This window comes from Brevibacillus panacihumi, assembly GCF_003710985.1.
Classification (GTDB): domain Bacteria; phylum Bacillota; class Bacilli; order Brevibacillales; family Brevibacillaceae; genus Brevibacillus; species Brevibacillus panacihumi.
The window spans coordinates 1-54,945 of sequence record NZ_RHHT01000028.1 but is presented as its reverse complement, the minus strand read 5'-3'; the positions used below and the strand labels follow the sequence as shown (position 1 = coordinate 54,945).

Annotated in this window: 55 protein-coding genes, 15 tRNA genes and 1 pseudogene; 60 read left to right on the top strand and 11 right to left on the bottom strand. The window is 52.0% G+C overall.

Going from position 1 to position 54,945, the window contains the following annotated elements:
* Window positions 1–71: 71 nt before the first annotated feature.
* The 15 genes from EDM58_RS13930 to EDM58_RS13860 all read left to right on the top strand — a co-directional run bounded on the left by EDM58_RS13930 (window position 72) and on the right by EDM58_RS13860 (window position 1,740).
* Window positions 72–147, top strand: a tRNA-Asn gene (locus tag EDM58_RS13930).
* 1 nt (window position 148) lies between these two features.
* Window positions 149–224 (top strand) — tRNA-Thr (locus EDM58_RS13925).
* An 18-nt stretch (window positions 225–242) separates the two neighbouring features.
* Window positions 243–319, top strand: a tRNA-Glu gene (locus tag EDM58_RS13920).
* An 84-nt stretch (window positions 320–403) separates the two neighbouring features.
* A tRNA-Val gene (locus EDM58_RS13915) sits at window positions 404–479 on the top strand.
* Window positions 480–525: 46 nt separating this feature from the next.
* A tRNA-Met gene (locus EDM58_RS13910) sits at window positions 526–602 on the top strand.
* Window positions 603–682: 80 nt separating this feature from the next.
* Window positions 683–759 (top strand) — tRNA-Asp (locus tag EDM58_RS13905).
* Between the two features lie 98 nt (window positions 760–857).
* Window positions 858–933 (top strand) — tRNA-Thr (locus EDM58_RS13900).
* 8 nt (window positions 934–941) lie between these two features.
* A tRNA-Tyr gene (locus tag EDM58_RS13895) sits at window positions 942–1,026 on the top strand.
* Between the two features lie 8 nt (window positions 1,027–1,034).
* A tRNA-Lys gene (locus EDM58_RS13890) sits at window positions 1,035–1,110 on the top strand.
* Window positions 1,111–1,173: 63 nt separating this feature from the next.
* Window positions 1,174–1,260, top strand: a tRNA-Leu gene (locus EDM58_RS13885).
* Window positions 1,261–1,274: 14 nt separating this feature from the next.
* Window positions 1,275–1,350 (top strand) — tRNA-Gly (locus EDM58_RS13880).
* Between the two features lie 9 nt (window positions 1,351–1,359).
* Window positions 1,360–1,433 (top strand) — tRNA-Arg (locus EDM58_RS13875).
* A 29-nt stretch (window positions 1,434–1,462) separates the two neighbouring features.
* A tRNA-Pro gene (locus tag EDM58_RS13870) sits at window positions 1,463–1,539 on the top strand.
* Between the two features lie 26 nt (window positions 1,540–1,565).
* A tRNA-Leu gene (locus EDM58_RS13865) sits at window positions 1,566–1,653 on the top strand.
* A 13-nt stretch (window positions 1,654–1,666) separates the two neighbouring features.
* Window positions 1,667–1,740 (top strand) — tRNA-Gly (locus EDM58_RS13860).
* Window positions 1,741–2,050: 310 nt separating this feature from the next.
* On the opposite strand, the gene EDM58_RS13855 is transcribed toward EDM58_RS13860, so the two are convergent.
* Window positions 2,051–3,220 (bottom strand): sensor histidine kinase, encoded by a 1,170-nt coding sequence (locus EDM58_RS13855; protein WP_122913854.1) that lies wholly within the window; start codon window positions 3,218–3,220, stop codon window positions 2,051–2,053.
* A gap of 208 nt (window positions 3,221–3,428) precedes the next feature.
* Between EDM58_RS13855 and EDM58_RS13850 the strand changes: the two genes are divergently transcribed.
* The 8 genes from EDM58_RS13850 to ytfJ all read left to right on the top strand — a co-directional run bounded on the left by EDM58_RS13850 (window position 3,429) and on the right by ytfJ (window position 9,384).
* Window positions 3,429–4,079 (top strand): TerC family protein, encoded by a 651-nt coding sequence (locus tag EDM58_RS13850; RefSeq protein ID WP_122913850.1) that lies wholly within the window; start codon window positions 3,429–3,431, stop codon window positions 4,077–4,079.
* Between the two features lie 65 nt (window positions 4,080–4,144).
* Complete coding sequence (locus tag EDM58_RS13845; RefSeq protein ID WP_122913849.1) at window positions 4,145–4,732, top strand: YkoP family protein; 588 nt, start codon at window positions 4,145–4,147, stop codon at window positions 4,730–4,732.
* Window positions 4,732–5,859, top strand: a complete 1,128-nt coding sequence (locus EDM58_RS13840) for an MGDG synthase family glycosyltransferase (RefSeq protein WP_122913848.1) — start codon at window positions 4,732–4,734, stop codon at window positions 5,857–5,859. The genes EDM58_RS13845 and EDM58_RS13840 overlap by 1 nt, the downstream gene beginning before the upstream one ends.
* A gap of 97 nt (window positions 5,860–5,956) precedes the next feature.
* A complete protein-coding gene (locus EDM58_RS13835) occupies window positions 5,957–6,160 on the top strand; it encodes an alpha/beta-type small acid-soluble spore protein (RefSeq protein ID WP_023557692.1) in 204 nt (67 codons plus the stop codon).
* 164 nt (window positions 6,161–6,324) lie between these two features.
* Complete coding sequence (gene sleB, locus EDM58_RS13830) at window positions 6,325–6,975, top strand: spore cortex-lytic enzyme (RefSeq protein ID WP_122913847.1); 651 nt, start codon at window positions 6,325–6,327, stop codon at window positions 6,973–6,975.
* Between the two features lie 164 nt (window positions 6,976–7,139).
* Complete coding sequence (locus EDM58_RS13825) at window positions 7,140–8,108, top strand: S-layer homology domain-containing protein (protein ID WP_122913846.1); 969 nt, start codon at window positions 7,140–7,142, stop codon at window positions 8,106–8,108.
* Window positions 8,109–8,190: 82 nt separating this feature from the next.
* The gene (locus EDM58_RS13820) at window positions 8,191–8,838 is read left to right on the top strand and encodes a DUF2953 domain-containing protein (protein WP_122913845.1); all 648 of its coding nucleotides are present in this window, start codon (window positions 8,191–8,193) and stop codon (window positions 8,836–8,838) included.
* Between the two features lie 87 nt (window positions 8,839–8,925).
* Window positions 8,926–9,384, top strand: a complete 459-nt coding sequence (gene ytfJ, locus EDM58_RS13815) for a GerW family sporulation protein (protein ID WP_122913844.1) — start codon at window positions 8,926–8,928, stop codon at window positions 9,382–9,384.
* A gap of 76 nt (window positions 9,385–9,460) precedes the next feature.
* Here ytfJ and fliD read toward each other — a convergent pair whose 3' ends face one another.
* Together fliD and pyc are read right to left on the bottom strand one after the other, a co-directional pair.
* Window positions 9,461–10,720 carry a flagellar filament capping protein FliD gene (fliD, locus tag EDM58_RS13810; RefSeq protein ID WP_122913843.1) on the bottom strand — a complete coding sequence of 420 codons (1,260 nt, stop codon included), beginning with the start codon at window positions 10,718–10,720 and terminating at the stop codon, window positions 9,461–9,463.
* Between the two features lie 51 nt (window positions 10,721–10,771).
* Window positions 10,772–14,218: a pyruvate carboxylase gene (pyc, locus tag EDM58_RS13805; protein ID WP_122913842.1), complete on the bottom strand. Its 3,447-nt coding sequence runs from the start codon at window positions 14,216–14,218 to the stop codon at window positions 10,772–10,774.
* Window positions 14,219–14,439: 221 nt separating this feature from the next.
* Here pyc and EDM58_RS13800 point away from each other — a divergent pair, with 221 nt between their 5' ends.
* The 9 genes from EDM58_RS13800 to EDM58_RS13760 all read left to right on the top strand — a co-directional run bounded on the left by EDM58_RS13800 (window position 14,440) and on the right by EDM58_RS13760 (window position 21,813).
* On the top strand, window positions 14,440–14,973 hold the full coding sequence (locus tag EDM58_RS13800) for a hypothetical protein (protein WP_122913841.1): 534 nt from the start codon (window positions 14,440–14,442) through the stop codon (window positions 14,971–14,973).
* Between the two features lie 87 nt (window positions 14,974–15,060).
* Window positions 15,061–15,582, top strand: a complete 522-nt coding sequence (gene tpx / locus EDM58_RS13795; protein WP_023557684.1) for a thiol peroxidase — start codon at window positions 15,061–15,063, stop codon at window positions 15,580–15,582.
* Between the two features lie 91 nt (window positions 15,583–15,673).
* Window positions 15,674–16,426 (top strand): class I SAM-dependent methyltransferase, encoded by a 753-nt coding sequence (locus EDM58_RS13790; RefSeq protein WP_221175412.1) that lies wholly within the window; start codon window positions 15,674–15,676, stop codon window positions 16,424–16,426.
* 33 nt (window positions 16,427–16,459) lie between these two features.
* On the top strand, window positions 16,460–17,152 hold the full coding sequence (locus EDM58_RS13785) for an MBL fold metallo-hydrolase (RefSeq protein ID WP_122913839.1): 693 nt from the start codon (window positions 16,460–16,462) through the stop codon (window positions 17,150–17,152).
* Between the two features lie 144 nt (window positions 17,153–17,296).
* On the top strand, window positions 17,297–17,722 hold the full coding sequence (locus EDM58_RS13780) for a hypothetical protein (RefSeq protein WP_246000722.1): 426 nt from the start codon (window positions 17,297–17,299) through the stop codon (window positions 17,720–17,722).
* Between the two features lie 139 nt (window positions 17,723–17,861).
* Entirely contained in the window at window positions 17,862–18,758 is an 897-nt protein-coding gene (locus EDM58_RS13775) for an RluA family pseudouridine synthase (protein ID WP_122913837.1), read from the top strand.
* A 297-nt stretch (window positions 18,759–19,055) separates the two neighbouring features.
* On the top strand, window positions 19,056–19,988 hold the full coding sequence (locus EDM58_RS13770) for a fumarylacetoacetate hydrolase family protein (RefSeq protein WP_122913836.1): 933 nt from the start codon (window positions 19,056–19,058) through the stop codon (window positions 19,986–19,988).
* Between the two features lie 20 nt (window positions 19,989–20,008).
* Window positions 20,009–21,169 (top strand): homogentisate 1,2-dioxygenase, encoded by a 1,161-nt coding sequence (locus EDM58_RS13765; RefSeq protein WP_122913835.1) that lies wholly within the window; start codon window positions 20,009–20,011, stop codon window positions 21,167–21,169.
* 17 nt (window positions 21,170–21,186) lie between these two features.
* A complete protein-coding gene (locus EDM58_RS13760; RefSeq protein ID WP_122913834.1) occupies window positions 21,187–21,813 on the top strand; it encodes a flavin reductase family protein in 627 nt (208 codons plus the stop codon).
* A gap of 16 nt (window positions 21,814–21,829) precedes the next feature.
* On the opposite strand, the gene EDM58_RS13755 is transcribed toward EDM58_RS13760, so the two are convergent.
* A complete protein-coding gene (locus EDM58_RS13755; protein ID WP_246000721.1) occupies window positions 21,830–22,120 on the bottom strand; it encodes a hypothetical protein in 291 nt (96 codons plus the stop codon).
* A gap of 126 nt (window positions 22,121–22,246) precedes the next feature.
* Between EDM58_RS13755 and EDM58_RS13750 the strand changes: the two genes are divergently transcribed.
* The 4 genes and pseudogenes from EDM58_RS13750 to EDM58_RS25725 all read left to right on the top strand — a co-directional run bounded on the left by EDM58_RS13750 (window position 22,247) and on the right by EDM58_RS25725 (window position 23,750).
* Window positions 22,247–22,603: a PspC domain-containing protein gene (locus tag EDM58_RS13750; RefSeq protein ID WP_122913832.1), complete on the top strand. Its 357-nt coding sequence runs from the start codon at window positions 22,247–22,249 to the stop codon at window positions 22,601–22,603.
* Between the two features lie 12 nt (window positions 22,604–22,615).
* Window positions 22,616–22,918: pseudogene (locus EDM58_RS26210) on the top strand (NIPSNAP family protein); the annotation flags it as partial.
* 120 nt (window positions 22,919–23,038) lie between these two features.
* Entirely contained in the window at window positions 23,039–23,479 is a 441-nt protein-coding gene (locus EDM58_RS26205; protein WP_246000725.1) for an NUDIX hydrolase, read from the top strand.
* A 97-nt stretch (window positions 23,480–23,576) separates the two neighbouring features.
* Window positions 23,577–23,750 (top strand): hypothetical protein, encoded by a 174-nt coding sequence (locus EDM58_RS25725; RefSeq protein ID WP_023557673.1) that lies wholly within the window; start codon window positions 23,577–23,579, stop codon window positions 23,748–23,750.
* 55 nt (window positions 23,751–23,805) lie between these two features.
* Here EDM58_RS25725 and EDM58_RS13740 read toward each other — a convergent pair whose 3' ends face one another.
* Together EDM58_RS13740 and map are read right to left on the bottom strand one after the other, a co-directional pair.
* Window positions 23,806–24,846: an LLM class flavin-dependent oxidoreductase gene (locus tag EDM58_RS13740; RefSeq protein ID WP_122913830.1), complete on the bottom strand. Its 1,041-nt coding sequence runs from the start codon at window positions 24,844–24,846 to the stop codon at window positions 23,806–23,808.
* A gap of 171 nt (window positions 24,847–25,017) precedes the next feature.
* Entirely contained in the window at window positions 25,018–25,764 is a 747-nt protein-coding gene (map, locus tag EDM58_RS13735) for a type I methionyl aminopeptidase (RefSeq protein ID WP_122913829.1), read from the bottom strand.
* A 132-nt stretch (window positions 25,765–25,896) separates the two neighbouring features.
* Here map and nadE point away from each other — a divergent pair, with 132 nt between their 5' ends.
* The 8 genes from nadE to EDM58_RS13695 all read left to right on the top strand — a co-directional run bounded on the left by nadE (window position 25,897) and on the right by EDM58_RS13695 (window position 32,812).
* Window positions 25,897–26,649, top strand: a complete 753-nt coding sequence (gene nadE / locus EDM58_RS13730; protein ID WP_122913828.1) for an NAD(+) synthase — start codon at window positions 25,897–25,899, stop codon at window positions 26,647–26,649.
* A gap of 97 nt (window positions 26,650–26,746) precedes the next feature.
* Complete coding sequence (locus tag EDM58_RS13725) at window positions 26,747–26,968, top strand: hypothetical protein (RefSeq protein WP_122913827.1); 222 nt, start codon at window positions 26,747–26,749, stop codon at window positions 26,966–26,968.
* A gap of 172 nt (window positions 26,969–27,140) precedes the next feature.
* The gene (locus EDM58_RS13720) at window positions 27,141–27,767 is read left to right on the top strand and encodes a DedA family protein (protein ID WP_246000720.1); all 627 of its coding nucleotides are present in this window, start codon (window positions 27,141–27,143) and stop codon (window positions 27,765–27,767) included.
* Window positions 27,764–28,279: a YkvA family protein gene (locus tag EDM58_RS13715; protein WP_122913826.1), complete on the top strand. Its 516-nt coding sequence runs from the start codon at window positions 27,764–27,766 to the stop codon at window positions 28,277–28,279. Before EDM58_RS13720 ends, EDM58_RS13715 begins: the two co-directional genes overlap by 4 nt.
* Window positions 28,280–28,300: 21 nt before the next feature.
* Window positions 28,301–29,245 (top strand): 3'-5' exoribonuclease YhaM family protein, encoded by a 945-nt coding sequence (locus EDM58_RS13710; RefSeq protein WP_122913825.1) that lies wholly within the window; start codon window positions 28,301–28,303, stop codon window positions 29,243–29,245.
* 190 nt (window positions 29,246–29,435) lie between these two features.
* Entirely contained in the window at window positions 29,436–30,392 is a 957-nt protein-coding gene (locus EDM58_RS13705) for a hypothetical protein (protein ID WP_122913824.1), read from the top strand.
* Complete coding sequence (locus EDM58_RS13700; RefSeq protein ID WP_122913823.1) at window positions 30,389–30,661, top strand: hypothetical protein; 273 nt, start codon at window positions 30,389–30,391, stop codon at window positions 30,659–30,661. Before EDM58_RS13705 ends, EDM58_RS13700 begins: the two co-directional genes overlap by 4 nt.
* Before the next feature lie 81 nt (window positions 30,662–30,742).
* Window positions 30,743–32,812 (top strand): YecA family protein, encoded by a 2,070-nt coding sequence (locus EDM58_RS13695; protein WP_122913822.1) that lies wholly within the window; start codon window positions 30,743–30,745, stop codon window positions 32,810–32,812.
* A 66-nt stretch (window positions 32,813–32,878) separates the two neighbouring features.
* Here EDM58_RS13695 and EDM58_RS13690 read toward each other — a convergent pair whose 3' ends face one another.
* A complete protein-coding gene (locus EDM58_RS13690) occupies window positions 32,879–34,093 on the bottom strand; it encodes an MFS transporter (RefSeq protein WP_122913821.1) in 1,215 nt (404 codons plus the stop codon).
* A gap of 327 nt (window positions 34,094–34,420) precedes the next feature.
* Here EDM58_RS13690 and EDM58_RS13685 point away from each other — a divergent pair, with 327 nt between their 5' ends.
* From EDM58_RS13685 to EDM58_RS13655, 7 genes are all read left to right on the top strand, one after another.
* A complete protein-coding gene (locus EDM58_RS13685; protein ID WP_122913820.1) occupies window positions 34,421–35,881 on the top strand; it encodes an LCP family protein in 1,461 nt (486 codons plus the stop codon).
* 130 nt (window positions 35,882–36,011) lie between these two features.
* Window positions 36,012–36,323, top strand: coding sequence for a hypothetical protein (locus tag EDM58_RS13680; RefSeq protein ID WP_122913819.1), 312 nt, complete (start codon window positions 36,012–36,014; stop codon window positions 36,321–36,323).
* A gap of 79 nt (window positions 36,324–36,402) precedes the next feature.
* The gene (locus EDM58_RS13675) at window positions 36,403–36,879 is read left to right on the top strand and encodes a hypothetical protein (RefSeq protein WP_122913818.1); all 477 of its coding nucleotides are present in this window, start codon (window positions 36,403–36,405) and stop codon (window positions 36,877–36,879) included.
* A gap of 195 nt (window positions 36,880–37,074) precedes the next feature.
* Window positions 37,075–39,078: an FAD-dependent oxidoreductase gene (locus EDM58_RS13670; protein WP_122913817.1), complete on the top strand. Its 2,004-nt coding sequence runs from the start codon at window positions 37,075–37,077 to the stop codon at window positions 39,076–39,078.
* Between the two features lie 98 nt (window positions 39,079–39,176).
* Complete coding sequence (locus EDM58_RS13665; RefSeq protein ID WP_023557656.1) at window positions 39,177–39,473, top strand: hypothetical protein; 297 nt, start codon at window positions 39,177–39,179, stop codon at window positions 39,471–39,473.
* 93 nt (window positions 39,474–39,566) lie between these two features.
* Entirely contained in the window at window positions 39,567–40,412 is an 846-nt protein-coding gene (locus tag EDM58_RS13660; protein WP_122913816.1) for a YtnP family quorum-quenching lactonase, read from the top strand.
* 120 nt (window positions 40,413–40,532) lie between these two features.
* A complete protein-coding gene (locus EDM58_RS13655; RefSeq protein ID WP_122913815.1) occupies window positions 40,533–41,768 on the top strand; it encodes an MDR family MFS transporter in 1,236 nt (411 codons plus the stop codon).
* On the opposite strand, the gene EDM58_RS13650 is transcribed toward EDM58_RS13655, so the two are convergent.
* Window positions 41,760–42,548 carry an SGNH/GDSL hydrolase family protein gene (locus EDM58_RS13650; RefSeq protein WP_122913814.1) on the bottom strand — a complete coding sequence of 263 codons (789 nt, stop codon included), beginning with the start codon at window positions 42,546–42,548 and terminating at the stop codon, window positions 41,760–41,762. The two genes, EDM58_RS13655 and EDM58_RS13650, sit on opposite strands and share 9 nt — an antisense overlap.
* Window positions 42,549–42,683: 135 nt before the next feature.
* Here EDM58_RS13650 and EDM58_RS13645 point away from each other — a divergent pair, with 135 nt between their 5' ends.
* The 3 genes from EDM58_RS13645 to EDM58_RS13635 all read left to right on the top strand — a co-directional run bounded on the left by EDM58_RS13645 (window position 42,684) and on the right by EDM58_RS13635 (window position 45,116).
* The gene (locus EDM58_RS13645) at window positions 42,684–43,619 is read left to right on the top strand and encodes an ABC transporter ATP-binding protein (protein WP_122913813.1); all 936 of its coding nucleotides are present in this window, start codon (window positions 42,684–42,686) and stop codon (window positions 43,617–43,619) included.
* Window positions 43,609–44,604: an ABC transporter permease gene (locus EDM58_RS13640; RefSeq protein ID WP_122913812.1), complete on the top strand. Its 996-nt coding sequence runs from the start codon at window positions 43,609–43,611 to the stop codon at window positions 44,602–44,604. The genes EDM58_RS13645 and EDM58_RS13640 overlap by 11 nt, the downstream gene beginning before the upstream one ends.
* Window positions 44,605–44,693: 89 nt before the next feature.
* Window positions 44,694–45,116 (top strand): small multi-drug export protein, encoded by a 423-nt coding sequence (locus EDM58_RS13635; RefSeq protein ID WP_246000723.1) that lies wholly within the window; start codon window positions 44,694–44,696, stop codon window positions 45,114–45,116.
* Window positions 45,117–45,198: 82 nt separating this feature from the next.
* Here the strand turns inward: EDM58_RS13635 and EDM58_RS13630 are convergent, their stop codons facing one another.
* From EDM58_RS13630 to EDM58_RS13620, 3 genes are read right to left on the bottom strand one after another with little or no spacing between them, the layout of a single operon-like run.
* Window positions 45,199–46,638, bottom strand: coding sequence for a hypothetical protein (locus EDM58_RS13630; RefSeq protein WP_122913811.1), 1,440 nt, complete (start codon window positions 46,636–46,638; stop codon window positions 45,199–45,201).
* A complete protein-coding gene (locus EDM58_RS13625; protein ID WP_023557648.1) occupies window positions 46,619–47,188 on the bottom strand; it encodes an RNA polymerase sigma factor in 570 nt (189 codons plus the stop codon). Before EDM58_RS13625 ends, EDM58_RS13630 begins: the two co-directional genes overlap by 20 nt.
* Window positions 47,189–47,240: 52 nt before the next feature.
* A complete protein-coding gene (locus EDM58_RS13620) occupies window positions 47,241–48,926 on the bottom strand; it encodes a DNA repair helicase XPB (protein ID WP_183187507.1) in 1,686 nt (561 codons plus the stop codon).
* A gap of 138 nt (window positions 48,927–49,064) precedes the next feature.
* Between EDM58_RS13620 and EDM58_RS13615 the strand changes: the two genes are divergently transcribed.
* The 6 genes from EDM58_RS13615 to EDM58_RS13590 all read left to right on the top strand — a co-directional run.
* On the top strand, window positions 49,065–50,393 hold the full coding sequence (locus EDM58_RS13615; RefSeq protein ID WP_122913810.1) for a hemolysin family protein: 1,329 nt from the start codon (window positions 49,065–49,067) through the stop codon (window positions 50,391–50,393).
* Between the two features lie 114 nt (window positions 50,394–50,507).
* Window positions 50,508–51,551, top strand: coding sequence for an ABC transporter substrate-binding protein (locus EDM58_RS13610; RefSeq protein ID WP_122913809.1), 1,044 nt, complete (start codon window positions 50,508–50,510; stop codon window positions 51,549–51,551).
* 93 nt (window positions 51,552–51,644) lie between these two features.
* A complete protein-coding gene (locus EDM58_RS13605) occupies window positions 51,645–52,712 on the top strand; it encodes an ABC transporter substrate-binding protein (RefSeq protein ID WP_122913808.1) in 1,068 nt (355 codons plus the stop codon).
* A 21-nt stretch (window positions 52,713–52,733) separates the two neighbouring features.
* A complete protein-coding gene (locus EDM58_RS13600; RefSeq protein WP_122913807.1) occupies window positions 52,734–53,666 on the top strand; it encodes an ABC transporter permease in 933 nt (310 codons plus the stop codon).
* The gene (locus EDM58_RS13595) at window positions 53,659–54,456 is read left to right on the top strand and encodes an ABC transporter ATP-binding protein (RefSeq protein WP_122913806.1); all 798 of its coding nucleotides are present in this window, start codon (window positions 53,659–53,661) and stop codon (window positions 54,454–54,456) included. The genes EDM58_RS13600 and EDM58_RS13595 overlap by 8 nt, the downstream gene beginning before the upstream one ends.
* Window positions 54,457–54,552: 96 nt before the next feature.
* Window positions 54,553–54,945, top strand: a 393-nt coding sequence (locus EDM58_RS13590) for a transposase (RefSeq protein ID WP_148039326.1), incomplete at its 3' end; no start/stop codon positions are given.

Here is a 54,945-nt window from a genome sequence, read left to right as displayed (position 1 = left end):
GGACTTATCCACACACATCCACAATAGCATTCATGCAGATTCAGTTTTGAAGGAATAAATCCCTTCATTGTTCCTCGGTAGCTCAGTCGGTAGAGCAATCGGCTGTTAACCGATCGGTCGGCGGTTCGAGTCCGTCCCGAGGAGCCATGCTCCTGTAGCTCAGTCGGTAGAGCGTTTCCATGGTAAGGAAGAGGTCGCAGGTTCGATTCCTGTCGGGAGCACCATGATTTCTCTCTAGAAATGGCCCGTTGGTGAAGCGGTTTAACACAGCAGCCTTTCACGCTGTCATACAGGGGTTCGAATCCCCTACGGGTCACCATACAAAACCCTTCACTAGTTGTTGGGGCCCCGCAAAGTACTCGGAATATGCTTCAGAGCATAAACGTCACTTTGTGGGGAATGCGGAGGCTTAGCTCAGCTGGGAGAGCATCTGCCTTACAAGCAGAGGGTCGGCGGTTCGATCCCGTCAGCCTCCACCACCTTTAAAAAAGTGGATAGTAATCTTAAGGACCATGTCCTAGTCGTCGCGGGATGGAGCAGCTCGGTAGCTCGTCGGGCTCATAACCCGAAGGTCGCAGGTTCAAATCCTGCTCCCGCAACCAAATTTTTCACTTGTACTACATTGAATTTTCATCTTGTTCAAGTGAGATGGGAGTGCCTTTAGGCGCAACCAATCATACATGGAGCTGTGGTGAAGTTGGAGTTCACGCCGGTCTGTCACACCGGAGGTCGCGGGTTCGAGTCCCGTCAGCTCCGCCATTCTTTCACAGGAATGACGAAGTAATTGCCGTAATAAAGTTTAGTGCAAATTAAAAACGTTGATTTATCGTGAAAGATTTGGTAAAATAATAAAGCGCGCCGGTGTAGCTCAATTGGTAGAGCACCTGACTTGTAATCAGGGGGTTGTGGGTTCGATTCCTATCGCCGGCACCACGAATACTGGGGAGATAGCGAAGTGGCTAAACGCGGCAGACTGTAAATCTGCTCCCTCTGGGTTCGGCGGTTCGAATCCGTCTCTCCCCACCAGTATGTATGAGCCATTAGCTCAGTTGGTAGAGCATCTGACTTTTAATCAGAGGGTCGAAGGTTCGAGTCCTTCATGGCTCACCAGTTTTTACCCACCAGGAGCGAAGGAAGCGAACAGCAACAGAGCTTGCAGGTGAATGAAATAATGCGGTCGTGGCGGAATTGGCAGACGCGCTAGATTCAGGTTCTAGTGGTGGCAACACCGTGGAGGTTCAAGTCCTCTCGACCGCACCAAAACAAAAAAGCATGCGGATGTAGCTCAATTGGTAGAGCGTCGCCTTGCCAAGGCGAAGGTCGCGGGTTCGAGACCCGTCGTCCGCTCCATATCATCATGTGCCCTTAGCTCAGCTGGATAGAGCGTTTGACTACGAATCAAAAGGTCGGGAGTTCGAATCTCTCAGGGCACGCTTCTTTACGTATAAAAGTGAAGAAAAATCGGGAAGTAGCTCAGCTTGGTAGAGTACTTGGCTTGGGACCAAGGGGTCGCAGGTTCGAATCCTGTCTTCCCGACCATGAAATGCCCATGTGAGACCGTATTTGCCGGGGTGGCGGAATGGGCAGACGCAACAGACTTAAAATCTGTCGGGAGTTTCTCCCGTACCGGTTCAAGTCCGGTCCTCGGCACCAACCATTCCCTTATGCGGGTGTAGTTCAATGGTAGAACCCCAGCCTTCCAAGCTGGTCGCGTGGGTTCGATTCCCATCACCCGCTCCATAGAAAAAGGCAGCAGATCTCGTGGATCTCTGCCTTTTTTTTGTACCATCCTATTCGTGAAAAGAGCCGCAGACATGTCGAACCATGTCTGATTTTATAAGTAGTAGAAACATATGTTTTCGTGTAGAGTAGAACATAGGATCCCTTACCCCACGGTAATGAATCTCTTGCATTGCCTCCTGCTGATTGGCAGGAGGCGTTTTTTGACTTGAGGGCGTCGCAGAAAAAATAAAAAAGCGGAATTTTCCGCCTTTTCATAAAGGGGCGTGCGTGCATCATCTCCGAATGCACAGCCAATTAGGCAAATCATTCATTGCTTGTGCAATGCAGGAAGAGGCTCCCCAGTAAAATCCAAAGGCAGGGAGATCAGAAAGCGTGTCCGTCGTTCGTTTGATTCGCACTGAATGCTGCCATTGTGCTTTTCGATCAGGTTTTTGCAGATGGATAGACCAATGCCTGTCCCATTTTGCTTGGTAGTAAAAAAGGGTTGAAACAAATTCTCGACAATTTCCGCTGGGATCATTTCTCCATTGTTTTCAACACTGAGCAATAGTTTCCCCTCGGAGATGGTGGATATGATGCGAATCAATTTATCACCACCATTATTTTGGACAGCGTCGATCGCGTTGTTCAAAAGATTAACCAGGACCTGCTTCAACCCTTCCTCATAGCAGGTGATGGAGCAGGGCTGAATTCGCTTTTCAAACAGGACATTTTCTCCCAGCAAACGGGGAGTGATTAACAGTTCGACCTCCGCGAGCAAATTCTCCAGCTTTACTTCCTTGAAAATTTCATCCAAAATCGGCTTTTTGGAAAAACTGAGAAATCCCGTAAGCTGCCGATGCAGGCTCTCAAATTCATGCATGACAACCTTGATATAGGACTGCAGTTTTTCCTGATCTCGCGTAGATTCACCAATCAGCTTGAGAAACCCTTCAATCGCACATAGCGGATTGCGCAATTCATGAGCCATATTGGCCGCTATTTTGCCGAGCATGGTGAGTTTGTCATTGTGCAGATAGGAGATCGTTTCTTCCTTTTGTACCAATTCCCGGTTCATGGTTTGCTCAAAATGGTAAACAGCCCAGAATACACTTTCATCCATCGCTTTGCCGAGCTCTAATTCAATCTTGTGAATATCGTCTTGCGAAAGGGACCAACTTTGAATCTCTGGTTTGAGGATGCGCCAAAAAACATTGCGGTACAATTGATACGTACGCAATATGGAGGAAAAAGGAAATTCCTGCGAGCGCAGCCATTCACCCAGATCGAGTGCATAAGTCTGCATATCCATATTTACATCTTCGACTAAGTAACGAGCAAGAAGAACCGTTCTTTTTTCCGCGAAATCGCGGGGGATTGTAACGGCGGTCTCCATGCTGGAGACAATTTCTTGAAGCCACAAGGTTGTGATACTTGGTGCCAAATCTAAAATTTTTCGAGATACTTCTTGAAAGTTATATGTTACAGTCTCCACCATAGAACCACCCCATATCAAATCGTAAGGGATGAAGGCAAGGAATGACAAGGTATTTTTCTCCTAAATTCGCATTAAAATGTATTTTATGAGTATTTTTTGTCACCAAAATTCGCTAAAAAACGCCTAAATTCGGTAATTTTATCGAGCATGAGTCCGAATCGAGTCGCATAAGGTAGAATGGACACGTTTCATGGACGAGGAGGAGGCAATGGAGGACCACTTTTGGTTGGGCCTGATTCATATTTTTTTCATTGATTTGGTCCTGAGCAGTGACAATGCTGTCGTCATTGGAATGGCTTGCAAAGGCTTGCCGGCCAAAGACAGGGGCAAAGCCATTTTATACGGGACGTTGGGGGCTATCGCGCTTCGGGTTGCTTTGACAGGGTTGACCACCTGGATGCTGGAAATTCCGCTGGTTAAAGCAATCGGAGGATTCTTGCTTTTATGGATTGCCGTAAAATTGATGTTTGCAAAAGATATCGAGATCCATCAGGTGTCACAAGGCCACAATGTAGGGCAAGCCATTAAAACCATACTCGTGGCCGATTTGATCATGAGCCTGGACAATGTATTGGCTGTAGGGGGAGCGGCTCATGGCGATCTTTTGCTGGTGGTTTTAGGGCTTTTGATGAGCATTCCGCTTTTGATGTGGGGAAGCGCAGGTGTGGCACGACTGATGAACCGATTTCCAAGTCTCGTGCTCGTCGGCGGGGGGATATTGGTCTACACGGCGGTAGATATGTGTCTGGATGATCCGTACATTTGGAAGTGGGTGAATCCGCTCCTGCTCAATCATACCTGGCTAGCCATTACGGTCGCAGTCAGTGTAGTGGCATGGGGGCGTTTAAAGCGAGTCTAGGTAATGAGAGAGACAGACTGGGGAATACTACATAGAAAACAGGATAGGAAAGGATCCGATGGCAAATGAATGCAGGCCTTCTGTGGCTATGGGGACACTGGGATTCGATCTATCAGCGTTGCACCCGGTTGCAGTATGTGGATAAGGGGAACAACATTTTTCGCATCGTGGTTTTGAGATACCGGGGTGAACCGCTCGTTACCTCCGACCAGCACACGATTTGCCCAGGTGATCTCATCGTAAAGCTGCATATACACAACTACTATTTTGCCAGCTTGTGCAAAGGCGTAAAGGACGAACTGCGATTGGTCCTGCTGCTGCGGCGACACATTATGCATTCCATGCCCAAATTGGCGGCTTACCTGGAAAAGCTGGATCGCTGGGAGGAAGTAAAAGGGATTGTGGGAACTACGATGCTGCACAAGGGTGTAGAGCCATTGGGCTTCTCCATATCCGATGTGCCAATGAACTGGTTTTTCCGTTATAAGCGTTGGTATTTGCGTCTCATGCTGCGGCTTATTCATCCGGATGGAAAGGAAAGGGTCCAACGATTGAATCAGGAAATGCCCCTCAAACGCGTCTATATGTCAAAAGAGCAATTATTATACCGATATGGTTCAGGGGCACATCAACCGACAGGAGAAGGACTCTAATGGGAAAACGGTTTTTATTGGTCACAGAGGAATGGGCGGGAAGTGGACACAAAATGGCCGCAGTCGCTCTGAAAGAAGCCCTTTTGGAACAAAAAGAAGTAGAATGGGTTAGATTGGTGGGAGGTTTGGAGACAGCTAGTCCTGCATTGCGGGAACTGTCTTGTTTTTTTTATCGGAACATGCTGCGGTATGGTCAGTCGATCTGGCAGCATATGTACGAACAGGAACGGCTATGGGGGACTACGCTGAAAAAGCCATTGGGCAAGTGGCTGTCCAAGCGCTTGGAACACGGGCTTCTCGATGCTGGGAATCCGGACGTGGTAATAGCGACTCACGCTTATTGCCTGACTGCCTTGGCAGAAGCAAAACGAAAGCGCAAGCATCCGTTTCATCTGGTGAGTATCCCCACGGATTACCATGTCAACCGTTTCTGGGTACACCCGCTGATTGACACCTATATTGTAGGACATGAAAGCGTGGCGAACAGGCTCGTTCAACGCTACGGTGTGAAGGAGAGCCAAATCCATGTGTTTGGTATCCCGATCCGAAAAGCCTTTGCCCAAACCGCTGCCCGCATGAATCGAATAGAGGAAAGGAAACAACTCGGTCTTTGTCCGGACCTGTTTACGGTTTTGATCAGCGGGGGAGAGGGCGGCTACGGGCGGATGGATGTAGTCGTGGACGAGCTATTGGGATCCGAGGAGCCGTTGCAGATCATCGTCGTTACAGGCACTAATCATGCCTTGTTCCAGCAATTGGAGCAGCGATTGGCAAGGACAAGCTCTCCACACACGATATTGGTAAAAGGCTACGAGGAGCAGATGTGGAACTGGATTGCCGCAGCAGACGTATACGTCACCAAGCCGGGCGGGATTAGCTGTGCGGAAGCCCTGGCCCTCTCCACGCCCTTGATCGTCTATCAGCCATTGCCGGGACAAGAACGGCACAACACCGCTTTCTTGCTTCAGCATGGGGCAGGCGTCCTGGCAAATCACCCAAGACAGGTCGGAGAACTGATCCAAGAAAGTAGGAACAAACAAAAGTGGACAAGCACAGTACAAAGGATGGAGGCAATTCGGCGTCCCTATTCTACTCAGCAAACCGTTGAATATCTGCTCAGGCTGTAAGGCTATAAATTGGAAGTGAAAATCAACAGCAAAAAAGAATGAATCGACTACGCTTCACACATATTAAGGCTACCAACAAACGAGGGGGTGAAACAAGATGGCAAACAACAACAGCGGATCCAACAACCTTCTGGTTCCTCAAGCTAACCAAGCTCTGGACCAACTGAAGTACGAAATCGCTGCAGAATTTGGTGTTAACCTTGGTGCTGACACTACTTCCCGCCAAAACGGTTCGGTTGGGGGAGAGATCACCAAGCGCCTCGTCTCCTTTGCTGAACAGCAACTGGCTGGCCGCGGTTAATGGAGAAATGAATAGCTGGATGAAGAGAGCCTCTGGAAAACCAGAGGCTCTCGCTTTGTTTTCTTTTTCCTGAAACAATGTATCTATTGGAAGAACTGCCAAAAAGCTTAAATTGAACCTGTGCTTCCCGATTCAGTAAAATGAGGAATCAGGAGGGGAAGTACATGTTGTTGCAACAAAAGACTCGAACCCTGCTAATAGCGTTCCTGATGCTCTTCCTCACTGTGGCGCTGCCTACGCAATCAATGGCCGCCCCACTCCTGAAATGGGGGAGCAGCAACGGAGATGTTTGGGACTTGCAGTATCGTTTGCAGGTATTAGGGTATTACAACAAGGCCCTGGATGGCCGTTATGGAGCTAACACAGTCCAGGCAGTTACGAAATTTCAAAAGGATTACGGACTGGCTGCTGATGGAATAGCAGGCAAGGATACTTGGAAAAAATTGAAAACAGTCTCGGTGAACCAGACGGAAATGCAGATGCTTGCTCAGATCGTATATTCCGAAGCTCGTGGAGAGCCCTATATCGGCCAAGTCGCAGTAGCGGCAGTCGTTATGAACCGTCTGCAATCCAATCTGTTCCCCAATACGGTAAAAAGCATTATCTTCGAGCCGCGTGCTTTTACAGCGATCGATGATGGCCAATACTGGTTGACTCCTGATAAAACGGCATACAAAGCTGCATGGGATGCCGTTCGCGGGTGGGATCCGACGAACAATGCGCTTTATTATTTCAATCCGGACACAGCTACATCAAAATGGATCTGGTCGAGACCGCAAATCAAAAAAATCGGAAGCCATATTTTTTCCAAGTAGAGTGCGACCCTGAACGGCAAGAAGAAATTCTTGTGTTCAGGGATTTTTTAGACAGGAATGAAGGAGCAGGAAGATAGGAAATTTTGATAGTTGTTTTCCATGGACAATCCTTTACAATGAAGAGAAAAGGTTTTTCCACTATTCGAACAACATGGAGGATGATGATGAAGAAGTTGCTCATTCTAGCTTCAACGGCAATCCTGCTACTGACAGGTACGCCGAAAGCAGAGGCGAATACGACAGCAGAAGTACCTACCCCTTTCACTGACATTTCTGGACATTGGGCAAAAAAAGAGATCGAACAACTATACATAGGCGGGGCGCTGGAACCCGCAGACGCGTTTCGTCCCAACGACCTGGTGACCCGCCAGGAATTGATTACCATGTTTATCCAGGCGAAGCATATTCAGCCTGTGGCAGACAATTCTTTTTCATTTGCGGATATACCGCATGACAGCTGGCTTGTACCGTATGCGGAGACAGCCTACAGACTCGGTCTGATCCATGGACAAAAAAAGGATGGACAAGTCTATTTCCAGCCCGATGACACCATTACCCGGGAAGAGCTTGTCTCTATCCTGATCCGGGCAAGAGGGGAGAGTGGAGCCGTCAACCAGTTTCCTTGGTCGACCACCGTCCACACTCTGGCGGCCTACAGCGATGGAGACAACGTCCAGCATCCTTATCAGCGTCCGATGGTATACGCGTTGCAGCACGGGCTGATCAGTGCGTACGACGACGGTACCCTTCGCCCACAGCAGCCAATGACGCGAGCAGAGGCAGCAACCTACGCTTCCTTGCACCTTCTGGCCGACCGCACAGACAAGCAAAAGCTAAATGACAATGGAACGCCGTACAGCCAGGTGATGACTGTAAAAACGACGGCGTACAGCTACCATCAGAACGAGGGACTCACCTATATCGAGTATCCGCTGCACGAGGGCATCGTCGCAGTAGATCCAAATGTGATCCCATTGGGTACCCACCTGTACATCGAAGGCTATGGTTATGCGGTGGCGGCCGATATAGGAGGAGCTGTAAAAGAAAATCACCTCGATCTATTCCTTTCTTCGCTGGATCAGGCCAAAGATCACGGTATTCAGCAAGATGTGAAGGTATACATTCTGGATTGAGCCAAAAAATGGTCATAATTCCCACTCGCTCCACCCATACTAAGGTGGAAAGGGTGGGGTTTTTTTGTGGAGTTGGTTCTTTTTGTCATTGTTCGTGCTGTTTCTAGTCATCGTCTTTACTCCCGTGCACATTCATGTTTATTACGGCCGGGTCGATGCGAATGACCATCTTGTACTGGAGCTGTCTGCATGGTTTCGCTTGATTCGCCGGAAATATGAGATCCCGAAGCTGGCAATCAAGCCTACCGAAAAAGGCCCAGAAATGGTGTACAAAATGGAAACCCTTCAGCAGGAAAAAAAGAAAAAGGAAAAGGTCGACGATGTAACGCATCGTCAAGTCCAGACCTGGTATCGACGCTATCAGGACTTTCTGAGACGCTTCAGGGACGTCCAGCCCGTATTCAAGCATTTTTTCAAGCGCATTCGCTGTACGAAGCTGGAGTGGCATACGGCCATGGGGACAGGGCAGGCAGATGAAACAGGTGCGTTGACCGGAATGGTTTGGAGTATCAAAAGCGTGATTGTTGGGGTCGCCTCCCATACACTTTCGTTTCGCACAATGCCTCGAATAAGCGTACAACCAGTATGGAATCAGTCTTTGCTGCAGACTCAAATACAGTGCAACCTAAGGCTTTACGTCGGAGATGCTCTTCTCGCCGGGATAAAGATTCTGCTGCGCACTCAGTTGAACAGAAGGCGAAAATGGCAGACGGCGGCTGGCAAAGCATGATCGTGCTACATACTCCTTAATGGTTTGGGGCAATGTAAAGGGAGCAGGATAGGTCTTTTGCGCTGCACAAAAAGGAGGGAACGGTATATGGCAGATCATCCCATCCAAGGCTTGATGCGAACAGCGATGGAGAACATCAAGCAAATGATTGATGTGAATACCATCATCGGAGACCCGGTAGAAACACCGGACGGCAGTGTCATACTTCCCATTTCCAAAGTGGGGTTTGGTTTTGCAGCAGGTGGGAGTGAGTTTCAATACGAGCATAATCATCCTGCGTCGATTGGTTATCCGTTTGGCGGAGGTAGCGGCGGAGGGGTTTCGATTACACCTGTCGCTTTTCTGGTGGTTGGAAAGCAGGGAATCCGCTCCATTCCTCTGGAAAACACCACTCATCTGTATGACCGCATTCTCGATTCCGTCCCGCAGTTTGTTGAAAAAATGCAGGGCGTGTTTGGCAAGAAGGAAGAACCGACTGTTTCCACTACAACAGTCGTGACGAACATGGATGATCAGGATCTGGAAGATTTGATCGAGCGAAGCTGAACTCCTCGGGTCCCGCATCACAGAAAAAACAGGTAGGCCGCGATGTACACACGGCTACCTGTTTTTTATCTTTTCGTCACCAGCGCATATCGATGAACATCCCGGCAGCCGTCGCATAGTTGTATTGAAAGCTGGACCAAGATCGGGATGCATACGGGTTTGCGCTTTGAGACTCTGTATAAGAGTGCGAGAAGCTGCCAAGCGGGGTGGCCTGGATTTTCATCGTTTCTTCGCGAAATTGTCGTCCCAACCCCTTCATCGCTTCTGCAAATGCAGTGAAATCAGCGTCAACAGCCCTTCGCCAATGGGATTCGTCCAGTTGCAATTCTCCGTTGTCAGATCGCTTGATGCCAAAAGGCAGAAGCTCCTGATCCGCTGCACGGGAAATGCGTGTAAAGGTCTCGAGCTTTTGTGTGCTGAGCACATCCTGATGTTCACGCAAAAAAGCCAGAAGTCTGTTGTACCGATGGACGAGTGTTTTGGTTTGTTCCAGAAGGCGTTCTGTATCCTTCACGACCGCAATGTGAATCGGCTGGCTCCGATCTGCTTGGAGCAAAGTCAGACGCACCCCACGGTTGTCTACCGAAAGCTGGTTCTGTTCCAACTGTACATGCTGGTGATTCAATAACAGCTCTGCATCCCTTGCTGCTGTCTCTGTCTGGTCCAGGCGCAAGGCCCGGATACAGTGACCTGAGGTATCGCGCAAGGTGAAGGCCTGTTTGGCCCCGGGACGGATGCTTTCCATCACCAGGGACCAAGGCGAATGTTCGCCTGAGGCTTCCACACGGGCTGACACGCCCAGCTTGCTTCGATTGATGACGCCGGCCATCCTCCTCAAGGAATCGGCAAAGGAGTAAGCAGGGTCAGAGTAGAATGTCAGCTCTTTTTCCTGTTCATCGATGGATAGCGTAAAAGTATGGTGACCCGGACGCACTGGGGAAGGCTCGCCCGGCAGCGCCCCAAGACTCCTGTTGGCTTGACTGGATGCCAAGCTGTATACAGTAAGCTCACAGTTGGCAGGCTCGGCACCGGGCAAGGCTTCCGCCGTTACGGCTTCAGGATGTGAGCTGGTTGCGATCCTCCCGTTGATGGCACTGATTTTCCGATCCGGATCAAACTCACGAGCGCTTTGATCCAGTTCCGCAGAAAAACGGTATAGACGTGAAAGCGAGTGCGAAAGCTCGGTCACCCATTCCTGTTGTCTGGCATAAAAAGGCTGCAGACTGTACGTAAAGACGGGTTGTACGGGTGTATTCAGCTTCGCCTGCGCCATTTGAAAATGGTAACGGCCAACGCGATGGCTGAACGGGGTATGAGTGACCCGGGTGAACCGCATACCAGTCACCTCCTAAACGGATAAATGGTTATTATCCATTATAGAAGAAAGTTATTCCATTTCAATGAGCAAATCTCCGGTCTCGATCGCATCTCCGGCCTTGACGTGGACGGCTTTGATCTTGCCATCCATCGGAGCCTGGATGGTCGTCTCCATTTTCATGGCTTCGCTGACCAGCAGGTGCTCACCGCGACGAACCTTGTCTCCTGCGGCCACCAGCACCTTCAGCACCTTTCCTGGCATGGAAGCGCCCAGATTCCCTGCATCTTGTGCGTCTGCTTTGCGGCGGATTTTATCAGATACCTTTGCGGCGTGATCGCGGATGAATACTTCGCGAGGCTGTCCGTTCAGTTCAAAATAGATGATCCTTCTGCCGTCCGGATGCAGTTCACCGACAGCGACCAGCTTGATGATCAAGGTTTTGCCTCGCTCGATCGTGATCGCGGTTTCTTCGCCCGGCCGCAGACCGTAGAAGAATGTAGGAGTATTCAAGACAGACAGGTCGCCGTATTCCTTGGCACGCTGCTCGAACTGCAGGAAGACCTGCGGATACATGATGTAGGAGAGTACGTCCAGCTCGCTTGGCGCACGGCCGATTTTCTCTTCCAACTCCTGCGCTACCTTGTCAAAGTCGACCGGAGGCAGCAATTCGCCCGGACGGGCCGTAAAGGCATCGCGGCCTTTGAGGACCAACTCCTGCAAACGCTTGGGGAATCCACCAGGCGGCTGTCCGAGGTATCCTTGGAAGAACTGGATCACGGAGTCCGGGAAGTCGAGCCGTTCTCCTTTTTCCCAAATATTTTCTTCCGTCAGGTTGTTTTGCACCATGAACAATGCCAGGTCGCCGACCACCTTGGAGGAAGGCGTTACTTTTACGATGTCCCCGCACATTTTGTTGACCACAGCGTACATCTGTTTGACCTCATCCCAACGCCCCTCCAGTCCTACCGCCTTGGCTTGCTGCTCCAGATTGGTGTACTGTCCGCCGGGCATTTCGTGCACATAAACTTCCGTATTGCTCGCTTTCATGCCGCTTTCGAAGCCTTGGTAGTAAGGGCGGATATCTTCCCAGTAATCCGACAGCTTGTTGAAGGCATCGAGGGGAAGGCCGGTGTCTCTTTTCGTATGGGCCAGGCTGGCGATCAGTCCGTTGAGGCTCGGCTGGGAAGTGAGCCCCGACATGGAGCTGACGCACGCATCCACGATGTCTACGCCTGCTTCAATGGCTTTGAGCAGCATGGCGGAACCGTTGCCGGAGGTGTCGTGAGTGTGCAGATGGATCGGGATGCCGATCTCCTGTTTCAATGCGCTGACCAGCTCGTATGCGGCATACGGCTTCAACAATCCGGCCATATCCTTGATCGCCAGGATGTGAGCGCCTGCCTTCTCCAGCTCCTTCGCGAGGTTGACATAGTAAGCCAGGTTGTATTTGGTCTTCGAAGGATCAAGAATATCTCCGGTGTAGCAGATGGCGGCTTCGGCGATCTTGCCTGTATTGCGGACTGCTTCGATGGCTGTTTGCATCCCGGGCAGCCAGTTCAGGCTGTCAAAGATGCGGAAGACGTCAATGCCATTTTCCGCCGACGCTTTGACAAACGCGTGAATCACGTTGTCCGGGTAGTTGGTGTAGCCGACCCCGTTTGCACCGCGCAGCAGCATCTGGAACAAAATATTCGGGATGCGCTCGCGCAGGATCTGTAATCTTTCCCATGGCGACTCCTGCAAAAAGCGCATCGAGGTATCAAATGTCGCGCCGCCCCACATCTCCAGGGAGAACAAACCTGCTCCCAGTTTGCCGGTCGCTTCGGCCACGGAGGCCAGATCGTACGTGCGCACTCGGGTCGCGAACAAGGACTGATGTGCATCGCGGAACGTGGTGTCGGTCAACAGGACTTGCTTTTGCTCCTGGATCCAGCGGACCAGCCCATCTGCCCCTTGTTGATCCAGAATTTGTTTGGTGCCATCCGGATATGGCTGGGCAAACGGTGTTCGCGGTATGCGCGGGGAGTCAAAGTGCGGCTTTTTCCCCGGGTTGCCAAGTCCGGGATAGCCGTTGACGATGGTGTCCCCGATGTAGGAGAGCAGCTTGGTGCCGCGGTCCTGACGGCTTGGAAAAACGAACAGCTCCGGCTTCGTATCGATAAAGGAGGTATCGTATTCTCCGCTGAGAAAATCGGGGTGCGTCACGACATTTTCCAGGAAGGGCAGGTTGGTTTTGACGCCGCGGATGCGGAATTCCCGCAAGGTGCGCAGCATTTTCCGCGCTGCCTGATCAAAGCTGGTGCCGTAGGTCGAGATTTTCACCAGCAAGGAATCGTAGAACGGTGTAATGATCGCGCCGGGATAACCGTTGCCTCCATCCAGGCGAACACCGAAGCCTCCGCCCGAGCGCCACGCAGACAGTCGGCCGGCATCAGGCAGGAAGTTGTTTTCCGCATCTTCCGTGGTGACGCGGCACTGGATGGCATAGCCGCTCATGTGAATGTCTTCTTGCGAGGCGATGCCGATCTCCGGATCTGAGAGGCGATGCCCCTCCGCCACGCGAATCTGTGCCTGAACGATGTCGATGCCCGTGATCAGTTCTGTAATGGTATGTTCCACCTGAATCCGCGGATTCACTTCGATAAAATAGAATTGCTTATCCGGCGTCAGCAGGAATTCGACTGTCCCTGCGTTGGAGTAGCCTGCCTTGCTCATCAAGGTCAGGGCTGCCTGGCAAATCTCCTCGCGCAGCTTGTCATCGAGGGAGAGGCTTGGCGCTACCTCGACCACTTTTTGGTGGCGTCTTTGCACCGAGCAGTCGCGCTCGAACAAATGGACGATCTGGCCGTGTTGGTCGCCGAGAATCTGCACCTCGATATGCTTGGGCTTCTCCAGGTAACGCTCCAGATAGACTTTGGCATTGCCAAAAGAAGAGCGGGCTTCCGAGCGGGCCCGATCCAGAGCATCCTGCAGCTCCTCCTGGCCGCGCACGATCCGCATGCCGCGTCCGCCTCCGCCCGAGACCCCTTTGATGATGATCGGGTAGCCGTATTCTTTGGCGAAAAGCAGTGCTTCCTGCAAGGTTTCAATGGGCTCAGGAGTACCAGGGATGACCGGGATGCCGGCTTCCACTGCCATGGCGCGCGCTTCTACCTTGTCCCCAAATTTGTCAATCAGATCGGGAGAAGGGCCGATAAAGATGATCCCTTCTTCTTGACAGCGCTTGGCGAACTCCGCATTTTCAGCCAGGAAGCCATAGCCGGGATGGATCGCGTCGATGTCGTTGCGTTTGGCGATTTCGATGATGCTGTCGATGTCCAGGTACGCTTCGATCGGACCTTTTCCGGCTCCTACCAGATATGACTCATCAGCTTTGAAGCGATGGATTGATACATTGTCCTGCTCCGAATAAACAGCAACAGTGCGTATTCCCAATTCTGTAGCCGCACGGAAAATGCGGATGGCGATCTCGCCGCGGTTGGCTACGAGCAAACGATTGATTTTTTTGGCAAGCATGTATTTCTCTCCTTTCTTCTCTCCAGACACTTTTGAATTTTTTATATAGTGTAAATATACAAAATAAAGGTTACAGAAGACAGTCCTTTTCAAAATTTCATCGCCAAGGTGTTAACGATGTAACAAAGCGCCGCATTTTTCATGTGATTGCCGTCAGAGACGATCTGAATAGGGAAGGAGGAAGATGCCAAGACTGGTAGGGGAAAGGAGTGGTGCCTGTCATGGAAATCTTGCAAATGACCCCAGCCCAGATCTGGCGCTTGCTGATCCCATCGGCATCCTGGATGTTTGCCTCAGAAGTGCCGGAAGACGAATTGATTTTCCACTACCGCGACCATATCTACTTTGTCAATCATGATGGTTCCGTGCTGGCGATGCCGAAGCCTGTTTGCTACGATCTGCTGGATTTGGGCACCTTGCTGGAATATCTGGCTACATCCGACGATACGATTGATTTTGATGATGAGGGCGCGTTTGATATCGGTTTTGTCCTCAAGCAAATGGGGTATGTGGTGCCCACGCGCAGAAAACGGGAGAGGGCGACCTATCAGATCGAGATCGTCAATACCGTTTTGCCCAAAGCACATGGCCACCGGTACGAATTGAAAAATGTCCAGTTTGTCTTTGCGCTCTATCATGCGTTGATGCGCTGCCACAAGCTGAATGAGAAAACAGACTGGGAACACGAGCATGAAGTAAAACGGATTGTCAAGGTAGAGCCGCAAAGCTCCGACAAACTGCAAGCAAATCTGTAATTTCACCTATTGGCATAGTGAAAAATTGTGTTTGATAGGGTATGATAAATGAGTACATATGAAATGATTGGCGAGGAGGAAGAAATCATGTCAACTGTAGTAGAACGTCAAGGTGCATTTACTTTCAAAGGCGGTCCTGTAACTCTGCTGGGCCCTGAAATCAAGGTTGGAGATACAGCTCCAGATTTCACAGTAGTAGGCGGCGACCTGTCTCCTGTAACATTTGCAGACACCAAAGGAAGCGTGCGCATTATCTCCGTCGTTCCTTCCCTGGATACTGGCGTGTGCGATGCACAAACTCGCCGTTTCAATGAAGAAGCAGCGAAGCTGGATGGCGTGACTGTCCTGACTGTGTCCGTGGACCTGCCATTTGCCCAAAACCGCTGGTGCGGTGCTGCTGGTATCGACAAGGTAAAAACCCTGTCCGACCACAAGGACCTCTCCTTCGGTACTGCTTACGGCGTAGCGATCAAGGAATTCCGTCTGCTGTCCCGTGCTGTATTCGTAGTAGATGCAAACGACAAAGTAGTATATGCCGAGTATGTACCGGCTGCTGGTGAGCATCCGAACTACGAAGCTGCGATCGAGGCTGCAAAAGCAGCGAAATAAGGCGCGCAACGATGATCGATCCACGAGAACCCTCTTCTAAAGTGAGTGAAGAGGGTTTTTTCGGTTCGCCATGATAGTGGGGGGAGTTGCATTGAGTCAACATCCATTTTTTGTAATCCATCAAGATCTGCCACGCGAAGCGCCAGGCAGCAATGAGAGCACGTCTAAAGCATTCCGCCTGCTGAAAGAGCTTCCGGCTTTTCCGCAGATTCTGGATATCGGCTGTGGACCCGGCATGCAAACACTGCAAATCGCGGAGCTGACAGACGGGAAGATCACGGCGCTCGACAAGACAGAGGCATTTTTGCAAGAGTTGGAAAAGAGGAAGCAGGCTGCAGGGATTGGCGAGAAAATCCTTACGGTGAGCGGGGACATGTTTGCGTTGCCGTTTGCGCGCGAGAGCTTTGATTTGATCTGGTCTGAAGGGGCGATCTACATCATCGGGTTTGAACGAGGCTTGCGCGAGTGGAAGGCTTTCCTGAAGCCAAATGGATACTTGGTCGTATCGGAGCTGACCTGGCTGAAGGATGATCCGCCTGAAGAGATCGCACAATTTTGGGCAAATCATTATCCAGCGATGAAAAGTGTGCGAGAATCCGAGCAAGTTGTACAAGACGAGGGGTATACCCTGCTCCATAGCTTTACTCTCCCGGAAGCGGATTGGTGGACCCATTACTATACCCCGCTGGAGGCAAGGGTAGCTGACTTGAGGACAAGGACCCCGATTACTCAGTTGATGGTCGAATGCCTGGATCAGACTGAACAGGAAATAGATATGTACCGCAAATACTCCGAATATTATGGCTACACGTTCTTCATCATGCAGCGAAACGATTCGTTTTAGTTGGAGTATTTATTCAGGGAGGTGGAAGCGTATTTGAAAGCAGAACAAGTATCTGAGCATATTTGGAGTCTTCAATCCTGGCTGTTGGTGCCATGCCGAGTCTGGCTTGTGGCTGAGCCGGATGGAGTGACGCTGGTCGATGCGGGAATGCCTTTTATGGCAAAAGGAATTATTGCAAATCTCGAAAGGCTGCAGTTGGGGAGACTGAAGCAAATCCTGCTGACCCATGGACACAGCGACCATGTGGGCTCGATCAAACACATTCTGAAGCAGCATCAAGTCCCGGTCTATGCCCATGAGATCGAAATTCCCTATATGGTAGGGGAACGGATCTATCCACGGCGGAAAAAGGCGGAACAAAACGTCGCTCAGGGATTGGCGCGTCCACTGCCGCAGAACGAACAGGGTGAGTTGACCGCTTTTGGGGGATTGCGTCCTTATTTTACACCGGGCCATTCCCCTGGGCACGTCGTCTACTACCATGAACAGGATCGCGTCTTGCTTGGCGGTGATTTATTCACGTCAAAAACCGGGAAGCTGCACAGGCCGATGCCGATGTTTACCGCCGATATGGGAGAAGCCTTGAGAAGCAGTGAAATTCTGCGAGAATTGCATGTATTGCATCTGGAGGTCTGCCACGGCAAGCCTGTGAAAAATCCGGGGGAGCAATTGGACGCTTACCTGGAAAAGATGGGAGCATCACCCTCAATCTCCACGAACATGTAAGGAAAGTGAGAAAAAGGAATCGGGTCGAATGAAACGAATTCGACCTTTTTTGCGTCTTACGATAGAGGTGATGGCATGTACAGAATTCAGTCGGCGCTTTGTGTTTTTCTGGCATCTGTTCTTCTTTTAGCGGGATGTAATATTTTGGGAAATAAACCAACCCAGCAGGCTTTCCACACACCGCCGATGCCATTGATTTCCTGGAAGGACAAGTCGGCTGTCTCCGTTCCGACGTCTTATTGCTGGACCTATGAAAATACGGGAACCTGTGTGGATACTGCCGCTCCCCCGGAAGTCATAGCAGAAAAGAAACCTGCACCGATGCAGGTGAAGCCAGGCGCTGTCATCACCATTTCGTATGATCTCCCCCCCGTAGAAGCATCATTGAGTGTCTACCAATGGATCGGTTCCAGTCAAATCGAGCAAGTTGTAGAAAACGGAAACCAATGGAAGGCTCCCGATCAGCCGGGATGGTATTTGTATGACGTACGTGCCCAGTGGGACCAGGGGGACGCCGGTCACGCCTTTGTGATTGAAGTGAAAAGCAACGCCAGCAGCCAGCTCCTGTAAAGGTGACGTTAGGCTGCTTTTTTTGTACGATCAGAATCATTTGCGTTTGTGAAAACCCAACCTGGCCCGCCAAGACTTGGCATAGCCAGGTTTTCTTTACTATACTGAGGTTCAGGGATGACCGTAAAGGAGAGACAGCATGCGGGAAGAATTGATACGTTTTACGGCAGATGATGCGGATGCGGGACAGACAGTCCGTGACGTCCTGCAAAAGCGTTACGGAGTCTCGAGGCGTCTGCTGGTTCGCGCGAAATTCAACGGACTGATCACGCGCAACGGAGCGCTTGTTTTTGTCAATGAACAGGTCCAGACCGGAGATGAGATCGCCGTGCTGGTCGATGAAGAAGAGACGGAAGCGGTGCTGCCGGAGGAGATGCCGCTCACGATACGCTATGAAGATGAGGACCTGATGGTAATTGCCAAGCCGGCAGGGCTCGTCGTCCACCCGACAGGAAATCATCCTGCAGGCACTCTCGCCAACGGTGTGGTCGCATACTGGCAAAAGCGCGGGGAGAAACGCAGATTCAGGGCCGTCAACCGATTGGACAAGGATACCTCCGGCTTGCTGATCGTCGCAAAAAATCAGTGGGCGCATGAGCAGTTCAGCCGTATGCAGCAAGAGCGCCGCCTCACGCGCATCTATCAGGCGATCGCGGAGGGGATTGTCATACCGGATGCAGGTGTGTTGGATCACCCAATCGGCCTGGCAGAGAATTCGTTCATCACGCGGCAGGTGCGGGAGGATGGTCAGACAGCGGTCACGCATTTTCGCGTATTGGCGCGGGGTGACGGCATGAGCCATGTCGAGCTGAGTCTGGAGACAGGAAGGACGCATCAGATTCGGGTGCATATGAGCCATGAAGGGCATCCTTTGGCAGGAGATGACCTCTACGGAGGGGCGAGGACCTATATCGGCAGACAAGCGCTTCACGCAATCCAGCTCGCCTTTGTCCACCCTCGCACTGGCATGGAAATGAAGTGGAGCGAACCGTTGCCTGCTGATATGCAGCACCTGTTGAAACTATTTTTTGCATGAGAAGCCCGAGTGCCAATTTCCCTCTGGAAAAATGGAAGCGTTTTCGGTAAGATCATCATATAGACCATAACGAATGAAACACTCGACAATAGCTGGCTGTCTGTGGGGGAAATCCCGCAAGGATCTTCTTCATGTTAGCAGACTTGGCCCAGCTTGCGCCTGAGGCTTTGTTTCGGAATGATTGACGCTGGGGGTACCCCCTGATTTGTCATGCCTCCGATGCAAGCTTGGGGGTAAGCTGGGCTTTTTGCATTCGTCTGCCATAGAGGAGGGCCAGTAAGTGGAGGAGGAGATCCGATGAAGTTGCTATCGTATCGGCATCGCGAGGAAGAACAGTATCGAGCTGGGCTTACTGATGGGGAATGGGTATGGGATGTGGCACAGCTCCTGACCGATGCCCCCGACACGGTGGAAGGGCTATTGGAGAACTGGGAGCATTGGCTCGCCCTGCTGCACAAGATGGAGCAGGAGAAGAAGCTGAACAGCCGCGCCAGCCTAAAGCTGGAGGGTTTGCTCCTCGGTCCTCCCGTTCCCAGACCACGCAGTTTTCGGGATTTCTACGCTTTTGAGGAGCATGTCAAAACAGCGCGCTCCCGGCGAGGCTTGGCAATGATCCCGGAGTGGTACGACTTTCCCGTCTTTTACTTTTCCAATGCGGCAGCGTTCTCGGGGCACAAGGCTGAGATACACAGGCCCAAAGCTACTGTTCGGCTTGACTACGAGCTGGAAATCGCTTGTGTGATCGGAAAAGCGGGTGTCGATATTCCTGTCGAACGGGCAGCCGAACATATCGCAGGCTTCGCGATCCTCAATGACTGGAGCGCCCGCGACCTGCAGCTTGAGGAGGTAAAAGTCGGACTCGGACCGGCTAAAGGAAAGGATTTCGCAACCTCGATGGGGCCATGGCTGGTCACACCCGATGAGTTGGAGGACGTCAAGATTACAGGCGCTAAAGGCGATCGCTACGATATGACGATGGTCGCACGAGTGAATGGCGTGGAGTACTCGCGAGGGAACTTCCGCGATATTCACTATACGTTTGCCGAAATGATCGCTCGCGCTTCGGCAGATTGTCCCCTTTATCCGGGAGATGTGATCGGCTCGGGCACCGTGGGGACGGGCTGCATCTTGGAGCTGGGTGAGGAAAAGGGAGGCTGGCTTAATCCGGGGGATGTGATCGAGCTGGAGGTAGAACGGCTCGGCGTGTTGCGCAATTCGATCAAAAAATAAAACGGAAAGAGGGGAAAACGATGGCATTCTATCATCGCATGGGAGAAATTCCGCATAAAAGGCATACTACCTTCTACAAGCCGAATGGCGAATTGTACCGCGAGCAGGTTATGGGCACCAAAGGGTTTTCCGGCATTCAGTCGATTCTGTATCATCACAATCCCCCGACGCAAGTGCGCGAGACGCGCAAGTACGCAGATGTTCGTCTGGAATTTGTGGAGCAGGAGGATCTCAAGCATCAGCATTTTAAGACATTTGATCTCAAAGAGGGCGGCGACCCGGTGTTTGGCCGTCAGTATCTGCTCGGAAACAGTGATGTCGTGTTGGGTGTTTGCGCACCGACAGAACCGATGAACTACTTTTATCGCAATGCGGACGGCGACGAAGTGTTGTTCGTGCATCAGGGGACAGGAGAGCTGCAAAGCATTTTTGGCACATTGACCTATCAGCCGGGAGATTATCTCGTGATTCCCATCGGGACTACGTATCGGATCGTTCCCGCCGAGCAAAGCCGCTTTCTTGTGATCGAGTCCCAAAACGAAATCGTGCCGCCAAAGCGCTATCGCAATGAGCATGGCCAATTGCTGGAGCATTCTCCTTTTTGCGAACGGGATATTCGTTTGCCGGAGCGGTTGGACACTCATGTAGAGTCAGGCAATTTTGAAGTGCGCGTCAAAAGGCAGTCTGTGGTGTACAGTTACTTTTTTGACTTCCATCCATTTGACGTCGTGGGCTGGGACGGTTATCTTTACCCATATGCACTGAGCATACATGATTTTGAACCGATTACCGGCCGGGTTCATCAGCCGCCGCCAGTCCACCAGACCTTTGCCGGACAAAACTTCGTCATTTGCTCCTTTGTGCCGCGAATGTACGATTACCATCCGCAGTCGATTCCGGCACCGTATTTCCACAGCAATGTCGAGAGCGACGAGGTGCTGTATTATGTCGATGGCAACTTTATGAGCCGCAAAGGGGTCTTCGAAGGCTCGATCACGCTGCATCCCATGGGGATCCCCCACGGACCGCATCCCGGCAAGATCGAAGCGAGCATCGGCAAGACCGAGACGAAGGAGCTTGCTGTCATGCTGGACACCTTCCGGCCGTTGCGTGTGACGCGTCAGGCTTTGCAGGTGGAGGATCAGGAGTACATGGCGAGCTGGCTGCCGCCGCGCGAGTAGAGAACAGGAGGGCTAGCATGGAGTTGCAGGTAAGTGAACTGGCCAGACAGGAAAAATACAAGCTGCTGATCGGATGCATCGTGCCGCGTCCGATCGCTTGGGTCACATCTCTGGGGGGAAACGGAATCGTAAACGCCGCACCCTTCAGCTATTTCAACGTCGCGAGCATCGAGCCGATGATGGTGTCTGTCGCCGTCATGCGCAAGCCTGGCAGCGTGCCCAAGGATACCGCTCGCAACATTGCTGCGAACGGACAGTTCGTCGTAAACATGGTAGATGTCCATAATGTAGATGCGGTAAACCAGACTTCTGCAGATTATCCTGCGGATGTCAGCGAGGTAGAGGCGCTGGGGCTTGCGACATCGCCATCCTCCATGATCGAGGTCCCGCGACTCACGGCATCGCGCATCCATTTTGAATGCAAGCTGCACCAGATCGTCGAATTGGGCTCCCCTGTGACTTCAGATTTGATCATTGGTGAAGTCGTGCACGTCCATGTCGCAGACGAACTCTATGAGGCTGGACGCATCGACGCTGCCGCGTTCTCGCCTGTCAGCAGGCTTGCAGGGCACACCTATGCTACCCTGGGCGAGATGTTCGACCGCCCTCGTCCCGAATACAAGGCCCCGCTCGCGGACAAATAACAGGAAATGGGCTGGATTATTCCAGCCCGGGGTAGCGCGAAACGGCGTCAGGGCGTATCCAGCGGTCGTACTCCGAAGAGATCGTAGCGTTGACGGGAGGGCCGTAGGGCGTTACGTTCGGCTCCGATCCGTCCGGTCGAACAACGTTTTGCTGGTAGTAGTACTGCTGCTGGCCTTGGATATGGCTTTCATCTTGTACGGTTTTCGCGGAGCATCCGCCAATCCACAGGGAGATGGCGAGGAGCGCGAGCAGGAACGGCATGGAAATCACCTCAACGGTAGCGTGAGCACAAACGGCTCCATTCATGCATGAGGAACAATCTCCGTCCAGGGGCGGAGGACAAATCCCTCTACGGGCCATTTTGCCGTCACTTTCCGTCGGGTATCCTGAGGATACAAGGAAAACACGGAATCGTAGAGAGGAAGGGAAGTCATGAGAGAAAATCGTTTATATCGTTCGCGCACAGATCGGCGTCTGTTTGGGGTGTGTGGAGGAATCGCTGAATTTTTACGCATAGATGCCACGCTGGTACGGATCGGAGTAGTCATTTTGACCGTCTGTACCGGTATTCCGATCCTGATCTATTTTCTGCTCGCTTTGATCATGCCCAAGGAACCGCATTGGTCCCATGAATACAAGAGACATGGCAGATATGACCGCGAGGCTGATTTCTACGATTACCACACCGAGCCGGATGTGGACAGCCAGCTTGAACGCTTGGAAAAGCGGGCATTGGTCATGGAAGTGCAGCGCTTGCGGGAAGAATTGCTGAAATATAAAGGGATATAGGAATGAAAAAGGATGGCGAAATCTGCGCCGTCCTTTTTGCATGGAGAGGAGTCCGCTGTCTCGGTGTGGAAATACTGGTCATCATTCGTAAGGAGCGATCCACAAATGCTATTCCGTAGAAAAACATACAAGCTGCATCCGGGAAAACGGACGGAATTTGATCGTTTTTTCCACACCTACTTGTACCCGAACCAGATCAAGCATGGTGCAAGGCTGGTGGGACGGTGGGTGAATGAAGCGGAGGATGAAGTATTCGCGATTTGGCAGTATGACAGTATGGAGCATTACGAAAAAATCGAGCAGGAAATCAGGAGCAGTGAGCTGCACCAACAGGCTCAGGGAATCAGAACATCGCTCGGAGCTCTGTACAGCGAAAGTAAGCAAGATTTTTGGACTTCGACGGCAGAACCTGAAACCTATCATCCTCCGAAGCACATCGTTGCAGTCAGCGGCTATATCACTAATGAGACAGGAGAAGTTTTGCTCGTCCGCAATCTTCATCGCTCAGACACGATGGAGCTGCCAGGAGGGATGGTGGAAGAGGGGGAGAGCCTGGAAGAGGCTGTTATACGGGAAATATTCGAAGAGACCGGGATCACAGTGAAAGTGTTTGGCGTGACAGGTGTCTATCAAAACATGACGAGCGGTGGCATTTGTGTCATGTTTCGCGGTGAGTACGCTTCGGGTCAATTGCAGACAGCGGAAGGTGAAACGACCGAGGCGGCTTTTGCTCAAATTACCGAGGAGAATCTGGAGGACTACATCACGAGACCTCATTTGCGCGTCCGTTTGCTCGATGCCCGGAACTCTCGATGCGTTCCTTATGAAGCATTTCGAGTCAGACCGTATGACTTGATCCGCAGATTAGAGGAATAAGCGGAAAGTACGAGGAGATCAGGCGAAGAAACAGGAAACATATGGAACCTCCTGCATATCATGTAAGGTGGAAAACCTACATAGGGAGGGAAAGAGAGTGTATGTCGGCGTGTTCGATATGAATCAGCGCTTGGAAAAGACCCGCAAAATCCTGCGCGAGAAGCAGCACCTGAAAAAACTGATCGAAGAAGACATCCGTGAGCTGGAACGGGACGTGCAGGACTTGGAAGAAATTTTGAACCAATGTCAGCCTACCTTGCAGCGGTCATAACATGTAAAAAAGTGGCAGACTGGGTTGATTCCAGCTGCCACTTTCCAATTTACGGCTATTCCAATTTCCAAATATCCGCCACGATCTCAAACGAACGGAGCCGATCCGCGTGATCGTACATGGAAGTGGTGATCATCAGCTCGTCGGCTTGTGTGGCATCGAGCAGCTCTTGCAGCTTCTGCTTTACTGTCGAAGGGCTGCCAATGATCGAGGAGCCGAGTTGGGAGAGTACAGTGAGCTTCTCGAACTCCGACCACAGCTCATCCATATTTTCTACCGGTGGCTGGACGGGCTTTCGGTCATCGCGAATAATTTGCAAAAACGACTGAAAATGCGAGGTTGACAGGTATTGTGCACGCTCGTCCGTGTCGGCAGCCATGACGTTGACCCCTACCATGGCATACGGCTCCTCCAGCACCTCAGAGGGACGGAAGTGATGGCGGTAGACGTCCAGGGCCGGCAGGATGTAGTTGGGGGAAAAGTGCCCTGCGAAGGCAAAGGGCAGACCCAGCATACCGGCCAATTGGGCGCTGAAATCACTGGAGCCCAACAGCCAGATAGGGATGGACAAGCCCTCACCCGGTATGGCGCGAATTCCTGACGCGGATGCTTCTGAAGCGGGCTTAAAGTACCCGCGCAGCTCGGTTAGAAGTTCTGGAAAGTCAGCTCCGCCGACGTTTTGATGGCGTCGCAAGGCACGGGCGGTCCGTTGATCGGTACCAGGCGCCCGTCCCAACCCAAGGTCGATGCGCCCTGGATACAGCGATTCGAGTGTGCCGAACTGCTCCGCGATGACAAGTGGCGCGTGATTGGGCAGCATGATTCCGCCGGACCCGACCCGAATCGTGGAAGTGCCAGCCGCGATGTATCCGATCAAAACCGAGGTGGCGGAACTGGCGACACTCGGCATTCCGTGATGCTCAGCGACCCAGTAGCGCATAAAACCCCATTTTTCCACATGCTGGGCGAGATCGAGACTTTTGCGAAATGAATCGGCAGGCGTGCTTCCCTCGACAATGGGGGAAAGATCCAGCACGGATAGGGGAATATCGCGCAATTGCTTGCCTGCGCCTTGATCTATGTTCGAATGGGCCATCTTTGCTTCCTCCTTTATTGAAAAGCGGGCTTGATATGAGACGTTTTGGGTGATAGTTGGTACTTTGCATGGTAAAGATGACGTGAATTTGTGTCAATGCTTCGATGCTTTGGCCTTGCACTTCCATAGAAAAAAGCCCGGTCAGGGGCCTTTTCGCATTCCCTTCCGGACTTATTGTTTGGTCAAAATCACTGGGCCATCCGCTGTAATCGCCAATGTGTGCTCATACTGCGCCGACAGCTTGCCGTCTCGCGTGCGAGCCGTCCAACCGTCTTCGTCGATCTTGGCGTGGTAGGTGCCGATGTTGAGCATCGGTTCGATCGTCAGAACCATGCCTTCTTTCAGGCGTGGCCCGCGGCCTGGAGGACCGAAGTGGGGAACATACGGCTCTTCATGCATCTTCTGTCCGATCCCGTGGCCGGTAAAATCGCGTACGACCGAATATCCTTCCGATTCGGCATACGACTGGATCGCGTGGGAAATGTCACCGACCCGGTTGCCCACGACCGCTTGCTCAATACCCAAATACAAGGCTTTTTCAGTCACTTCCAACAGTCTTTTCGCTTCGGCGGAAATATTCCCCACAGCATAGGACCAGGCGGAGTCGGCTAGCCAGCCGTCTTTTCGTACCACCATATCAATCGTGACGATATCTCCATCCTGCAACGGTTCCTTTTTGGGGAAGCCGTGGCAGATGACGTCATTGACGGAGCCGCAGGTGGCATACGGATAGCCCGAATAGCCTTTTTGCTCCGGTGTCGCGCCGTGCTTGGCCAGAAACGCTTCTACGAACTGGTCGATCTCCCATGTGGAGATACCGGGACGAATCATCTTGGCGATCTCGCGGTGGCAGGCAGCCAGGATCTTTCCCGCCGCCCGCATCAATTCAATCTCTTCAGGTGTTTTGAGGATGATCATGGTCTCTCTCCTTGTTCTCGCATAGGTTCGCTACACGGTATAGTATATAGTGTAGACTGGTTTGGGGCCAATTGCCACCGTCAAAAACGCGTGGTAGGATGAGGAGGAAAAAATCAACTGGGGGTAGGTAGCGTGGACAAGTTTCATGAGCATCTAGCGAATTACCAGGCGCATATAAAAGAGGACGTGGAGAAGCGGTTGGCGTTTATCCGAGAGCAGATCGACGGACCCGGACTAAACGGGGCGGTAGTCGGGATCTCGGGAGGCATCGACAGCGCCGTGACAGCGGCATTGTGCGTACGGGCACTTGGAAGCGAGCGAGTCATTGGAGTATGGATGCCAGCCTATTCCCTGCCGGTCCATGAAGCAGATGCCAAGCAACTGGCAGATGCGATCGGACTGAACCTAGTCACTGTAGACGTCGGCTCTGCCTTTGACGCACTGGTTCCCGCCATCCAGAGCGTTCTTCCCCTCGATGACAAGACGAAGGGCAACACCAAGGCACGTCTGCGCATGACGGTTCTGTACGCTGTCGCCAACCAAAAAGGCTGTCTCGTCGCAGATACCTGCAACCGCAGCGAGGTGTATGTCGGCTACATGACCAAAGGCGGAGATGGACTCGCGGACTTCAATCCAGTAGCAAGCCTGACCAAGCACGAAATGAGAATTCTGGCGAAAGAGCTGGGTGTTCCCGAATCCATCATCACAAAGGCGCCATCCGCCGATCTATGGGAAGGCCAGACAGACGAGCAGGAAATGGGCTTCACTTATGAGGATCTGGATCGTTTTCTGATTACTGGGGAGACGCGGCCGGAGGCGTTGGAACGCATTGAATACCTGCACCGGATCTCAGAGCACAAAAGAAACCTGATGCCAGGAATTTAATCAGGAAGTCTTTCCCGGCAAAGGTTGATTCTTGAACGTTTTTGTATGATAATAAAGGTTATGCACATAGACCTTACGGAAGAAAGAGGTGGAACAGATGTCGACGACTGAATTGATGCTGAAAACAAGTCTGGAAGGACGTGTGAAGCGCACTCTGCAAACATACTTCCGACGTCCCAACTTGGTATTGGTTCAAGAAAGCTTGGGTGCGAACGGCCTGTCCCCGGAGCAAGTAGAGGTTACCATGGATTTGCTGAAACAAGAACTGACTGTTGCTGAAATCATGGAGCAACTGCGCGATAAAGGCTTCTTTGCCTAGTTTGTGAGATGTTGCGTAAAAAAGACCGGTGTGACTTCTGAAGTCGCAACCGGTCTTTTTTACTCTGCCAAGCGGCGGAGCATTTCTCCGTCTGGAGTCGGTTTGTTGTCAGGATGTTCTTTTGGCATAATAAAAGGCAGATGACAAATGCGGGAAATGTGGTGACTCCATTTTGGAAGAGATCTCTTCTGTATTTGGCACGTACATCAGCAACTATGGATACTTTGCCTTGTTTGGCTTGTTTTTTCTCGGCATATTAGGGATGCCGTTGCCGGAAGAGACACTGCTCGTTTTTTCAGGCTTTCTCGTATCGACCGGAAAATTGGATTTTTGGCCTACTTTCCTGGTTTGCTTTTCGGGATCGATCCTGGCGATGACCATCGCGTATTGGATCGGGCGCACATTGGGGCATTCCCTGATTGAACGAGTGGGAAAACGCTTTGATATCGTCTATCAGGTCTATCAAAAGACTAGATACTGGTTTGAGCGCTTCGGGAAGTGGGCGTTGCCGATTGGTTATTTCATTACAGGTGTGCGGCAATTCACTGCGTATTTTGCCGGGATTACCCGCCTTCCATTTCCCACCTTCATTCTGTACACCTACACGGGCGGTCTTGTATGGAGCTTGCTGTTTGTAACCCTGGGGTGGCAGCTGGGAGAGCGATGGGAAGTCGTGTTCACCTGGATCTCTCACAATCTCGCCCTGTTTATTCTGAGCGCTTTGTTTTTCTTGTTGCTTGGTTTGCACCTGTACCAAAAAGGTTGGATGAAAAAAGGAAAAAGGGAGGAAACATCATGAAGGAAGAAGAACAAAAACAAGAATCATTGCCTGTGGTGCGTCCTGTTACGGAAGTGATTGCCATTGAGCTTCCGGAAAAACATCAGCGTTTCTACGACAAACTGCGGGCAAAAATTGAGGCTTTCATTCGTGAAAAAGGCGTCAATGAGAAAGCGGCAGGCTACATCCTCCTGGCTCCAGACTTGTTCGTGCTGCTGGCCCGGTTGATGCTGGACAAAAGGGTCGGAGTACAGTCCAAGGCCGTAGCGGGCTTGGCTGTCGCCTACTTCATCTCGCCGGTCGATTTTCTTCCCGAGGCATTTATTGGCGGGATGGGATTGCTCGATGACGTCATCCTTTCTGTTTACGCATTGCGGCGGATTCTGGCTGACGTGGACGAGTCGATCGTGCGCGAGCATTGGAACGGCGAACAGGATGTCTTGGGTGTCATTACCAAGGTCATCACGGAAGCAGACAATCTGGTCGGGCAGAAAATCGTTGCCAAATTGAAAGAGGTACTACGGCGCAAATAACGCATATAGGATGGGAAAAAGATGAGATATTTACTGGATTACCAAGAGGGAGAGCGGGTTGTCGGGTTTTGTCTGGTCAAAAGCAAGGAAGCAGGCGTAGCAAGCAACCAAAGCGAGTACCTCAACCTGGAGCTGGGGGATCGCTCCGGGACAATCATGGCAAAATTATGGGACGTAAGCGCAGAGATCAAAGAGGCGATACAGGTCAAAGCGGTGGTCAAAATTGATGCCGTCGTTCAAAGCTATCGGGGCAAAAAACAATTGGTCATCCAGCGGATCCGGCCAGCCTCGCAAGCAGACGAAGTAGCGATGGAGTCTCTGATCCCGATTTCCCCGATTCCTCCAGAGGAGCTATGGGGGAAGCTGGAGTCTGTGATCCACAGCCTGCAGAGCAAGACGCTGCAGGCCATTCTGCTTGAAGCGATCAGCGACAGTGAAATCGCCGAACGTCTGCGTCAATATCCGGCAGGTGTGAGGATGCATCACAACTACTACCACGGCCTTCTGGAACATATCGTTTCCCTGCTGACGGCAGCCGAGCGCTTGTTGCCGCTCTATCCGCAGGTGGACCGGGACGTCCTGTATGCCACCTGCATCCTGCACGACATCGGCAAGCTGTACGAGCTGTCTGACCCGATCGCGCCCGATTATACCACGCCGGGCCAGCTCATCGGCCACCTGGTGATGGGCGTAGAGATCGTCACGGGAATCTGCCGCAAGCTGGAGATCCCGCTCGGGGATGCGGAAGTCTTGCACTTGAAGCATTGTATCCTCAGTCACCATGGTGAAGTGGAGAACGGATGGGGGAGCGCAGTATCTGGAAAAACGCCTACCGCCGTCTTGTTCCACTACCTCGATCAGATCGACAGCAAGATGAATGCCTTGGGCCAAACCTTGTCCGATATGGGAGAAGAGGAATGGTCTTACGCCAATGTCCTCAGGCGCAAGGTGTGGAGAGGATACTAGAAATCAAGCGTCTTGGCGCGTGGGCAGGTTAACACGGCTGCGAGAGTGAGCAGCAAGTTGGCCTGTCCTATTTATCGGAATTGCCTAACACTTTTCATCTGGTAGGATTTTTTCTCTTTTTGTAGAATAACAGAATTTGATTCCCATTTGATTGGCTTCCCAATATGCCGATCACAAGAAGGAGAAGTTCATGAAACGTCCAACCTATACCCTACCAAGTATTGTCAAGAAGGTATTCCGGTCCGGCGAACGCTCCCTTCCCCGCATGGAGATTTGCGCCCGGATGGAAGAGAATGAGCTTACGGCTTATACAGATCTGGATAGCGGGTCGTTGCTTGATACAGTGCTGAAAATGGAACAGACACCAGTGCGGGTTGGAAGTTCAGAGGCAATCGTGGAACTTACATACCAGCCCCACCAATTGTACGATTTGGCATACCGTTTCTTGCGTGATACCCAAACTCCGAAGCTTGTCGAACAGATTGTTGCAGAACTTCGCAGGCATACTCAGTTTGGCTGGAATCAGACGTTACGGCTGTTGCAGTTGGAGCGGGACCCCAGATTTGTCCAGTTTCAAGGGGACTCTCGCTGGTTTTTGGCGGAATGGACGCTGGCGAATGATCAGGTTTTCGCCTTTTGTGAAAAAAATGGCATCACTCAGGTGACGTCACGCTCACTTGTCCATTTTTTGGAACAGGAAGTAGGGGTGGCTGTGGATGCTGCCTTTCTGCCAGGATTGGATGATCGCTTCCGAATCGATGGAGACACATTGTACATCACGGTCACAGGCAACGAAGCAGAACCAGACCTAGCTGCTCAGGAGGTTGCGGCTGCCGCAGTTCCTGATCTTGTTTCTGCAGAGGAAATCAATCAGCATGAGAAAAAACACCAGGTATTAAAAGAGATGAAGGAGGATCATACCATGAATAATGTTCAAAGCCAATCCGTATTTCAGGAAGTACAACAACTGCTGGAAGAAGCGGTCAACCGCCTGGAGCTGCGCCATGCAGAAATGTCCCAGGAAGTCGTCGCTCATTTTCAGCAAAGCAATATGCAAGCTATAGAAGTCCTGATGAAAGAGAAACATAAGAACGAACAAATCGCGCTTGGCATCCGACAAGTGCTGGCTGCAAGTGAACAGCAATGAGTAACCAGGGCGCTACGATCCGGTTGGAGCAAAGATTTGCCTTGCTGCGGGAGATTGTCGCATGCTATCGGATTCGCCTTGAAGTTATGGAGCAGGAAGTGGTGGAACTCTTCACTGCGAACCAGCTCACCGCAATTTCTGCATGCATGAGTGAAAAACAGCGCATCCAGACGCGGATCAACCGACTGGAGACCTTTATCGAACAGTGGGAACAACGCGGAGATGTAGGAATCACTCATGAAAATAAACGTGAATACTTGAACACCTGACGAATAATGCGGTAAGATTGGGGGATTGTGCAGGATTCCCCACGCAAGCCGCGTGGGCTGGAAAGGAGATCCAATTCCCTTATGTCTGTTGGTAGAAATGAACTGTGCCCCTGCGGGAGCGGGAAAAAATACAAAAAATGCTGCGGTGTCGTCACGCCCATTACCGAGCTGCGTAGTCGCCACGAGCAGAAGCTGCAAAAGGAGTACGCGGGCTGGGTAGAGCGGCTCAATCATTTTGTCGGCGGTCATGTGACCAATGAAGCGATTTCCGAGGCTCGGAACCGCTTTGCCGAACAGATTGGTCTGCCGGAAGAAAGTGTGATGCGTCCCGAATGGGCTGCCCATTTCTTCAACTGGTTTGTACTCGATGAAAAAACGGGCAACACGACGTTGCTTGAGAATTACATCAAGCAGCACGGACGTCGAATGGAGCCTGATCTGCGGCGTGCTTTTGCCCGTCTGCATCTGAATACGTATGAAATTGTCGAGGTAGACCGCGATGTCCTGACTGTGCGTCAGCCGCAGAGCGGAGAAGTGCATTATTTGTTGCGCTCCAACAATTTGCAGGTTCAGCCAGGGCAAATTGTCGTCGGCCGCCTGCTGAATCTCGGGCTTCGGAATATGCTGTTCTCGGGCAGCATCATTTTGCAGCCCCATATCAAGGAGCCGCTGATGGAGTGGCTGCAGCAGCATCCTGAAGTGCAGCAAGCTGCAGATGATGCCTCCAAACGGATCTACACCCCGTCGTTATACCGTTTTATTGTCCAGTTTGGCAATGAAGCCGATCGCCAGTCTCATGGCTCCAATAGCCTGCTGCAGCGCCGTTTCCCTTTGGCGGATGCAGAGGAGTTTCGCAAACTGATTGAGTCCAAGCGCAGCTTTGAATTGAAAAAGCGCGATAGCGGCAAGGAAATCTGGGTGTATGCCCGTCGCAAGGAAGAGCATTTGTTCCGCGGGCTGAAGGATGCCCTGCTGGAGCTGTACGAGGTCCAGGCAGAAGTCCTAGTGCAGGATGGGCAGGTTCTTTTGGAGGGGTATCCAGAAGAGCTGGAGGAGATCGCAGGCCTGTTGCAGCTTCATGGGCTGATGGAAGAAAAAACGATCTCTGTATTGACCTCGACAGGCTCCAAGCTGACTCAAGGAACCCTGTTTATCACCAGCGAGCCAACGTTGCCGCCGAAAGTGCTTCAGTGGGCTGTCCAAACCTATTTTGCAGAGAAGTGGCTTGTCACCGGACATGATGCTTTGGATGAGCTTGCCCCTGTTCTGGTGGCGGCATCAGACAATCAGGAGCTGAAGGGGATGCTGGAGTCCCTTCTGTCCCAAATGGAGCAAGACAGCAAGCTGGGGCAGGGAATCGCCCGTTATATGCGGATGGATCTGCTGCGACCACGTTTGACTATGGACAACGACAGTCTGCATGTATTCAATCTGCTGCGCCGCCCGCTGATCGAGGGGTTGCCGGAAAGTGTCTACACGATTCTTCCGGAGCGACTGGCAGAGATGAACCGCTTTGTTCATGAAATGACAGAAGGCAAATCCGAAGCGACTGTCAAAAAGTACGATGAAGTGATGAACAACTTCCGTTCATTCGTCAGAGGAGCATTTGGACCTTCCTTTGAGTGGGATCACTTGCGGCGCGAGGATCTGTCCTTCTTCCTCGTTCATGATATTTATTCGCGCACTGACGCCGTTACGAAGACGTTGGCGACCAATCTTCTGTCGGTCCTGTCCGCCTTCTTCAAGTGGCTGGACAAGCAGAATGGCACTTCGCTGTCGGCCGTGATGCAGCCATTGTTTACAGAACTGAAGGAGTCCTTGCCGGAGATTTATCGACTGCGCGGGATCCTGGAAAAAGAAGCGTACCAGCATCTGTACGCGACTCCGTCTCCAGGGCTTGCGGAGGTTTGTGAGGAAGGCTTGCTCTTGCTCGGAACCGAAAAGGATGGCTGGGTGGCAAGAAGGCAAAATGGCGAGAAAATCAAACTGATGCTTGACGCCGATGCAAATCAGGTGCTGGGAGCAGATTGGGTTGTTTTCGGGCTGTTTGGCCAAACAGAGGATGGAAGCTGGCGCCTATACAGCTCCGCAGAGCTCTATCCGCCTGTTGTAGCGCAATTGCTGGGAGCGCCCGTCGGCATCCTGATTTAAGGGATAAAAAAGAAAGCTGGGGAAAAACGTTCGTTTTTCTCCAGCTTCTTTTTTTATGCTAATGTTTTAGCCGTTCGTCCAATTGCGGACAGTCTGGTCTGAGGGAAGCATCAAGCCCAGCAGTCCGACCAACGGAAGCAGAGAGCAGAGCGTGATGACGCTGCTGATGCCGGAATGATCGGCGAGGTAGCCCAACGCCAGGGCGCCCATTCCTCCCATTCCAAAGGCGAGACCGATAATCAGCCCGGACACCATCCCGATACGGCCTGGGAGCAGCTCCTGGGCATAGACAACCGCAACAGAAAAGCTGGAAAGCATGATGAAGCCGGTAAGAAAGAGCAGCGGATACGTCCAAATTCCGTTGACATACGGTGTCAGAAGCGTCAGCGGCAAGGAGCCCAACATGGAGAAGATCAGGACATTCCGTTTTCCAAAACGGTCGGCGAGCGGTCCTCCGAGAAATGTCCCGACTGCCCCTGCGAGCAAGAAGCCGAAGAGGACCAATTGCGCCTGTGCATATGCCATATTTTTCAAATCCATCAAATAAAACTGATAAAAACTTTGATACCCCACATGCATCCAGGAACGGACACTGACGATCAGAACGAGCAAGCCCAGTGCCAGCATGCGTTTGCTGCCTTGGCTGTACTTGGCAGGAGCCGCAGGCGTTTTGACCAAGCGCTCCTGGCCGCGGTACCAGGTGGCGACATAAAAGAGAACGACGCTTGCCAGCCCGGCCGGGACCAAAAACCAAGAAGCGCCGACCTGGCCGAGGTTGGCGAAGATGAGGATGGTCATGAGTGGCGCAAGGGCTTGCCCGGCGTTGCCGCCAACTTGAAAGATTGACTGTCCCAAACCTCTGCGGGGGCCGGAGGCTTTATGGGCGAAGCGCGAAGCTTCCGGGTGGAAAACGGCCGAACCGATCCCTACGCAAGCGACGGCTAGCAGAACCAGGGCGTAATGGCCGGCAAAAGCAAGGCAGAACATGCCCAGTCCTGAGACCAACAGAGCAACAGGAGTCAAAAAAGGCTGTGGCTTGCGGTCTGTAAAATAACCGACGACCGGCTGCAATACAGAAGCCGTGAAGTTCATGACAAGCATAATAATGCCGATTTGCGTAAAAGAAAGAGTGAGATTTTTCTCCAAAATGGGCAAGAGGGCAGGAACAACTGCCTGCAGGGCGTCATTCAGCAGGTGGGCAAGGCTGATTGCGAACAACATCCTGTAGACTGTTGGAGCTGCGCTCGCTGCTGGTGTTGCATGGGTTACAGGGGCGCTCATCTGGTTTCATCTCCGTATTTGTTTTTTTCCTTACTCTAGCATTAGAAAAGCGCAACGTCATCCCTCTAATTCCGGAATATACAGTTTATTCATAACGTAGTTGAAGAGTTATGATCACAACGCTGATCGACCGAAATTTCGAGGGATTTTGTAAACAGGAGGAACATTTTTCTACAAATGAAGACAATGATGTGGTACAATACCGGAGTCAGAGTTTTACCATCAGAAGAAAAAATTAGTACATCCTGTCGATTGGCAACCTTGCAAATCGTTTGTGCCTCCCACTCTTTTGGTGATAAAGCGTCGTGAACAAGGAGACTGATACGCATGCCTCAACCTCAAGGAATGACTCGAACACGCGCTTCCGCTCCCCCAAAAAAGAAAAGGGGACGCAGTGGAAAGCTGCGCAGATGGTTTGTTTTTCTTAGCTTGTTTGTTCTGCTTCTGGTCGGTGGAGTGGCCGGAGCTGTTTATTGGAAAATTGACAACACACTGGATACCGTGACAAAACCGAATGACCAGTTTACCTCTCCTGTATCGCAAAATGTCGACCCTACTTATTCTTCCACCAAACCTTTGTCATTTGTCGTTCTCGGGATGGACTCACGCCCGGAGACTGGCTCTATGAACACGGACGTAATGATCGTGGCTGTAGCGAACCCGGAGACAAAAAAGGTCACGATGGTCTCCATACCGCGTGATACACGGGTGAAAATCCCGGGGTATCGCGATTACCACAAGATCAACTCCGTATATGCAAATGGCGAGGCTGACCGTCGCAAAGCTGAGCGAAACAACAAGATTCCTACTGAAGACGGGGTTTCTTTGACCAAAAAGACATTGAGCGAGATTCTGGGCATTCCCATCGATCACTATGTCGCCATCGATTTTGATGGATTCAAGGCTGTCATCGATGAGCTGGGCGGCGTCGAGGTCAACGTCGACCGCAAGCTGGTCTATGACGACCCGACAGACGACACCCATATCAACCTCAACCCAGGCGTTCAGCTGTTGAACGGGGAGCAGGCGTTGGGCTATGTGAGACATCGCCATGACAACCGCGGGACGAAATACTACTCCAGTGACTTTGACCGCAATCGGCGCCAGCAGGAAGTCATCCGCGCAATTGTGGACAAGGTAGGATCGTTGGAAGGATTGACGAAGGTATTCACTGTCATGGATGTCGGAGCCAAGCATATCCATACAGACCTCTCCAAGGATCAGATCAAAGGGTTGGCATACGACTTCAAAGGATTCAACGCCAATACCGTCACTGCACTTGAAAATGGAGCTTTCTGGAGCGGCGGATATACATACCTCGAAAAAGAAAAGCTGGAAGCCGTTCGCAACTCGCTTCAGACGGAGATGGGCGTGTCGGGCAAGATCGTGGCGTCATTGAACAATTCTCCGATTTTGGGCAAAAATGAGGAAGCGGTGGCCGCATCCTCCAAGAACAAGCCGGCAACAACAAAGAAACAGACTGTGCCTCAAGAGCCGAAGAAAGAAAAGAATGATACGGCCGAGATGCCTCAGCAAGATCCGAATCTAACGGATTCTCCAAATGCGGAAGGGACCACTGAACAGGCACCTCCTCCAGACGTGGATGAGTCAGCTGAGCAGGGCGTGCCTGCTCAAGGACAGACAGTCCCGCAAGATGCTACGGCACCCGCGCAGGCACCACAAGGCGAAGTATTGCCGCCGCCGGATATTATCTCTCCGGTAGGTCAGGATATTACCCAAACACCGACGCCAAACCAAGACAAGGCACAGACAGACACCCGTTTTTAATGAACGGGTGTTTTTTTGTCTTGTTTCATGTGAATGAGAGGTTTAGAAAACACCAAAGACGTGATACAATAATACTATAACGACAAGACAGATTAATCTGACAACTGTTTATCTGACTGGAGGGATTAGGATGACGATTTTTTTGGTGAATCTGTTCCTGGTGATAGCCTTTGTTTATTTCATCAGCCGCCAGCAAAATGAAGAATTCGTGTATGACGAAGATTTCTTTCTCCAGAATCCCTCAGCATTGGAAGAATATCAGCAGATGCCAATCGATTTCCAGCACGCATTTTTTAGAAAACACAAAGAATGGATCAAGGAAAAATATATGCGGGGAGAAAGCTATGTGCTCGGATACTGTCCCAATAAAGAAGTGCGCCGTGCATGGCTGTCTGAATTCATGAACAAGAAGAATGTCAATAATACGCCAACCCCTTCCTGAAAGGGGTTTTTTTCTGCTTTCTGCATCTTGCTCGTGGTATACTGAAGGGCGAAGGAACATAGGAGAGGCGGATTTATGGATGCTGCAATACCTGACTGAGCAACTAAACGGGCTCTTGTCCGAGCAGGGTGTGATTACGGACATTGTGCTGCGCTCCGAGCGCTCCCTTTTGGAGGATACGGAGATTAGGGAAATTATGCTGACTTTTATGGAAGAAGAAACGGAAGGCAAGCCAGCTGCGACGATCCATCTGTTCCTGATGCCAGATGAAGAAAGCTGCGAGGTAGAAGTGGAGATGGAATGGAGCGGCGCATTGTCTGACGAAGCGAAGTTTCACATCTGGGAGCAAGCCAAATGCATCGTTCCCGAAATTTCCTTAAGCGAAAAAAAGCGCTTCCTGGAACGGGAGCAACTGGCAGAACAATCGATCGTGCTGGACTATCACTTTCTTGTACAAATGCCAGCGAGCGGGTCTGAAGAAGCCGTACAGGAGTGGAATGACCTGCTTGATCGTTTCGCGAAAGATCTGGGGAAGCTGGTTCGCTTGCCTGCCTGAATACGGAAGTTGATGGGGATAAAGCCGAGGGAGAGAATTCTCGGCTTTTTTTCGTGTGTTCATGTATATAGATACTGGAAATGCCGTTTATTTCTCGGTAGGGAAGAAAGGGGGAAGGAATTTCGGCGTGATGCAGAGAAAAAAGAAAGGAAAGAGGAATGAATGAACATTCATTCGTAATTGGGGGTCATGACGATGAAACTCGCTAAGGCATTGGAACCCGTCTATCTTGGAAGTATGGAGCTGCGCAATCGCATCATGATGGGCTCGATGCACGTTGGAATGGAAAAATTGGAGGCTGGAGTAGAAAGATTGGCAGCCTTTTACGCGCAGCGGGCGCGAGGCGGGGCTGGCTTGATTGTCACGGGCGGCGCAGCAGTGCTGCCGGAAGGTGGAATGGGCGATGAGTATTGCCATGTCTATGGGGATGACCAAATCCCTTCCTGGGCGCTGATTACTGAGGCGGTTCACCAGGAGGGCGGCAAAATCGCGCTGCAGCTCTTCCATGCGGGCCGTTATGCATACAAAGATGCGACGGGCCTGGACCCGGTGGCTCCCTCTCCCTTGCAAGCGCCAATCAACCGCTGGGCTCCACGCGAATTGACGGCAGATGAGATCGAAATGACGATTCAGGCTTTTGCGGATGGTGCTGTTCGAGCGCAAAAGGCTGGCTTTGACGCCGTTGAGATTATGGGATCGGAGGGTTATCTGATCAATCAGTTTTTATCCCCGGTCACCAACCATCGCGAAGACGCCTGGGGTGGAGATTTTGAGCGACGCGCCCGCTTTGGAGTGGAGGTAGCTAAGCGAGTACGGCAAGCCGTAGGCGAAGGGTATCCTGTCATTTTCCGCATGTCAGGTCTTGATTTGATGCCGGAGAGCACGTCCATGGAGGAGACGCTGCGATTTGCTGCGATGCTTGAGGAGGCGGGCATGGACGCGCTGAATGTCGGAATCGGCTGGCATGAGTCCAAGGTTCCGACAATTGCCATGATGGTTCCGCGCGGCGCATACGTCTGGGTGGCCCAGCAGGTGAAGCAGGCCGTCACCATCCCCGTCATTGCGAGCAACCGGATCAACGACCTGCGACAGGCTGAGAAGATTCTCGAGGAAGGGCGGTGCGATCTGGTCTCGATGGCACGGCCGTTCCTTGCCGACCCGCAGATTGTGAGCAAGAGCGCCGAGGGACGTTTTGATGAGGTCAATACCTGCATCGCCTGCAATCAGGCTTGTCTCGATCATATCTTTGACGGCAGAGTGGCTTCCTGTCTCGTCAATCCCGAGGTGGGACGGGAGAAGGAATGGGCGCTGGTGCCGACGGCAGTAAAGAAAAAGGTGGCAGTGGTCGGCGCAGGGCCAGCAGGACTGGAGGCGGCGCGGGTGCTGGCGGAGCGAGGGCATCAGGTGGTGGTCTTCGAAAAGCAGCAACAGATCGGCGGGCAGCTCAACTACGCCAGGCAGGTCCCAGGCAAGGAGGAATTCAACGAGACCTTGCGCTATTACCGGACGCAGCTTGACCGGCTGGGCGTCGAATTGCGCCTTGGGGTTAAGGCCTCGGCTGATGCTCTTCTCGCCGAAGGATTTGATGAAGCTGTCATCGCGACGGGGGTCATTCCACGACGTCCCGACATCTCCGGAATCGATCTGCCGCATGTGGTCAGCTATGCGCAAGTATTTGAAAAGCAAGCCAAAGCGGGCAAGCGCGTAGCGATCGTAGGCGCTGGAGGCATTGCCTGCGATCTGTCCCATCTGCTCGTTCAGGACGAATCCATCAGCCCGCAAGCGGCACAATACCTGCTGGACTACCGCATTCTCGACGCTCGAGCACTACAGCGAATGCAGCAGAGCGGACGCAAGGTAATCATGCTGCGCCGTGGAAAACACGTCGGCACAGGACTTGGAAAAACCACACGCTGGGCTGTATTGGCCAATCTGAAACAGCATGGTGTAGACATGCTGACGCAGATCGAGTATCGTGAAATTACTCGGGATGGCGTGGTCATCAAGCAGGGCGAAGAAGAACGGCTGATACCAGCGGACACCGTCGTGATTGCGGCAGGTGCAACGTCCAACGACCGTCTCTTTCATGAATTGATCGGGCGTCTCCCGGTCCATCTGATCGGTGGGGCGAAAGAAGCGGGTGAATTGGATGCCAAACGGGCTATTTTGGAAGGATCATCCATAGGTCGTGTCATTTAATAAGATCTTTTGTCGAAAGACTTTTCATCTTCCTTTGATTCTTGCAATATAGGAGTAGAGTATCATGAAAAATCATGTGATTGGGGGCACTCGCCTTGATGAATCATAACGGCATACTTTTGGGAAAACGCCACTTCCTGTACTCGACTGCTTCAGTGGTTGAGGTGGAGGGCTGGACGTTTTCGATTGCCCCAGGCTTTAAAATCATCGCTGGTGGAAGCGCAGACCCATTGAAAACCCTGATCAGCATATATCGTGAGAGTGAAAAGGTGGCACAACTATATTTGCACCACAGGAAATCCGATTCAGATGTGACCGTGCAGGCCGTATCAAGCGATCTTTTGCTGGAGATCGCCCCGGCCGCAAGAAGGGTATGTGTGGAAGAAAAAGGGTAGCACCTCATTCGGGGTGCTTTTTTCTATTGAAGCTTTCACGCTGGACAACCATAATGGGAAAAAGAAAAAAGAGTAAAAGCGAGGGGAAAGAAGATGAAATTGACAGAATGGCAAGTAGGCAAGCTGAAATTTACCTGGCTGAATGGCGGCATGACCCAATTGGATGGCGGAGCTATGTTTGGCGTAGTGCCAAAACCATTGTGGAGCAAGCGTTATCCTGCCAACGAGCTGAACCAGATTCCGTTGCGTTCGGACCCGATCTTGATCGAGGTGGATGGAAAGCGTCTCTTGATTGAAGCAGGGCTGGGCAACGGCAGGTTGACTGAAAAGCAAAAACGGAACTTCGGACTGATCGAGGAATCCCAGGTGATCGAATGTCTCGCCAAGAAGGGATTGAGCCCGGAAGACATCGACATCGTGATCATGACCCATATGCACTACGACCATGTAAACGGCCTGGTAAAATGGCAGGATGACAAGCTGGTCTCTACCTTCCCGAATGCCGAGATCTACGTGCAGGAGCTGGAGTGGGCGGAGATGCGGGAGCCCAATATCCGCTCGCGCAACACCTACTGGGAGGATAACTGGCGTCCTATCGAACACCAGGTGAAAACATACGGGGAGAGCCATGAATTGATTCCCGGCATGATTACGCTGATTCATACTGGCGGCCACAGCCAGGGACATGCCATCGTGCGGATGGAGAGCGAGGGGCAGTTGATCTTGCATTTGGCGGACATCATGCCGACGCATGCCCACCAGAACCCGCTCTGGGTGATGGCGTACGACGACTACCCGATGGACTCCATCTTCGCCAAAGAGAAGTGGATCAAGGAAGGGATGCAGCGAGGAGCCTGGTTTACGTTTTATCATGACAACTGCTACCGGGCAGTCAAATGGAATGAACAGGGAGAACAAATTGGAAAAATAGATATTTAACATTCAAAAAAGTTTGAATGGTGATTGACGAAACCTTCTCCCCTCACTACAATGGGTTAAATGCAGAGCATCTGTTCTGCTGGGAGCATTCAGCAGTACAGTTGTGAGGAGAGAGATTCCATGCGCAAGATCAAAGAAATGATTCAGGAGTTCCACCCCATTGTCTGGTCGCTCGTAGTCGGTACCGTTTTTGTCCGGGCGGCCAGTTCGATGAGCATGCCCTTTTTGTTTTTATACCTGTCCAACAATACGGATTTGGACCTGGCGACGATTGGCATGATGATCGGTGCCGGAGCCTTGGCGGGAACCGTAGGGGGCTTTATCGCGGGAACCTTGTCAGACAGGATCGGCCGCAGGCGCGTCATGATCGGCGCGCTCTATGTCTGGACACTCGTCTTTATCGGCTTTGCGGTGACGAAAAATCCGCTTTTGCTGCTTCTTTTCAACATGGCGGGAGGACTTTGCCGCTCTTTCTATGAGCCTGTCTCTCAGGCGTTGATGGCTGATGTGACGCCACAGGAAAAACGCTTTCGTGTATTCGGTCTGCGTTATACAGCGATCAACGTGGGAGTGGCAGTAGGGCCGATTGCAGGCGCGGTACTGGCAAAATCCTCTGTAGCATTGCCTTTCCTTTGTACAGCGGCGATCTACTTGATCTATGTGATCAGCCTGCAGGGCTTGCTCAACCGGTTCGGCATCAAGACCATTGAAGGTCAGAAGAAAGAGCACGTCACCTTTGGACACGCGTTTCGGGTCGTCGTTCATGACAAGGCTTTCCGTTTCTACATGATTGCCGGGGTGCTCGGGGCCATCGGGTACTCGCAGATGTCCACGACTCTCGCCAAGTACGTCGAGCTGAGCATTCCGAACGGCGTCGAGCTGTTTGCCATTTTAATGAGCGTCAATGCCATTGTCGTAGTGCTGCTGCAAATGCCGCTGACGTCGTGGGCTGAAAAACGAACCCCACTCACAGCAATCGTGGTGGGGAACATCATGTACGCGCTCGGGGACATTGGCTTTGCATTCGCCGCCACAGGGTGGATTTTTATTATTGCGATGATCCTGTTCACCTTCGGGGAGATTTTGACCTTTACCTCGGGGGACGTCCTGATCGACCGGATGGCACCGGAGGAGATGCGCGGCAGCTACTACGGTGCCAAAAGCTTCAGCAATCTCGGGCAGTTTATCGGGCCGTGGCTTGGCGGCCTGCTGCTCGCTGCCTATGACGGCACCGTGCTTTTCCTGGTCGTCGCTGCCTTCTCGCTGGTCAGCAGCGTGTTTCACTGGGCGGGTCAGCGCGCTTTTCTCCTGAGCACCGGAAGATCGATCAATTACTCCCGCAGCGAATCACTCTAGTGCCTGCATGATCCGCTCCGCGATCCGAGCGTATCCGGCGGCGTTCGGATGGAAATGGTCGGTAAACAGGTATTCGCTTTCCTTGTTCTGGAAAAGGTCGTAGGTCGGGACCACGAATACTTGTGAATAGTCAGCCGAGATCTGCACCGCCGCTGCATTCCAGTCAAGTACGGGCATAATCGTCTCGGCAGCTGCTTCTGTATTGCCAAATGGATTGTACAAAGATGTGTAGATGATCGGCGCTTTTTTGTTCAGGGCGCGAATCTGCCGGAGAATTTCTTGATAGTTGGCCGTGAGCTCCTTCGTAGCTGCGGCCAATTTTTCTTTCTCTATCATATATAGGCCGCCCGTTTGCTTGAAGAGATCATTGCCGCCAATGGTAAACAGGATCAGATCCGCTTCTGCAAGCAGGGATTTCACCTGATCCTTGGAGAGTTGCTTGAGCAGATCCGGGGATTCTTGTCCATTGATCGCCAGATTGGTAAAGGTGACGGGTTGCTTGCTTTTTTTCTCCAGCGCCTGCCGAACAAGACCTGCATAGCCTTGGCCATTGGCATCTCCTGCCCCGCGCGTGAGGGAATCCCCGAGCGCCACGACTTTATGTATGCCTTCAGCTGCTGGCGGAGCAGCGGGTATAACAGCTTGCGAGGGAGATGGGGCTTTGGAAGGTGCCAAGACCTGCGGCTGGAGCGCGAGGAAAAAGCCTGTGGCCAAAAGCAGGAAGGATAGGAGAGAAAAGAAGCCTGCTGTACGCCACAGGAGCTGTCCGGATATGCGCATCACGTAACCTCCTGTTCACGTATTTGCTGATCGTACATGTTATAATATGGGTGGACATCTACTTTCTTTCAGTGTACCACAATCAGGCTGTCTGGCGGCAGTTGACCCGATACAGCCTGGACAGGAGGACGCATTTTGGCTGAGGTAGTGCTATCCGTCAATCATTTGCAAAAGAAGATCGGAGGCAAACCGATCATTCACGATATGACCTTTGATGTTTATGCGGGAGAGGTGTTCGGATTTCTCGGGCCCAATGGAGCAGGAAAAACGACAACCATTCGAATGCTCGTCGGACTGGCGTCTGCCGATGGAGGAGATATACGCATTGGCGGCATTTCCATCCGCGACCAATTCCCGCAAGCGATCGCACAGGTAGGCTGCATCGTAGAAAATCCGGAGCTGTACAAGTTTATGACAGGAAGAGAAAATCTGGAGCAATTCGCCCGCATGAGCGGCGGGATACCCAAGGAGCGGATCGAAGAGATCATCCGCTTCGTCGATCTGGAGCGAGCGATCGACGACAAGGTCAGAACGTACTCCTTGGGCATGCGGCAACGGCTGGGAATCGCCCAAGCCTTGCTGCATCAGCCCAAGATCCTCATTCTTGACGAGCCGACCAATGGACTGGACCCGGCGGGCATACGCGAGTTGCGTCAGTTCATCCGACGTCTCGCCGAGGAAGAAGGATTGGCTGTCTTTATTTCCAGCCATCTGTTGAGCGAGATCGAGATGATGTGCGACCGTGTGGCGATCATCAATCAGGGAAAAGTCATCTCTGTGGGTCTGGTAACGGAGCTGATGGCACAATTTGCGGATCAGGTGGATTGGACGCTTCACCCGGACTATTTGAAAAAAGGGATGGATGTCCTTCGCGGCTTGCCAGTCGTCACGCAGGTCTGGCAGATCGGTGAAGAGCGTTTGAAATGCCGCATGCAGGCAGAGCGGGTCAGCGAAGTGAACCAGGCTCTCGTCGAAGCGGGCGTCCCCGTTCGGGGGATCGCGACCAAAACCATGTCACTCGAGGATCTGTTCTTGACGGTGACGGGAGGAGGTGGAGCGGATGAATCCTAGCATGCTGGGCCTCGTCCAAAACGAGACGATCAAATTGCTGCGTCGACGCCGTTTTTTGGTCGTCGTGCTGATTCTGGCCATCCTCATCCCGATCTTTACGTATGCTCAGTACCGTTCTGTGGTAACAGCACAGGAGCGGATGGGCACGAGCGATTGGAGGCCCTTGCTGACCCAGCAGATCGTGGATATGCAAAACCGTCTTGCCTCCAGCCGCCTGCCCGAGGAATGGCGGGACTTGATCAAGATACGAATCCAGCAGCAGCAGTATTATCTGGATCACGATATCGATCCGATGGCTCCGGGAGGGCCGACCTTCGCCAGAGGATTTATGGATCAGGCCATCACCATGTTTTTGCCTATGATTATCGTCGTCTTGGCTGTCGATCTCGTCTCGGCAGAATTCAGCGAAGGGACGATCAAGCTGCTTCTGACTCGTCCTGTGCGGCGCTGGAAGGTGTTGACCAGCAAATATATTACCATGGTCCTGTTCACTTCGCTGACGGTCCTTATGACGTTGATTCTGGCGTATCTGATCTCTGGAATCGTCTTTGGGTACTCGGGCTGGAACCTGCCGATCCTGACCGGTTTTCAGGTGCAGGGAAGCGAGCTGGATACCTCAAATGTGTTTATGCTTCCCCAGTGGCAGTTCCTGCTGCTGCAATACGGGCTGGGGTGGTTTGTCTGCGTGGTCGTCGGGACGGTGACTTTCATGGTCTCCGTGCTGGTGAGAAGCGCTGCCGCAGGGATGGGAATCATGATGGCGGCCTTGATCAGCGGCATGATCCTGACGCAGATGGCATCATCCTGGGAAGCGTCCAAATACCTGTTTATCGTCAATCTGGAGCTGACCGACTATCTCAATGGCACACTGCCTCCGATCGCGGGCATGACGCTCCCATTCTCGCTGACCGTCCTTAGTGTATGGGCTGTTGCCTCACTCGTTGTAGCCTATACGGTGTTTATCCGCCGCGACGTCACTTCCTAGCGAAAAGGGAAACTCTTTTCCATATGAATCGTACTCTCTTAGGGAGGAATAGGAATCGGCAACGAGAGGAGAGCGTTGTTTTGTTGGATGTGCTATGGAAGTGGGGGAGTGTCTTCGGGACGGGGATGCTCGAGTTGTGGGCAGGCATTCCACTTGGATTTGTCCTGCAGTTATCCCCTGTCACAACGGGGGTGTTGAGTGGAGCGGGGGCTATTGCCAGCGGGGCGATCGTCATCTATTTGGGAGGCTCGCTGCGTGCTTGGCTGCTCAAGCGGGTCGCGCAGAAGGAAGGCCAAAAAGGTCGCATGGCACGCATTTGGGAAAAGTACGGTGTGATCGGACTGGGGCTGCTATCACCACTGTTGACAGGTGCGCCTTTGGGGGCTGCCATCGGGATTTCCCTGGGAGCGCCGACAGGCAGGCTGATGCTCTGGATGGCGATTGGAATCATCATCTGGAGTGCGATATTGACAGCCGCTGTCGCTTACGGTCTGCTGACCCTCATGCCCTAACCGCTTTGTCTTCAAGAAAAAAGAAGGACACGTCACTGCTTCATCCAAAAGCAGAGCGTGTCCTTTGTTTATTTTCTCGCGTTTACGGCTTCCAGGTCATCTTTTTGGACAGCTCCATCAACTCATCCAGAGAGATGCCATGAGCAGTCAGGACGACGTACAGCGACTGGTCTCCAGCCGAAGCGTTAAAGTGAACAGCGTGCTGTGCTGTGGTTTCTTGCTTTGGCTGTTTTTCATACGAGACGCCGATGGCCTGCTCGTTGTTCACAGAGAACAGGTGCGTAGCCGTGAAGGTTCCCGGAATGGAGAGGCTTCGCTTTCCATCCTTATTTCGGACTACTTCGATTTTGATCCAGTCCTGGTTGCGCTGGTAATCCGCCAGAAGAAGCGCTACATGTTGACTAGTTTCCGATTCGTAGCGAATGGAGATGCCGCTCATGGCAAATCCTTCTGGTGCTTCAGCCAGGACGGGCACCGGCATATCCGATGCTTGTACGGCTGTCTCCACGTCCGTAAAAGTGGACAGCGTGATGGGAGTGCTTTCAGCTGCAGGAGAAGGAGGGCCGACCAAAGATTTCGCTGTCCCTGTATCTGCTTCCATCATCATGCTCATGTCCGCATCTGGATCGCCAGTCCTTGCATAGACGGGCTCATGGACGAATGCGGCGGCAGCCAAGCTCATCTCCGAATGTTCCATTACAGCTTGCCTGTCTTCCATTTGGGTCATGGCGGCTTCACTTTGGGATGGTGCTGCCTCTTTTTTGACCACAGGCTCAGCAACTGGTTTCGGTGTTCCGTCTCGTGCCATCAAGCCGCGGTTTTCTTTTGGCGTGCCGCGTCCGGGACCAGCCATCGCGATTCCGGCTTCCAGTCCGTTTTTGGCTGCTGCTGGAGCTTGGACCTGCTTTTCTTGCACAGGAGGTGCGGCTGCAATCCCGACTGATGCTGCCGATTCAGGTGGTTGATCTCCATTTTCCTTTAGCATTTCCTGGACTTGTTGCTGCGGCTCACTGCCTCCGCTTGCTTGAGTCTCTGTATTTTCCGGCGCTGCATCTGCAGCGGGGCTTGCTTGCGGAGCGCTCATGGCGATTTGGGCACTGCTTTCAGCCTGATTGTTGACCGGTTCCGCCGCTGTCTGGAACTGATCGGGTACAGACAATTGCTGGTAGCCGACCACGCCGACTGCGAGCAGGACGGCTGCTGCGCTCACCCAGGCGTATGAAGGGAAGCCTTTTGTGCGCTTTTTGCCTTTTGCATTGGCAGCAGGAGCCGCCGATGGGAGCGGTATGGTTGCCGCTAACGGTGGCGCAGTTTGATCGGAGGCCTGATAGATCGCTTGCATGATCCTCTCTTCCAGGTTCGCAGGCGGTGACGGTATCTCTTTCAAGAACTGCACCTCCTCATCGCTTGCCATCTGCGTTTCAATCCACGTGATGCACGCCTCACAGGTTTCAATATGCGAGAACAAGTCGTCGTTGTCTGTATCGTTTATCCATGCGTTTCTAAATGCCTGGCAGTTCATGTACGAGCCCCCCTTCCTTGCGGGTTAACAGTTTTGCTAGTTCCTGGCGAGCACGCAAATAGCGAACACGGGCGGTAGACTCGGCAATGCCGAGCAGTGAAGCAATCTTTTCAAACGGATATTCATGCGTACAACGAAGCACGATCACCTCACGATAGGAATCTGACAAAAGGGCAAACGCTTCTTCGATCTCTCGCCGCTGTTCCTTGTTCATCAATGACTCTTGCGGAGATTCATCACGGGTCTGTGAAGGGACGAAAGCCAATTGCTCATCAGAGTCATGAAATTTGCGGCGGCGCAGAAAGTCGATGCTCTTGTTGCGAGCGAGTGTATGCAGCCAGGAAGAGAACTGGCTGTCGCCGCGGAAGGTTGAAAGCTTTTCATACGCTTTGACAAACACTTCCTGCGTGAGATCTTCCGCATCCGTGCGGTTATTCACCATTTTGTAGATAAATACGTAGATCATATGCTGGTACCGCTGGATCAGATCCCGATACCCCTCGATGTCGCCTTGCAGAATCCGTTGAATGATTTCGGCGTCGGATTGCATTGAATCTCCGGCCTCCCTTCCCTCTATGAGACGCTGGCTGCTTTTAAACGTTTCATACCAGCGTTTCCATTTCTATAATTTCATATGGATATCCTTGTTCTGCGAGAAAAAGCTGACGGTGCATAGAGAACTCCTGCTCCCGCGTGTTGCGGGTCACCAGCGTGTAAAAATGTGCCTGGTTCGCATCCGCTTTGGGACGCAGGATTCGCCCCAATCTTTGTGCCTCCTCCTGCCTGGAGCCAAACGTACCGGAAATCTGGATCGCGACGTTCGCATCCGGCAAGTCTACAGCGAAATTGGCAACCTTGGAGACGATAAGACGCTTCAATTCCCCTTTTTTGAATTGCTCGTACAAAAGGATTCGCTCTTTTTCCGGAACCTTCCCGGTGATCAGCGGCAGCGAGAGAGCATCCGCCATTTCGTGCAGCTGGTCTACGTATTGGCCGATGATCAGCACCTGGTCGTCGGCGTGTTGCTCCAGCAAGTGGCGAACCACCTCCAGCTTGCGGGGATTTTCCGCCGCAATCCGGAACTTTTGCCGAGTTGTGGCACGGGCATAGGCTTCCCGCCACTTTGGTTCAAAAGGCAGCCGGATTTCCCGGCAGCACGCTTCTGCGATCCAGCCTCTTTTCTCCAGTTCCTTCCATGGAACCTCGTATTTTTTCGGCCCAATCAAAGTAAAGACATCTTCCTCCCGGCCGTCCTCGCGCACCAGCGTGGCAGTCAAACCGAGACGCCGAGTCGCTTGAATTCCGGAGGTGACACGAAAAATAGGCGCGGGCAGCAAATGCACCTCATCGTATATAATAAGCCCCCAATCACGCTTAGAAAAGAGTGTCAGGTGGGGGAAATCTTCGCTGGCGCTGGGTCGATAGGTCAAGATTTGATAGGTTGCGACTGTGATCGGCTTCACTTCCTTGCGATCACCAGTGTATTCGCCAATCAGCGAAGGATCAAGACTTGTTTTGTCCAAAATTTCGGCAATCCACTGCCGCACAGATGTCGTATTGGTAGTCAGAATGAGAGTAGCCGTCTGGAGCTGATGGATGGCCCCCAAACCAATCACCGTTTTTCCTGCCCCGCAGGGGAGAACCAGCACCCCGCTGCCACCAGTCGGACTGCCGTCTGCGTAAAAAGCGTCGACGGCTTCTTTTTGATAGGAACGAAGCGAAAAGGGCTTATTTTGCCGCGTCGTCTCACGCAGACTGAGCGGACAAGGCTCCCCGGGAGCATAGCCGGCAAGATCCTCTACGGGATAGCCAAGGCGGATCAGCTCCTGCTTGATCAGCCCGCGGTAAAAGGGCTTCACCACATAGCTTTTTTTGCCTTCATCGATTTGCTCGGTCAGCAGCTGCCGAATGGCTTTGTAGCCAGTCAGCTCCTCCAGCAGCCAAGACTCCTCAGAGGTCAAAAGCAGGTCCTCACCCGACTTTTCCAGGCGGATCAAGCCGTAGCGACGCATCGTTTCCGTGATCTCACTGATGATTGAGGGCGGCACCCCGTATTTGCTGTACCTGCCAAGAGCAGCGCAGATCTCCTCGGATGTGCCTCCGCTTGCAGCTGCATTCCACAGGGAAAGCGGAGTAATGCGGTAGGTATGGATGTATTCAGGACTTTTGATCAGCTCCGCAAAACCGCTGATTGCCTGCTTCGCTTCCTCATAGGAAGGATGCTGCGCTTCCAGCAGGATAGTACGGTCACTTTGCACGATCATGGGCATATCCGGACGGTAAGACAAGAGACTCACCTCAAAAAAGGACATATATACTCAGTCTGATGGTAACACAATCGGGAAAAGAAAGAAAAACGAAGCGGTAACATTTGTCCCATGGTGGGAAACAATAACCAAAGTCCCGTGGAAAGGAGGAGGCAGATCATGGAATGGTGGGGGACATTGTTCAATCTCTTCATGGTGATAGTCCTCGTGCTTCTCAACGGCTTTTTTGTCGCCACAGAGTTCGCGATCGTCAAGGTACGGGAGTCGAGGATCGCCCAATTAGTGGCAGAGGGAGAAGTTCGGGCGCGCAGCGTAGAGAAGGTTCTCCAAAATTTGGACGCCTATTTGTCAGCATGTCAATTGGGGATCACGCTGGCTTCCTTGGGACTTGGTTGGCTGGGTGAACCGGCTGTCGCTCACCTGCTGCACCCGGTCTTTCATTACTTTGGCCTGAACGAGACCTTGGTTGGCAGCATTTCCTTTATACTGGCGTTTTCCGTCATTACCTTTTTACATATCGTCTTGGGCGAGCTGGCTCCCAAAACGTTTGCGATTCAGCGGACGGAGTGGGTGGCCATGAACGTAGCCAGACCCATCCAGCTTTTTCACAAGGTCATGTATCCGTTTATCGTATTTTTGAACTGGTCGGCCTTTCGCTTTCTCTCCCTCTTTCATCTTTCTATGGAGCCCCATCAGGAAGCGCATACCGAGGAGGAAATCCGGATTCTGGTCAACGAAAGCCATAAAAGCGGTTTGATCGACCAGACGGAGCTGATGCTGGTAGACAATATTTTCGATTTCTCGGAAACAATGGCCCGGGAGATCATGGTTCCGCGCACCGATATGATCGTGCTGAATATCCACGATTCCTTTGAGGAAAATGTCCGACTGGTGCAGACTGGACATTTCACCCGCTACCCGGTGGTAGACGGAGACAAGGATCATGTGGTCGGAAGCCTGCATATCAAGGATTTGCTGACTGGAGTGCTGCAGGGGGAGAAAACGGATATCAAAACGCTGATGCGCCCGATTCTCAGCGTCCCTGAGACGATTTCCATCAGCCGCCTGCTGACAATGCTGCAAAAGCAGCGCGGACAGATGGCGATCATCATTGACGAATACGGCGGAACGGCCGGACTGGTCACACTGGAAGATATAATGGAAGAGATCGTGGGAGACATCCAGGATGAATTCGACGATGAGCGTCCTGAAGTGGAACGAAAGGACGGGATTCTCTCCCTGGACGGACGGATGCTGCTGGAGGAGGTCAGCGATTACTTGGACATCGAACTGACCTCCAACGAAGTGGACACGCTGGCCGGTTGGATCTACACGCAGATCGATCATACCCCGAAGGTAGGCGATCTGATCCGCGAGGGGAATTGGCAATTTATGGTCGAGGAAGTCGATCACTACCGGATTACACGCGTTCAGGTCACACGCTTGGCGCCGAAGCCGGATACCGCAGAAGCGACCGAGGAGCAGTAGGGTACGAGAGAAGAAAGTTTGCAAAAATTCTTTTCAAAGTTGCACAGTGTGCTATAATAGGACAAAGCTTTTGTAGATAAAAGAGTGGAGCAGAGACTAGAGGAGGAACCAGAGATGAGAAGAGCAAGCAGTTTTGTAATGGCAGCATTGCTGTCGTTGACTTTGGCAGCATGTGGAGCGGGATCGAACGGTGGATCACAGCCGGCAGCCCAACCGCAAACGCCAACTCAAACTCAAACTGAAACACCTGCAGCAGGGGAGACAAAGACTGTAAAGCTGGGCTTGACCCAATTTGTCGAGCATCCGGCCTTGGATAGCATTCGTCAAGGGATTCTGGACGGACTGAAGGAATCAGGCTATGAAGACGGCAAGAACTTAGCCGTCGATTACCAAAATGCGCATGCCGATATGAACAATGCCGTTACGATTGCCCAGAAGTACTCGGGTGATCATAAAGATATCGTGATCGCGATTGCGACGCCATCCGCACAAGCGGCGGCCAAAGCGATTACAGACAAGCCAGTCGTATTCAGCGCGGTGACAGATCCGCTCTCCGCACAGCTGGTGAGCAGCCTGGAAAAGCCTGAGGGCAATGTGACGGGAACATCCGACAAAGTGTCGATGGAACAGCAGCTTGAATTGATCAAGACATTCCTGCCTGAGCTGAAAAAGCTGGGCGTCATCTATACTACTTCAGAGGTAAACGCTGAAGTGCAGGTGAAGGATCTGGAGGAAGCGACCAAAAAGGCCGGGGTAGAGCTGGTCAAGGCGGGAACCTCGCAAATGTCCGAAATTCAGATCGCGGCCCAGGGATTGGTCGGGAAGGTAGACGCGATTTTCATTCCGATCGACAACTCGGTGGTCTCTTCTTTTGAAGCTGTGCTTGGTGCTGCTGAAGCGAACAAGGTTCCGGTCTTCGCTTCTGATACAGATACCGTCAAACGCGGTGCTGTCGCGACGTACGGAATTGATTACTACAAAATGGGAGTGCAAACGGGTGAAATGGCTGCTCGCGTCCTCAAAGGGCAGACAGTTGCCGAAACACCAGTCGAAATTTCCAAAACCGCGGACCTCTACATCAATGAAACGGCAGCGGAAAAATTCGGACTCACTATTACAGACGCGCTTAAACAACAAGCGAAAGAACTCATAAAGTAAAGAGAGCCTTGTGCTCTCTTTTTTTTACATCTTTTAAAATCGTTTTTGTCATGATACGATTAACTAAATTTGAGAAGTGGGGGTTATGGAAAAATGGTAAAACAGAGAAAAAATCCGATGAAAATGGTAGGGCGCTTTTTTATTCCTCTCTTACTTTTGTCCGCTACCGCATGTGGACAGCAAAGCGGCGCTCCAGCGAACACCAATTCGCAACAACCAGAGGCCCCAGCAGCCAACGCTCCGGCTCCAGCTCCGGAAGAGAAAAAGCTTACCATCGGGATTGCGCAATTTGTAGAACATCCAGCTTTGGATGCAGCGCGAGAAGGATTTATTGCGCAAATGGCGAAAAATGGTTATGAGCAGGACAAGCAGGTTGTATTTGACCACAAATCCGCTCAGGCGAGCATGGACACAGCCATTTCCATCGCACAAAAATTCGAGACAGACAAGGTGGATTTGATCCTCGCCATCGCAACACCGACCGCTCAAGCTGCAGTTCAGACTAGTAAGGAAATTCCGATTGTTTTTACAGCGGTGACAGATCCTGTCGAAGCGGGTCTGGTCAAATCCATGGACAAACCTGAGGGCAACGTCACAGGTACATCCGACATGAACCCGGTGGAAGAGCAGTTGAAGCTGATCAAGGAAATCAATCCGAACGCGGCTTCTGTAGGAATTATCTATAGCTCCGGTGAAGTAAACTCCAAGGTGCAGGTAGACGCAGCAAAGGCTGTAGCAGACAAGGTAGGCCTGACCATCCGCGAAGCAGCGGTTTCCAGCGCGACGGAAGTGAAGCAGGCAGCTGAATCGATGGTTGGAAAGGTAGATGCGTTCTACGTACCGACAGACAACCTGGTTGTTTCCTCCATCGCAGCAGTACTTAGTGTAGGCGAAGACCAAAAAATCCCGGTCATCGCAGGTGAAGAAAACTCCGTGAAGAGCGGAGCGATTGCAACATACGGTATCGATTACACCAAATTGGGTGCGCAAACAGCAGATATGGCAACCAAAATCCTGAAAGGCGAAGCGAAGCCAGGGGATATGCCAGTAGAGACGCAAGCTGAAATGAAGCTCGTCATCAATAAAAAAGCAGCGGAAAAAATGGGTGTTACCCTTCCGCAAAGCATGCTCGACCGAGCTGGGGAAGTATTTGAGCAATAAAAGCAACAGGGGGACTCCTTCATGAATCTGGCATTAATGGGTGCAATCGAGCAGGGCCTGTTGTTTGGCATACTGGCCCTCGGCGTGTACCTGACCTTTCGCATCCTAAATGTACCTGACCTGACTGTAGACGGCAGCTTTGCCCTCGGCGGAGCGGTGGCAGCCAAACTGATCATCGGCGGCTACAATCCATTTATAGCCACAGCGATTGCATTCGTTGTCGGCTGTTTGGCCGGGGCTTTTACCGGAGTCCTGCATACCAAAGGGAAAGTAAACGCGTTGCTCGCAGGGATTCTCACCATGATCGCACTGTATTCCGTCAATCTGCGCATCATGGGCAAAGCAAATCTGCCTCTCTTGCGGGAAGAGACGCTGCTTACGTATACCAAGGCTTTGGGGATTCCCAATCTCGTGATTAGCGGCGTGACACTGTTGACAGGGGTGGCCATCGTTTTCGCTGTGGGGGTCTTGATCCTCAAGCTGATCATCGACTGGTTCCTGCATACCGATTTAGGTCTTGATCTGCGTGCTACCGGCGACAATCCGAAGATGATTCGCAGCTTTGGCGTCAATACAGATTCTACGACTATCATCGGTCTGTCACTGTCCAATGGACTCGTCGCAGTATCGGGAGCTTGGCTTGCCCAGTTCCAGGGCTTTGCCGATGTAGGTATGGGGATCGGGATGATCGTGATTGGTCTTGCCTCAGTCATTGTCGGAGAAGTCCTGTTTGGAAGCTCGTCTATTTTCCGTGTGACGCTGGCTGTGATTGGCGGTTCCATCGTCTATCGGCTGGTTATTGCATTGGCCTTGCAGGCGGGGCTCGATCCGTCCGACTTGAAGCTGATCACGGCTTTGATCGTGATTGTGGCACTCACCGTACCGACATTTGCCAAAGGCGTCTGGAAAAAGCAAATGGTTCGTACGGTGAAGGGAGGTAGTGACGGTGCTTAACATCGCAGGAGTACACAAAGTTTTTAACGCTGGAACAGTCAACGAAAAAATTGCCTTGAACAACGTCCGGCTGCAGGTGAAAAGCGGCGAATTCATCACGGTCATCGGGAGTAATGGTGCAGGGAAATCGACGCTGATGAACATCATCTCCGGGGGAATGCTCCCCGATACAGGAAGCATCAGCATCGATGGAAAAGATGTCACCCGTTGGGGAGAGCATCAACGCGCAGGATTGATCGGCCGCGTGTTCCAGGATCCCATGGCGGGCACCGCACCCAATATGACCATCGAAGAAAATTTGGCCATTGCCCTGGCCCGGGGACAAAAGCGCAAGCTCTCTTTTGGCGTAAACAACCAAAAGCGGGAGCTGTTCCGCGAACAGTTGAAGCTTTTGGACCAAGGGCTGGAGAACCGCCTGAAAACCAAAGTAGGATTTCTTTCCGGCGGTCAGCGTCAGGCCTTGAGTCTCTTAATGGCGACCTTTACGGAGCCGAAGATTCTTTTGCTTGATGAGCATACGGCAGCGCTGGACCCCAAACGCGCGCAACTGATCGTAGAGTTGACCGAAAAGATCGTGGAACGCCACAAGCTGACGACGATCATGGTGACGCATAACATGGATCAGGCGCTCAATATGGGGAATCGCCTGCTGATGCTTCATGACGGCGGCATAATCCTGGATATTCCCGATGAGAAAAAACGCACCATGAAGCCGCAGGATTTGCTGAAAGCTTTCGAGGCGGCTCGTGGCGGCGAGACGTTTAGCGAAGACCGTTTCTTATTGACCTGATAGGGTATGATTCAGCCTTCCTGCTCGAGTGATATGCTCCCCTTTAAGTAGACAGGTTTAAAAAACAAACCTACTACTTGGAGGGGAGTATTTCTTTTGGCTAAGAAGAATGAGTATAGTGGCGCGGAGAAATTGGCGATTTTGGAGGAGTTGAAAACAGGTGGGGGCACTCTGGTGGAAGTCGCCCACAAGTACAATCTCCATAAGAAGACCTTGCGAGCTTGGCGGCATCAGTATGAATTGTACGGAATGGAAGGGTTAGAAATCCGAATCAAGAATAACCGGTATTCCCCTGAATTAAAGCTTCAAGCGGTTCAAGATTATTTGTCGGGGAAGTATTCACAATATGAACTCATCGATACATACAAAATTGCAAGCCGAACTCAGCTCAGAAGCTGGATTGCCAAGTATAATAGTCATAGCAGCTTTAAATCGGTTAACGAGGGAGCATCGGCTATGACCAAAGGACGTTCTACTACGTGGCAGGAA

Coding starts and splice junctions, on each gene's coding strand:
- EDM58_RS13855 (WP_122913854.1), bottom strand. CDS start 3,220: ATGGTGGAGACTGTAACATATAACTTTCAAGAAGTATCTCGAAAAATT.
- EDM58_RS13850 (WP_122913850.1), top strand. CDS start 3,429: ATGGAGGACCACTTTTGGTTGGGCCTGATTCATATTTTTTTCATTGAT.
- EDM58_RS13845 (WP_122913849.1), top strand. CDS start 4,145: ATGAATGCAGGCCTTCTGTGGCTATGGGGACACTGGGATTCGATCTAT.
- EDM58_RS13840 (WP_122913848.1), top strand. CDS start 4,732: ATGGGAAAACGGTTTTTATTGGTCACAGAGGAATGGGCGGGAAGTGGA.
- EDM58_RS13835 (WP_023557692.1), top strand. CDS start 5,957: ATGGCAAACAACAACAGCGGATCCAACAACCTTCTGGTTCCTCAAGCT.
- sleB (WP_122913847.1), top strand. CDS start 6,325: ATGTTGTTGCAACAAAAGACTCGAACCCTGCTAATAGCGTTCCTGATG.
- EDM58_RS13825 (WP_122913846.1), top strand. CDS start 7,140: ATGAAGAAGTTGCTCATTCTAGCTTCAACGGCAATCCTGCTACTGACA.
- ytfJ (WP_122913844.1), top strand. CDS start 8,926: ATGGCAGATCATCCCATCCAAGGCTTGATGCGAACAGCGATGGAGAAC.
- fliD (WP_122913843.1), bottom strand. CDS start 10,720: ATGCGGTTCACCCGGGTCACTCATACCCCGTTCAGCCATCGCGTTGGC.
- pyc (WP_122913842.1), bottom strand. CDS start 14,218: ATGCTTGCCAAAAAAATCAATCGTTTGCTCGTAGCCAACCGCGGCGAG.
- EDM58_RS13800 (WP_122913841.1), top strand. CDS start 14,440: ATGGAAATCTTGCAAATGACCCCAGCCCAGATCTGGCGCTTGCTGATC.
- tpx (WP_023557684.1), top strand. CDS start 15,061: ATGTCAACTGTAGTAGAACGTCAAGGTGCATTTACTTTCAAAGGCGGT.
- EDM58_RS13775 (WP_122913837.1), top strand. CDS start 17,862: ATGCGGGAAGAATTGATACGTTTTACGGCAGATGATGCGGATGCGGGA.
- EDM58_RS13770 (WP_122913836.1), top strand. CDS start 19,056: ATGAAGTTGCTATCGTATCGGCATCGCGAGGAAGAACAGTATCGAGCT.
- EDM58_RS13765 (WP_122913835.1), top strand. CDS start 20,009: ATGGCATTCTATCATCGCATGGGAGAAATTCCGCATAAAAGGCATACT.
- EDM58_RS13760 (WP_122913834.1), top strand. CDS start 21,187: ATGGAGTTGCAGGTAAGTGAACTGGCCAGACAGGAAAAATACAAGCTG.
- EDM58_RS13755 (WP_246000721.1), bottom strand. CDS start 22,120: ATGAATGGAGCCGTTTGTGCTCACGCTACCGTTGAGGTGATTTCCATG.
- EDM58_RS13750 (WP_122913832.1), top strand. CDS start 22,247: ATGAGAGAAAATCGTTTATATCGTTCGCGCACAGATCGGCGTCTGTTT.
- EDM58_RS13740 (WP_122913830.1), bottom strand. CDS start 24,846: ATGGCCCATTCGAACATAGATCAAGGCGCAGGCAAGCAATTGCGCGAT.
- map (WP_122913829.1), bottom strand. CDS start 25,764: ATGATCATCCTCAAAACACCTGAAGAGATTGAATTGATGCGGGCGGCG.
- EDM58_RS13725 (WP_122913827.1), top strand. CDS start 26,747: ATGTCGACGACTGAATTGATGCTGAAAACAAGTCTGGAAGGACGTGTG.
- EDM58_RS13715 (WP_122913826.1), top strand. CDS start 27,764: ATGAAGGAAGAAGAACAAAAACAAGAATCATTGCCTGTGGTGCGTCCT.
- EDM58_RS13710 (WP_122913825.1), top strand. CDS start 28,301: ATGAGATATTTACTGGATTACCAAGAGGGAGAGCGGGTTGTCGGGTTT.
- EDM58_RS13705 (WP_122913824.1), top strand. CDS start 29,436: ATGAAACGTCCAACCTATACCCTACCAAGTATTGTCAAGAAGGTATTC.
- EDM58_RS13700 (WP_122913823.1), top strand. CDS start 30,389: ATGAGTAACCAGGGCGCTACGATCCGGTTGGAGCAAAGATTTGCCTTG.
- EDM58_RS13695 (WP_122913822.1), top strand. CDS start 30,743: ATGTCTGTTGGTAGAAATGAACTGTGCCCCTGCGGGAGCGGGAAAAAA.
- EDM58_RS13690 (WP_122913821.1), bottom strand. CDS start 34,093: ATGAGCGCCCCTGTAACCCATGCAACACCAGCAGCGAGCGCAGCTCCA.
- EDM58_RS13685 (WP_122913820.1), top strand. CDS start 34,421: ATGCCTCAACCTCAAGGAATGACTCGAACACGCGCTTCCGCTCCCCCA.
- EDM58_RS13680 (WP_122913819.1), top strand. CDS start 36,012: ATGACGATTTTTTTGGTGAATCTGTTCCTGGTGATAGCCTTTGTTTAT.
- EDM58_RS13675 (WP_122913818.1), top strand. CDS start 36,403: ATGCTGCAATACCTGACTGAGCAACTAAACGGGCTCTTGTCCGAGCAG.
- EDM58_RS13670 (WP_122913817.1), top strand. CDS start 37,075: ATGAAACTCGCTAAGGCATTGGAACCCGTCTATCTTGGAAGTATGGAG.
- EDM58_RS13665 (WP_023557656.1), top strand. CDS start 39,177: ATGAATCATAACGGCATACTTTTGGGAAAACGCCACTTCCTGTACTCG.
- EDM58_RS13660 (WP_122913816.1), top strand. CDS start 39,567: ATGAAATTGACAGAATGGCAAGTAGGCAAGCTGAAATTTACCTGGCTG.
- EDM58_RS13655 (WP_122913815.1), top strand. CDS start 40,533: ATGCGCAAGATCAAAGAAATGATTCAGGAGTTCCACCCCATTGTCTGG.
- EDM58_RS13650 (WP_122913814.1), bottom strand. CDS start 42,548: ATGCGCATATCCGGACAGCTCCTGTGGCGTACAGCAGGCTTCTTTTCT.
- EDM58_RS13640 (WP_122913812.1), top strand. CDS start 43,609: ATGAATCCTAGCATGCTGGGCCTCGTCCAAAACGAGACGATCAAATTG.
- EDM58_RS13630 (WP_122913811.1), bottom strand. CDS start 46,638: ATGAACTGCCAGGCATTTAGAAACGCATGGATAAACGATACAGACAAC.
- EDM58_RS13625 (WP_023557648.1), bottom strand. CDS start 47,188: ATGCAATCCGACGCCGAAATCATTCAACGGATTCTGCAAGGCGACATC.
- EDM58_RS13615 (WP_122913810.1), top strand. CDS start 49,065: ATGGAATGGTGGGGGACATTGTTCAATCTCTTCATGGTGATAGTCCTC.
- EDM58_RS13610 (WP_122913809.1), top strand. CDS start 50,508: ATGAGAAGAGCAAGCAGTTTTGTAATGGCAGCATTGCTGTCGTTGACT.
- EDM58_RS13605 (WP_122913808.1), top strand. CDS start 51,645: ATGGTAAAACAGAGAAAAAATCCGATGAAAATGGTAGGGCGCTTTTTT.
- EDM58_RS13600 (WP_122913807.1), top strand. CDS start 52,734: ATGAATCTGGCATTAATGGGTGCAATCGAGCAGGGCCTGTTGTTTGGC.